The organism is Gordonia sp. ABSL11-1 (genome assembly GCF_030315685.1).
Lineage (GTDB): Bacteria > Actinomycetota > Actinomycetes > Mycobacteriales > Mycobacteriaceae > Gordonia.
This window is the reverse complement of the sequence record NZ_JASXSI010000007.1, coordinates 56727-114397: the sequence shown is the minus strand read 5'-3', so window position 1 is coordinate 114397 and position 57671 is coordinate 56727. Positions and strand designations below refer to the sequence as shown.

General features: G+C 67.5%; 46 protein-coding genes, 3 pseudogenes and 2 riboswitches (2 of these 51 cut by a window edge). Of the genes and pseudogenes, 30 read left to right on the top strand and 19 right to left on the bottom strand.

The features are described 5' to 3' along the window. From QSJ19_RS10320 to QSJ19_RS10275, 10 genes are all read left to right on the top strand, one after another. Positions 1 to 629: the end of a hypothetical protein gene (locus tag QSJ19_RS10320; RefSeq protein WP_286320163.1), read on the top strand. Its footprint begins 733 nt before the window's first position; only the last 629 of its 1362 coding nucleotides appear in the window; its start codon lies beyond the left edge, outside the window; the stop codon is at positions 627 to 629. A 108-nt stretch (positions 630 to 737) separates the two neighbouring features. Beyond that, positions 738 to 1799, top strand: coding sequence for an alpha/beta hydrolase (locus tag QSJ19_RS10315; RefSeq protein WP_286320162.1), 1062 nt, complete (start codon positions 738 to 740; stop codon positions 1797 to 1799). 165 nt (positions 1800 to 1964) lie between these two features. Next, the gene (locus tag QSJ19_RS10310) at positions 1965 to 3431 is read left to right on the top strand and encodes a condensation domain-containing protein (protein WP_286320161.1); all 1467 of its coding nucleotides are present in this window, start codon (positions 1965 to 1967) and stop codon (positions 3429 to 3431) included. 5 nt (positions 3432 to 3436) lie between these two features. Continuing rightward, positions 3437 to 4855, top strand: coding sequence for a condensation domain-containing protein (locus QSJ19_RS10305; RefSeq protein ID WP_286320160.1), 1419 nt, complete (start codon positions 3437 to 3439; stop codon positions 4853 to 4855). Continuing rightward, positions 4852 to 6195 (top strand): condensation domain-containing protein, encoded by a 1344-nt coding sequence (locus QSJ19_RS10300; protein WP_286320159.1) that lies wholly within the window; start codon positions 4852 to 4854, stop codon positions 6193 to 6195. The genes QSJ19_RS10305 and QSJ19_RS10300 overlap by 4 nt, the downstream gene beginning before the upstream one ends. A 109-nt stretch (positions 6196 to 6304) precedes the next feature. Further along, positions 6305 to 7201, top strand: a complete 897-nt coding sequence (locus QSJ19_RS10295; protein ID WP_286320158.1) for a sulfurtransferase — start codon at positions 6305 to 6307, stop codon at positions 7199 to 7201. Further along, positions 7198 to 7641 carry a SufE family protein gene (locus QSJ19_RS10290; RefSeq protein WP_286320155.1) on the top strand — a complete coding sequence of 148 codons (444 nt, stop codon included), beginning with the start codon at positions 7198 to 7200 and terminating at the stop codon, positions 7639 to 7641. The genes QSJ19_RS10295 and QSJ19_RS10290 overlap by 4 nt, the downstream gene beginning before the upstream one ends. After that, positions 7638 to 9164, top strand: coding sequence for a condensation domain-containing protein (locus tag QSJ19_RS10285; protein WP_286320153.1), 1527 nt, complete (start codon positions 7638 to 7640; stop codon positions 9162 to 9164). Before QSJ19_RS10290 ends, QSJ19_RS10285 begins: the two co-directional genes overlap by 4 nt. Positions 9165 to 9359: 195 nt before the next feature. Continuing rightward, the gene (locus tag QSJ19_RS10280; protein ID WP_286320152.1) at positions 9360 to 11168 is read left to right on the top strand and encodes an acetyl/propionyl/methylcrotonyl-CoA carboxylase subunit alpha; all 1809 of its coding nucleotides are present in this window, start codon (positions 9360 to 9362) and stop codon (positions 11166 to 11168) included. A gap of 14 nt (positions 11169 to 11182) precedes the next feature. Then, positions 11183 to 11536: a GNAT family N-acetyltransferase gene (locus tag QSJ19_RS10275; protein ID WP_286320151.1), complete on the top strand. Its 354-nt coding sequence runs from the start codon at positions 11183 to 11185 to the stop codon at positions 11534 to 11536. Here QSJ19_RS10275 and QSJ19_RS10270 read toward each other — a convergent pair. After that, on the bottom strand, positions 11434 to 13077 hold the full coding sequence (locus QSJ19_RS10270) for an MFS transporter (RefSeq protein WP_286320150.1): 1644 nt from the start codon (positions 13075 to 13077) through the stop codon (positions 11434 to 11436). The two genes, QSJ19_RS10275 and QSJ19_RS10270, sit on opposite strands and share 103 nt — an antisense overlap. Before the next feature lie 140 nt (positions 13078 to 13217). Between QSJ19_RS10270 and QSJ19_RS10265 the strand changes: the two genes are divergently transcribed. Beyond that, complete coding sequence (locus tag QSJ19_RS10265; protein ID WP_286320149.1) at positions 13218 to 13871, top strand: TetR/AcrR family transcriptional regulator; 654 nt, start codon at positions 13218 to 13220, stop codon at positions 13869 to 13871. Here the strand turns inward: QSJ19_RS10265 and QSJ19_RS10260 are convergent. Further along, positions 13805 to 14395 (bottom strand): nucleotidyltransferase family protein, encoded by a 591-nt coding sequence (locus tag QSJ19_RS10260; protein WP_286320148.1) that lies wholly within the window; start codon positions 14393 to 14395, stop codon positions 13805 to 13807. The two genes, QSJ19_RS10265 and QSJ19_RS10260, sit on opposite strands and share 67 nt — an antisense overlap. Before the next feature lie 169 nt (positions 14396 to 14564). Here QSJ19_RS10260 and uraD (QSJ19_RS10255) point away from each other — a divergent pair, with 169 nt between their 5' ends. From uraD (QSJ19_RS10255) to metE, 4 genes are all read left to right on the top strand, one after another. Then, positions 14565 to 16559 (top strand): 2-oxo-4-hydroxy-4-carboxy-5-ureidoimidazoline decarboxylase, encoded by a 1995-nt coding sequence (gene uraD, locus QSJ19_RS10255; RefSeq protein WP_286320146.1) that lies wholly within the window; start codon positions 14565 to 14567, stop codon positions 16557 to 16559. 9 nt (positions 16560 to 16568) lie between these two features. Then, positions 16569 to 17102 carry a 2-oxo-4-hydroxy-4-carboxy-5-ureidoimidazoline decarboxylase gene (uraD, locus tag QSJ19_RS10250; RefSeq protein WP_286320144.1) on the top strand — a complete coding sequence of 178 codons (534 nt, stop codon included), beginning with the start codon at positions 16569 to 16571 and terminating at the stop codon, positions 17100 to 17102. Further along, the gene (gene uraH / locus QSJ19_RS10245) at positions 17099 to 17425 is read left to right on the top strand and encodes a hydroxyisourate hydrolase (protein ID WP_286320142.1); all 327 of its coding nucleotides are present in this window, start codon (positions 17099 to 17101) and stop codon (positions 17423 to 17425) included. The genes uraD (QSJ19_RS10250) and uraH overlap by 4 nt, the downstream gene beginning before the upstream one ends. Positions 17426 to 17491: 66 nt before the next feature. Beyond that, a riboswitch (cobalamin riboswitch) is annotated at positions 17492 to 17718 on the top strand. Between the two features lie 139 nt (positions 17719 to 17857). Further along, positions 17858 to 20152, top strand: coding sequence for a 5-methyltetrahydropteroyltriglutamate--homocysteine S-methyltransferase (gene metE, locus QSJ19_RS10240; protein WP_286320141.1), 2295 nt, complete (start codon positions 17858 to 17860; stop codon positions 20150 to 20152). 13 nt (positions 20153 to 20165) lie between these two features. Here metE and QSJ19_RS10235 read toward each other — a convergent pair whose 3' ends face one another. After that, positions 20166 to 20309 carry a helix-turn-helix domain-containing protein gene (locus QSJ19_RS10235; protein WP_286320140.1) on the bottom strand — a complete coding sequence of 48 codons (144 nt, stop codon included), beginning with the start codon at positions 20307 to 20309 and terminating at the stop codon, positions 20166 to 20168. Between the two features lie 82 nt (positions 20310 to 20391). Between QSJ19_RS10235 and QSJ19_RS10230 the strand changes: the two are divergent. From QSJ19_RS10230 to QSJ19_RS10220, 3 genes and pseudogenes are all read left to right on the top strand, one after another. Then, positions 20392 to 20601 (top strand): annotated as a pseudogene (locus tag QSJ19_RS10230) (flavin reductase family protein); the annotation flags it as partial. Between the two features lie 195 nt (positions 20602 to 20796). Next, positions 20797 to 21149 (top strand): annotated as a pseudogene (locus QSJ19_RS26960) (4-hydroxyphenylacetate 3-hydroxylase C-terminal domain-containing protein); the annotation flags it as partial. Positions 21150 to 21239: 90 nt separating this feature from the next. Continuing rightward, entirely contained in the window at positions 21240 to 21884 is a 645-nt protein-coding gene (locus QSJ19_RS10220; RefSeq protein ID WP_353507137.1) for a nucleoside/nucleotide kinase family protein, read from the top strand. On the opposite strand, the gene QSJ19_RS10215 is transcribed toward QSJ19_RS10220, so the two are convergent. The 4 genes from QSJ19_RS10215 to prpD all read right to left on the bottom strand — a co-directional run bounded on the left by QSJ19_RS10215 (position 21868) and on the right by prpD (position 29002). Further along, positions 21868 to 25257 (bottom strand): pyruvate carboxylase, encoded by a 3390-nt coding sequence (locus tag QSJ19_RS10215; protein WP_286320138.1) that lies wholly within the window; start codon positions 25255 to 25257, stop codon positions 21868 to 21870. The two genes, QSJ19_RS10220 and QSJ19_RS10215, sit on opposite strands and share 17 nt — an antisense overlap. A gap of 108 nt (positions 25258 to 25365) precedes the next feature. Next, positions 25366 to 26565, bottom strand: a complete 1200-nt coding sequence (locus tag QSJ19_RS10210) for a bifunctional 2-methylcitrate synthase/citrate synthase (RefSeq protein ID WP_286320137.1) — start codon at positions 26563 to 26565, stop codon at positions 25366 to 25368. Further along, complete coding sequence (prpB, locus tag QSJ19_RS10205) at positions 26562 to 27500, bottom strand: methylisocitrate lyase (protein WP_286320136.1); 939 nt, start codon at positions 27498 to 27500, stop codon at positions 26562 to 26564. Before prpB ends, QSJ19_RS10210 begins: the two co-directional genes overlap by 4 nt. Beyond that, on the bottom strand, positions 27500 to 29002 hold the full coding sequence (gene prpD, locus QSJ19_RS10200) for a 2-methylcitrate dehydratase PrpD (protein WP_286320134.1): 1503 nt from the start codon (positions 29000 to 29002) through the stop codon (positions 27500 to 27502). The genes prpB and prpD overlap by 1 nt, the downstream gene beginning before the upstream one ends. A 119-nt stretch (positions 29003 to 29121) precedes the next feature. On the opposite strand from prpD, the gene QSJ19_RS10195 reads away from it, so the two are divergent. Genes QSJ19_RS10195 through QSJ19_RS10175 form a run of 5 tightly spaced genes read left to right on the top strand, consistent with a single transcriptional unit; the run spans position 29122 to position 37051 of the window. Next, positions 29122 to 30576: a short-chain fatty acyl-CoA regulator family protein gene (locus QSJ19_RS10195; RefSeq protein ID WP_286320133.1), complete on the top strand. Its 1455-nt coding sequence runs from the start codon at positions 29122 to 29124 to the stop codon at positions 30574 to 30576. Between the two features lie 34 nt (positions 30577 to 30610). Continuing rightward, positions 30611 to 32080, top strand: a complete 1470-nt coding sequence (locus QSJ19_RS10190) for an MFS transporter (RefSeq protein WP_286320307.1) — start codon at positions 30611 to 30613, stop codon at positions 32078 to 32080. Between the two features lie 59 nt (positions 32081 to 32139). Further along, positions 32140 to 33507: an 8-oxoguanine deaminase gene (locus tag QSJ19_RS10185; protein WP_286320131.1), complete on the top strand. Its 1368-nt coding sequence runs from the start codon at positions 32140 to 32142 to the stop codon at positions 33505 to 33507. After that, positions 33507 to 34325, top strand: coding sequence for an FAD binding domain-containing protein (locus QSJ19_RS10180; protein ID WP_286320129.1), 819 nt, complete (start codon positions 33507 to 33509; stop codon positions 34323 to 34325). The genes QSJ19_RS10185 and QSJ19_RS10180 overlap by 1 nt, the downstream gene beginning before the upstream one ends. Further along, complete coding sequence (locus QSJ19_RS10175; protein ID WP_286320127.1) at positions 34322 to 37051, top strand: molybdopterin-dependent oxidoreductase; 2730 nt, start codon at positions 34322 to 34324, stop codon at positions 37049 to 37051. The genes QSJ19_RS10180 and QSJ19_RS10175 overlap by 4 nt, the downstream gene beginning before the upstream one ends. Before the next feature lie 19 nt (positions 37052 to 37070). Here the strand turns inward: QSJ19_RS10175 and QSJ19_RS10170 are convergent, their stop codons facing one another. The 5 genes and pseudogenes from QSJ19_RS10170 to QSJ19_RS10155 form a co-directional block, all read right to left on the bottom strand. After that, the gene (locus QSJ19_RS10170; protein ID WP_502876134.1) at positions 37071 to 37901 is read right to left on the bottom strand and encodes an acyl-CoA dehydrogenase family protein; all 831 of its coding nucleotides are present in this window, start codon (positions 37899 to 37901) and stop codon (positions 37071 to 37073) included. Positions 37902 to 37907: 6 nt separating this feature from the next. Then, positions 37908 to 38291: pseudogene (locus QSJ19_RS26955) on the bottom strand (acyl-CoA dehydrogenase family protein); the annotation flags it as partial. A gap of 98 nt (positions 38292 to 38389) precedes the next feature. Beyond that, on the bottom strand, positions 38390 to 38893 hold the full coding sequence (locus tag QSJ19_RS10165) for a histidine phosphatase family protein (RefSeq protein WP_286320124.1): 504 nt from the start codon (positions 38891 to 38893) through the stop codon (positions 38390 to 38392). 19 nt (positions 38894 to 38912) lie between these two features. Continuing rightward, entirely contained in the window at positions 38913 to 39749 is an 837-nt protein-coding gene (locus tag QSJ19_RS10160; RefSeq protein WP_286320123.1) for a CbtA family protein, read from the bottom strand. A 29-nt stretch (positions 39750 to 39778) separates the two neighbouring features. Continuing rightward, complete coding sequence (locus tag QSJ19_RS10155; protein ID WP_286320122.1) at positions 39779 to 40006, bottom strand: CbtB domain-containing protein; 228 nt, start codon at positions 40004 to 40006, stop codon at positions 39779 to 39781. Between the two features lie 54 nt (positions 40007 to 40060). Further along, positions 40061 to 40140, bottom strand: a riboswitch (adenosylcobalamin-variant (AdoCbl-variant) riboswitch). A 44-nt stretch (positions 40141 to 40184) separates the two neighbouring features. On the opposite strand from QSJ19_RS10155, the gene QSJ19_RS10150 reads away from it, so the two are divergent. Continuing rightward, positions 40185 to 44801, top strand: a complete 4617-nt coding sequence (locus QSJ19_RS10150) for an ATP-dependent helicase (protein ID WP_286320121.1) — start codon at positions 40185 to 40187, stop codon at positions 44799 to 44801. Further along, positions 44794 to 45591: a DNA-formamidopyrimidine glycosylase family protein gene (locus tag QSJ19_RS10145; RefSeq protein WP_286320120.1), complete on the top strand. Its 798-nt coding sequence runs from the start codon at positions 44794 to 44796 to the stop codon at positions 45589 to 45591. The genes QSJ19_RS10150 and QSJ19_RS10145 overlap by 8 nt, the downstream gene beginning before the upstream one ends. 2 nt (positions 45592 to 45593) lie before the next feature. Here QSJ19_RS10145 and QSJ19_RS10140 read toward each other — a convergent pair whose 3' ends face one another. Then, positions 45594 to 46016, bottom strand: a complete 423-nt coding sequence (locus QSJ19_RS10140; RefSeq protein ID WP_286320118.1) for a pyridoxamine 5'-phosphate oxidase family protein — start codon at positions 46014 to 46016, stop codon at positions 45594 to 45596. A gap of 92 nt (positions 46017 to 46108) precedes the next feature. Then, complete coding sequence (locus QSJ19_RS10135; RefSeq protein WP_286320117.1) at positions 46109 to 47851, bottom strand: glycerol-3-phosphate dehydrogenase/oxidase; 1743 nt, start codon at positions 47849 to 47851, stop codon at positions 46109 to 46111. A 54-nt stretch (positions 47852 to 47905) separates the two neighbouring features. On the opposite strand from QSJ19_RS10135, the gene glpK reads away from it, so the two are divergent. Together glpK and QSJ19_RS10125 are read left to right on the top strand one after the other, a co-directional pair. Continuing rightward, complete coding sequence (gene glpK / locus QSJ19_RS10130) at positions 47906 to 49414, top strand: glycerol kinase GlpK (RefSeq protein ID WP_286320115.1); 1509 nt, start codon at positions 47906 to 47908, stop codon at positions 49412 to 49414. A gap of 129 nt (positions 49415 to 49543) precedes the next feature. After that, positions 49544 to 50854, top strand: coding sequence for an HNH endonuclease signature motif containing protein (locus tag QSJ19_RS10125; RefSeq protein ID WP_286320306.1), 1311 nt, complete (start codon positions 49544 to 49546; stop codon positions 50852 to 50854). 3 nt (positions 50855 to 50857) lie between these two features. On the opposite strand, the gene QSJ19_RS10120 is transcribed toward QSJ19_RS10125, so the two are convergent. Both QSJ19_RS10120 and QSJ19_RS10115 read right to left on the bottom strand, forming a co-directional pair. Continuing rightward, positions 50858 to 51292: a hypothetical protein gene (locus tag QSJ19_RS10120; RefSeq protein WP_286320112.1), complete on the bottom strand. Its 435-nt coding sequence runs from the start codon at positions 51290 to 51292 to the stop codon at positions 50858 to 50860. Beyond that, positions 51289 to 52488: a hypothetical protein gene (locus QSJ19_RS10115; protein WP_286320111.1), complete on the bottom strand. Its 1200-nt coding sequence runs from the start codon at positions 52486 to 52488 to the stop codon at positions 51289 to 51291. The genes QSJ19_RS10120 and QSJ19_RS10115 overlap by 4 nt, the downstream gene beginning before the upstream one ends. A 240-nt stretch (positions 52489 to 52728) precedes the next feature. On the opposite strand from QSJ19_RS10115, the gene QSJ19_RS10110 reads away from it, so the two are divergent. Together QSJ19_RS10110 and QSJ19_RS10105 are read left to right on the top strand one after the other, a co-directional pair. After that, entirely contained in the window at positions 52729 to 53121 is a 393-nt protein-coding gene (locus QSJ19_RS10110; RefSeq protein ID WP_286320110.1) for a hypothetical protein, read from the top strand. Positions 53122 to 53162: 41 nt separating this feature from the next. Continuing rightward, on the top strand, positions 53163 to 53780 hold the full coding sequence (locus QSJ19_RS10105) for a DUF3558 family protein (protein WP_286320109.1): 618 nt from the start codon (positions 53163 to 53165) through the stop codon (positions 53778 to 53780). 132 nt (positions 53781 to 53912) lie between these two features. Here the strand turns inward: QSJ19_RS10105 and QSJ19_RS10100 are convergent, their stop codons facing one another. Next, on the bottom strand, positions 53913 to 55316 hold the full coding sequence (locus tag QSJ19_RS10100) for an NAD(P)H-quinone dehydrogenase (RefSeq protein WP_286320108.1): 1404 nt from the start codon (positions 55314 to 55316) through the stop codon (positions 53913 to 53915). Between the two features lie 152 nt (positions 55317 to 55468). On the opposite strand from QSJ19_RS10100, the gene QSJ19_RS10095 reads away from it, so the two are divergent. Further along, positions 55469 to 55951, top strand: a complete 483-nt coding sequence (locus QSJ19_RS10095; protein ID WP_286320107.1) for a gamma-glutamylcyclotransferase family protein — start codon at positions 55469 to 55471, stop codon at positions 55949 to 55951. A gap of 7 nt (positions 55952 to 55958) precedes the next feature. Here QSJ19_RS10095 and QSJ19_RS10090 read toward each other — a convergent pair whose 3' ends face one another. Both QSJ19_RS10090 and QSJ19_RS10085 read right to left on the bottom strand, forming a co-directional pair. Beyond that, positions 55959 to 57152 carry an amidohydrolase gene (locus QSJ19_RS10090; RefSeq protein WP_286320106.1) on the bottom strand — a complete coding sequence of 398 codons (1194 nt, stop codon included), beginning with the start codon at positions 57150 to 57152 and terminating at the stop codon, positions 55959 to 55961. Between the two features lie 10 nt (positions 57153 to 57162). Beyond that, positions 57163 to 57671, bottom strand: partial view of an enoyl-CoA hydratase/isomerase family protein gene (locus QSJ19_RS10085; RefSeq protein WP_286320105.1) — the 3' portion only. It continues 190 nt past the right edge of the window; only the last 509 of its 699 coding nucleotides appear in the window; its start codon lies beyond the right edge, outside the window; it ends in the stop codon at positions 57163 to 57165.

Below are 57671 nucleotides of genomic sequence, written 5' to 3'. Positions count from 1 at the left end.
TCACCGCGGCGGAGGGCACGACGACCGCATTGTTCATCGCCATCGTCATCGGGCTCATCGTCGATGCCGGCCGGGCCGACTGGACCGACCGGGTGCGCGCGTCGGTTCCGATGTCACTGCGCGAGGAGCCCGACGACACCCGGGCGAACTCCACCACCGGACTCACCCTCGACGTGCCCGCGCAGTGGAGTCGCGATCGGGATCTGCGGTCGATCAGACGCCTTGCGAAGGAGGCGTATCAGGGTGCGGGGACACGGTCGAGTCGTCTGCTGCGGCTCCAACCTCTGATGCAGGCACTGCCCGACCGCGCCGTGTCCGCCCTCAGCACCAACGCGGCGACGCCACTGGCCCTCGCGTCGAGTGGCGGGACGGTCGACCCGCTCTTCGCCGGCCTCGGAAAGCCCTCCCGCGTCGGAACTTTCGCGTCGCGGGCCACCACCCAGGGCGTCAGCCGCGAACGGCTGGCCCGCCTCCGAGGCGGCCTCGCCGCCTGGTTCCACGACACCGGGGAGATCACGACGCTCGCCGTCTCGGGACTGGACCCGAACGCCTTCCCAACATCTGTTGAACTTGGTACGAGCGTCCAAAAAGAATGTGTCCGTTGGGGATTGACCCCCCAGATCTGGTGACATTTCTCACCCGGCTGGATACCATCTGGCCTTGTTACTAATTTGTTAGCGGAAAGTATCACGCCTATGATTTAGGCTACCCTAACCTGTTTGATGCAAAGGACGTCGATGACGAGTCTGACCACCGGACCTGCCCTTGGCGTCCCCCGCCGATGGCGCATGTCGCCATCGGCCACCATCACGCTGGTGACATCGGTGGCGACCGCACTGGTGTTGGGTGTGCTCGGCGTGATCGTCCCCCCGACCGCGTCCGCGGCACCCTCGGGCACCCGGATCGAGCGAGTCGTCCAAGAGGGGCCGACGCAGTTCGCCGCGTACGTCCATTCCGCATCGATGGACAAGACCATCAAGGTGCAGGTGCTCACGCCGCGCCGCCCGAGCGGCCCGCGCCCGACGATGTACATGCTCAGCGGCCTCGGCGAGGAGAGCCCGGACACCAGTATCTGGCTGCTGAAGTCCGATGCCGCGACGTTCTTCGCGGACAAGAACGTCAACGTGGCCTTGCCGATCGCCGGCAACGGCAGCTTCTACACCGACTGGCAGCGCGACGATCCGACACTGGGCCGCTACAAGTGGGAGACCTTCCTGACCAAGGAACTGCCCTCCGTGCTTGAACCGCGCTTCGACGGCAACGGCGGCCGCGGCATCGGCGGACTGTCGATGGGCGCCGGATCGGCGTTGACGCTCGCGGCCCGCAACCCCGGCTTCTATCGCGCGGTCGCCGCCTACAGCGGCTGCTACACGACCACCGGTCCGGCCGGACAGGCCTACCCGCGGGGCATCGTCTCGGCGTTCGGCGGCAACGCCGACAACATGTGGGGCGGCCCCACCGATCCCGACTGGGCCGCGCACGACGTGCTACGCCGGTCCGCGGGCCTGCGCGGCAGCGGCGTCTACGTCTCCACCGGATCGGGTCAGTCGGGTCGCTACGACGCACCCGGTTTTCCCGGCAACAGCAACCCGACCGATCGCCAGATCGTCGGTGGGGCCATCGAGGTCGGCTCGCTGTGGTGTACGCAGAACCTGCAGGCCCAGCTCGCCGCGCAAGGCATCCGGGCGTCATTCCACTACGTCAACCCGGGCACCCATTCCTGGCCGTACTGGGTCGATCGGTTGCACCAGAGCTGGCCGTTCATCCAGTCGAATCTCAACGGACGCGGTAATCGATAAGCCCCCGACAAACCTCAACAGGCGTGGTAATTGACTGTCCCCCTTTGAATCTCGACCACGACTCGAACACAATGCACACGAGCACCCGGTAGCGTCGCAGGCGCGAGCCGACCTCGGGGCCGAGGCACACCGGGCGGAGAAGGCTTCAACGACGAAGGAGTTTTGATGGAGTACACGGAGCTCGCGGACTATCCCCTCCCCGGCGGCACCATGACCGGGTGGATTCCCCAGGCCACCCAGGAGGCGTGGGCCGAGGATCCTCGTCGGCTCTCCTATATGCACAGCGAGCACGCGCTGCGCGCCCATGCCGAAGGCGACTCCTGGTACAGCCAGTGGATCGGTACCGCGTTCCTCATCGAGCGTCCGCTCGACGAGGACGCGATGACCGCGACGATGACTCGCTGGTACGCCCGTCACGAGGCCTTCCGCACGTCGGTGTCCGTCGACGACGTCCGCGGCCTGACTCGCATCACGCTGCCGGCCGACGCGATCTCGGTCGAGCGTCGGCCGATGGGCGATCACCTCACCAGCACCGAGGTGTTCGAGCGGATGAACGAGTACTTCAACACCACCGTCAGCCCACTGACCTGGCCGCACTGCATCGCGGTCACCGTCGAGCTCGCCGACCGTGACGACGCCTTCCTGCTGGTGTTCGCCGCCGACCACACGGTGATGGACGCCTACACCCAGGTGTTCGCGATCAAGGAACTGACCGCGATCTACGACTCGGTGGTGACCGGCGACCCGGACGGCCTGGTCGACTTCGGCAGCTACGTCGACTTCTCCGACGCCGAGAGGGCCCTGGGAGATCAGATCCGCGAGACCGACGACGCGGTGGCGGGCTGGAGCCGGTTCTTCGCCGCCGCCGACCCCGAGTCGCCGCAGCCGGCACCGATGCCGACCTTCCCGACGGCGATCTCCGCCCGCGAGGCCGAGACACCGTCCATCGTCGCCGAGCGCACCCCGGACGCCGGATTCCAGGCGACGCTGTCGTCGTGGTTGCTCGACGCGCAACAGACCGCGGCGTTCAATGCGCTGTGCAAGGACGCGGGCGCCAACATGCAGGCCGGCATCTACACCGCCCTGTCCATGACAGCGGCCGCCCTCAGCGGCTCGGGTGACCTGCGCTTCCTCAATCCGATCCACACCCGCAGCGAACTGCGCTGGGGCGAGGCGGCCGGATGGTTCGTCGGGATCATCCCGGTGCACCTTCGCCCCCGGGGCGCGGCGACGTTCACCGAGGCTCTGGCGTCGATCGCCGCCAGTTCGGCCGAGTACAAGAAGGTGGGCGCGGCACCCTTCGCACCGATCGCCGATCTGATCGGCGGCGACACCACCCCACCCGGATTCGTGGTCTCCTACATTGATCTCCGCCACGCCGAGGGTGCGGCCGAATGGGACCAGCGACAGGCGCGCGTGCTGCGCAGCTCGACGCGCAACGCCGACGAGGTCTATTTCTGGATCAACCGGGTCCCCGCCGGCACCAACATCTCCTCCCGCTTCCCGACCGGCGCGCGGGCCGACGAGGTGCATCGCTTCATCTCGACGTTCCACCGCATCCTCACGACGGTCATCGCCGAGGGCGATCTCGAATACAGCCACGCCGCAGCCCACACGACGAACGCGTCGTAGGGCCGATGAGCCGAACCCCGCTGCTCCGGACGACGCTCGTCGGCGGCACACCCGTCGCGTGGCGGGTGGCCGACCCCGCCGGTGCGCTCGCGGCGGCCGAGCGCACTCCGGACGGTCTGAGTTTTCTACAGATCGATCACGTCGTCGCGGCGAAGGCCAAACGGGCACAGGGCGAACCGCACACCGGCACCGCGAACAGCGTCACCGTCGTCGACGGCCCACTCGACCGGGAGGCGATGGCCGCGGCATTGACCCGGTTCTCCCGACGGCACGACGAGCTACGGGCGATCTACGACGTAGACGAGTCCGGACCGTTCCGCCGTGTCGCGCCCGCCGAGAGCATCGAGTACGTGACCGAGGCGGACGAGACCCCGGTGGAGGCCGGCGACGCGATCGGGTACATCGTCGATCGCATCTCGTCCGAGGCCGTCTTCGATGCGATGCCCGGACTGGCCTACGGAGCGATCGACGGCGGTGACCGGTTCACCTTCTACACCGGGTCGGATCACTCCCACACCGACGGATTCTCGCAGTTCTCCGGACATCTCGAGATCGCGCAGCTCTACCGCGCCATCCGGGACGGGCAGATCCCACCTACCGAGCCCGCCGGTAGGTACACCGACTACATCGCCGAGGAGAAGGCGATCGCCGCGTCCACCGACCCCGCCGACCCGCGCATCGCCGCGTGGCGAGAGATCCTCGCCGTCCACGGCGGCCGGGTCCCGCGCTTCCCCTTCGACCTCGGGCTCGCCGACGACGAGCTCGCGCCCGCCGTGCCGGTCACGCAGCAACTGCTGTCCGCGAGCGAGCTCGACGCGTGCGACGTGCGGCGCGGTGACACATCGTTCGCCGGCGTGCTCTATGCGGCGCTCGCGGCAGCGCAGTACGAGTTGCTGAGCCGCGAGCATTACTTCACCGCGACCGTGCTCTCCACTCGGACACCGGAACACGCGTTCACCCAGGGATGGTTGTGCAACTTCGTCCCGATCGCTTTCGATGTGAACGAGGGAATCGCGTTCTCCGACCTCACCCACATCGCCGGCCGGGCCGTGGTCCGGGCGCGCGACCTCGCGACCCTGCCGGTGCACGTCGCCCTCGGCCTGCTCGCCGCCGACGGCAGCTACATCCCCGATCCCGGTTCGCCACAGATGGTGTCCTACATCGACTTCCGTCGGGTCCCGGGCGCCGACGACCCCGTTCTGCAGAACGTCACCGCATTCCAGGCCATCGGCCGCACACGCAACGCCAACATGTGGTTCACCCGCTATCACGACGAGCTCACCGTGACGTCACACATCCCCGACAACCCCACAGCGAGTGATGCTTTCGATCGATACGTGGATGCCATCAGGAGACGGCTCGCCACGTTCGCCTCGGACACCGACTCCCCCGTGAGCGCTTCTTCGCAGGTGGTGTCCCCGTGAAGCTCTGCGGCGTCGACACCGTCGCCATCGAACCCGGTGAGATCATCCGTTGGGAACTCACCGCGACGGCCGACGCCGCACCGGTGGCGGTCCCGCCCTCGGAGAACGAGAAGTTCCACCTCGACGCCATGCGCCGCAGCGGAACCGCGGGGTGGCTCGCCCTCACCCTCGAGTTCGACCATACGGTCCATCTCGAGCACCTGACCCGACGCATCCGGTCGCTCCTCGACCGCCACGAGGTGCTGCGCTGTCACTTCGTGTCCACCGACGACGACCACAGCCGCCATCGTCTCGCTCCGGGACACGTTGCGGTGCAGCAGGTTCGTGATGTGGCGTCCGGCTCACACGACTCCGCGACGCTCACCGCCGTCATCCTCGACGGGATCTCCGCGACATGCTCCCCCACGGCGCCGCTCCGTCACTACCTGGCCGCCGTGCGGCGCCCCTCGTCGACGACGGTGATCTGCGCGTTCGATCATTGCTACGTCGACGCGTTCTCCCTCGCGGTCATCGCTTCCGATCTCGCCGGTGGTGACGCCGACCCGTCGGTCGCCACCCCGGTCAGCTTCCTCGACATCCGCGCCGCGGAGGAGTCGACCCCGGCCGTGGATCCCGACGATCCCCGCCTGCGCGCCTGGGGCGAGTTCCTCGCGGCCAACAGGTGGACCGTGCCGGAGTTCCCGCTCGACCTCGGTCTCGGCCCGGGCGAGGCGACCGAGGTGCACACCGAGATCCGCACGCTGATGTCGGCGCCGGATGCCGAACGTTTCGACGCCTTCGTCCGATCGAGGAGTGCGCGCACCTACCCAGCGTTGCTCACCGCCGTCGCCGGCGCGGTGCGCGACTCGGGCGGCCCCGACGAGCTCGCGACGATCCTGCCCGTGCACACCCGGTTCAACCCGCGCGACCGCAGCGCCGTCGGGTGGCTGGTGGGCAACGCCCCGATCATGATCGACGCGGGCGACGACGGCGGTCCCACCCTGCGGACCAACACCGACCGGCTCGGCGACGCACTGCCACTCGCGCGGATCGGCCTCACACCGGTGTACATGGCCTACGCCGACCTCCTGCGTTCCCATCGCAACGACGTGTTCATGGTGTCCTACGTCGACTATCGGAAGTTGCCGGTGCCAAACTCCGTACCGAGCCGCCAGATCTCGAGTTCGCGACACACCGATGCCGCCCAGTTCTGGTTCTGGCGCGATGCCGACGGCATCCATCTGCGGGCTCGTTATCCACGCACCGTGACCGCGGACTCGACGATGGCCGGTGTCTTCGGCGCGCTGGCCGATCGCCTGGCGCTCGACGGCCTCGGGCGACGACACCACCGCGCCGGCTGAGCAAGCCCACCCTCGACGGGTAGGCTCTTGTGCGGAGTACCACCACGTCGGCAGGTCCGCACGACAGCCCGGTCGCGGACCCGACGACCAGCCACGAAGGGGACCGCAGTTGAGCGTTGAGACCGATCCGAATCCGGCGTTCGCCGACTACGCCCACCCGGAGCGACTGGTCACGACCCAGTGGCTGTCGGCCCATCTCGGTGCCCCCGGGCTCAAGATCATCGAGTCCGACGAGGACGTCCTCCTCTTCGACATCGGCCACATTCCCACGGCTCAGAAGGTGGACTGGCATCTGCACCTCAACGATCCGGTCACCCGTGACTACATCGACGGCGAGCAGTTCGCCGAACTGATGCGCAGCAAGGGCATCGAACGCGACGACACCATCGTCATCTACGGCGACAAGAGCAACTGGTGGGCGGCCTATGCCCTCTGGGTCTTCACCCTCTTCGGCCACGAGGACGTCCGGCTGCTGGACGGCGGCCGTGACGCCTGGATGTCCGAGGACCGCGAGACCTCGTTCGACGTCCCCGAGTATCCGCGGTCGGAGTACCCCGTCGTCGAACGCGACGACGCCGCGATCCGCGCATTCGCGCCGGAGGTCCTCGCGTCGCTGGGCACCGAGCCACTCGTCGATGTCCGCTCGCCGCAGGAGTACACGGGCGAACGCACACACATGCCCGACTACCCCGAGGAGGGGGCCCTGCGCGGGGGTCACATCCCCACCGCCGTCTCCATCCCGTGGGCCAAGTCGGCGGCGCCCGACGGGCGGTTCCGCAAGAAGGCCGAGCTCGACGAGATCTACGCCGACCTCGATCCGTCGACGCCGACGATCGCCTACTGCCGCATCGGTGAGCGGTCGAGTCACACATGGTTCGTGCTGACCCACCTGCTCGGGTTCGACCACGTACGCAACTACGACGGCTCGTGGACGGAATGGGGCAACGCGGTCCGCGTGCCCATCGCCATCGGCCCCGAGCCCGGTTCAGCTCCCACCACGCCATGAGCCTGCCCTCCGCACTCTCCGAGATCGTCGACGACTTCGGCGCCCTCGGCGATTCCGACAAGGTGACCCTCCTGCTGGAATTCTCCCGGGAACTGCCAGAGCTGCCGGAACATCTCCGCGAGGACGCGATGGAACCGGTACCGGAGTGCCAGTCACCGGTCTTCCTCTCCGTGGACGCGGACGACGCCGCTTCGGTCCGGCTGTATTTCAGTGCGCCGCAAGAGGCCCCGACGACACGCGGGTTCGCCTCGATCCTGCATCAGGGGCTCGACGGCGCCACGGCCGAGGAGATCCTCGCGATCCCGGGCGACTTCTATCACGACCTCGGGCTCGATTCCGCGGTGAGCCCGCTGCGGTTGCGGGGCATGGCGGGCATGCTCGGCCGGATCAAGGGTCAGGTGCGCGCGCAGACCGGCGGGGCGAGTTCCCCCGGGGCATGAAGTTCATCCAGATCCGTGACGAGCCGATCGAACCCGGCGGACTCGTCGAGTGGACGCCGTATGTGCCGGGCGGGCTCGGGGCGTGGGATCACGACTCCCGGCTGACGTCACACAACCACGAACAACACCTGAGATCGGCCTTCGAATACCGGCTGCGCACCCGGCGCGAAGGCGGACGCGAGTCGTGGCTGGGCGTGTCGATCGAGTTCGACGAACCGCTGTCGATCCCCGCCATCCGCGCAACCCTGATGCACTGGATCGACCGACACGAGGTCCTGCGCAGTCACGTCGTCATCAAGGGCGACGGTCTGCAACGCCTCAGCACAGACCCCGGGACAGTCAAGCTGAAGATGGGTCGGATCGGCTGGTACACCCAGAGCGGTCCCCTGATCGAGCAGATCGCCGGCGCCTTCGATCGCGCCACGGCACCGTTGCACTGGCCGGCCTACATGTTCGCGACCGTCGGCCGGGAGGAATCGTTCACCCTGCTGTTCGCCGCCGACCACTCCCTCGTGGACGGGTACTCGCTGATCATGGCCCAGCACGAACTGGTGACCCTCTACCGCGCGGCGCGGACCCATACCGAAGCGAAGCTGCCCGAGGTCGGTAGCTACGTCGACTTCGGCGCGCAGGAGCGTCGCCTCGCCGACCAGACGGGCGCCGACCATCCGGCGGTCGGCACCTGGGCGTCATTCCTGCGGGCCGGCCGCGGCGGCATGCCCGCGCTCGGTGTCGACCGCCGCGGCGCCGAGGCCGACGGCGTCGACCTCGATGCGCCGGGGCCTGATCCGAGCGACGAGTCGGCGGTCGCGCAACAGTCGCTGTACGGCCTGATCCTCGACGACGATGCCGCCAACCGCTTCACCGCGGTCTGTTCACAGGCGGGCGGCACCCTGACCGCCGGCCTGCTCGCCGCGTTCGCGCTCGTACACCATCAGCGCACCGGCGACGCAGAGTTCCGGTGTGTCCTGCCCCGGCACACCCGCGACGACGCCCGCTGGCTGACCGCGCTCGGCTGGTTCGTCGCCGTCGCACCCTTCTGTATCGACGTCTCCGACTCGCCGACCTTCGATCAGGCGATCGCCCGCGCGACCGCCGAGCTGAAACGATCACGACAGGGTGCGGCCCTCCCCTTCCTGCGGGTCGCCGAACTCATCGGCCACGGCGGCGAACCACTGTTCGTCATCTCCTTCATCGACACCCGCTATGCGCCGGGGGCGGCCGAGGCCGACGCGGGCCGAGCAAGGGTGCTGCGCAGCCACAGTTATGCGCCGCACGAGGTCTACATCTGGATGAACCGGACACCGGGTGGACTGCGTGTGTCCAGCCGTTTCCCACCGGAGGGAACCGCCGCCGGACTCGCCCCCGGAGGCGAACCCGACGGAGTGAACAATCCCACTCTCGATCCGGCGACCGCACCCGCCGACGACACGCGGATCGGCCCGGTGCAGGCCTACCTGCGCGATTTGACGCAGTTCGTACGAGCCGTCGGCGACACCACCACATTCGGTACCCACGAGTAACTCGGAGGCCCTCACCGAACGATTGCTCGGTGGGCTAGGGTATTGCCCTGAACGCGTGATGCTTAGACTCGAGTGTCGTGCGTCACCCGGGTTGCCGAACCCCTCGACAGCCCGGGTGGACAACCCAGACGAGTGATGTCCGCAACACACCAGCCAGTGACGCTCGGCCGAGCGTCACGACGCCCAGGAGAACAAGTGCCAAGTCCCTCTGCGAACAGTATTTCCAAGGTCCTCATCGCCAACCGCGGCGAGATCGCGGTGCGTGTCATCCGGGCCGCTCGTGACGCGGGCCTGGCCAGTGTCGCCGTCTATGCCGAGCCCGATGCCGACGCCTTGTTCGTCAAGCTCGCCGACGAGGCGTTCGCGCTCGGTGGTCAGACCTCCGCAGAGTCCTATCTGGTGTTCGACAAGATCCTCGATGCCGCGAGGAAGTCCGGGGCCGACGCGATCCACCCCGGATACGGATTCCTGTCCGAGAACGGCGACTTCGCCCAGGCCGTGATCGACGCCGGGCTGATCTGGATCGGACCGTCGCCGCAGTCGATCCGCGATCTCGGCGACAAGGTCACCGCTCGTCACATCGCCCTGAAAGCCAACGCCCCGATGGCGCCGGGCACCAAGGATCCGGTGAAGGACGCCGACGAGGTCGTCGCGTTCGCCGAAGAGCACGGTGTGCCGGTCGCGATCAAGGCCGCCTTCGGGGGCGGTGGTCGCGGCATGAAGGTGGCCTACACCATCGAGGAGATCCCCCACCTGTTCGAGTCGGCCACCCGTGAGGCCGTCGCCGCGTTCGGTCGCGGCGAATGTTTCGTCGAGCGCTACCTGGACAAGGCCCGCCACGTCGAGGCCCAGGTCATCGCCGACCAGCACGGCAACGTGATCGTCGCGGGCACCCGCGACTGCTCGCTGCAGCGTCGTTTCCAGAAGCTCGTCGAGGAGGCACCCGCACCGTTCCTCACCGAGGAGCAGCGCACCAAGATCCACGAGTCCGCCAAGGCGATCTGCCGAGAGGCCGGCTACTACGGCGCGGGGACTGTCGAGTTCCTCGTGGGCAGCGACGGCCTGGTGTCCTTCCTCGAGGTCAACACCCGCCTGCAGGTCGAGCACCCGGTCACCGAGGAGACCGCGGGCATCGACCTCGTCCGCCAGCAGTTCCGCATCGCCAACGGCGAGAAGCTGGAGATCTCGGAGGACCCGACCCCGCGCGGCCACTCGTTCGAGTTCCGGATCAACGGTGAGGACGCCGGGCGCAACTTCCTGCCCGCGCCCGGACCCGTCACCGTCTACCGCGAGCCCACCGGACCGGGTGTGCGCGTCGACTCCGGTGTCGTCGAGGGCGACGTCATCGGCGGCCAGTTCGACTCGATGCTCGCCAAGTTGATCGTCACCGGCGAGAACCGTGAGCAGGCACTCGAGCGGTCGGCACGTGCTCTCGCCGAGTTCCATGTCGAGGGCCTGGCCACGGTCATCCCGTTCCATCGCCACATCGTCGCGAACCCCGCGTTCCACGGTCACACCGACGAGAACGGCGACGAGAAGTTCGATATCTACACCAAGTGGATCGAGACCGACTGGGACAACCCGATCGAGCCCTACACCGGTGGCGAGCCGATCGAGGAGGACGAGTCGCTGCCGCGTCAGAACGTCGTCGTCGAGGTCGGCGGCCGTCGCGTCGAGGTCTCGCTGCCCGGTGATCTGTCGCTCGGCGGCGGTGGCGGCAGCGCCAATGGCGTCGTCCGCAAGAAGCCGAAGGCCCGCTCGCGCAAGAAGGGCGGCAACGCCGCCGTGTCCGGGGACGCCGTGCAGGCCCCCATGCAGGGCACCGTGGTGAAGGTCGCCGTCGAGGAGGGCCAGGAAGTTTCCGCCGGCGAACTCGTCGTCGTGCTCGAGGCGATGAAGATGGAGAACCCGGTCACCGCGCACAAGGACGGTGTCGTCACCGGACTCGCCGTCGAGGCGGGTGCCGCCGTCACGCAGGGCACCCTCCTGCTCGAGCTGAAGTAGGACCCGCCGGCGACGTGGATCCCGTCGAGATCAACGCCGGGTCGTGGTACCTGCGCGCACTGCGCGCCGACGACCGGGTGTCCGACGTCCCCGCTCTCGCCGACCTGGGTGTCCCCGATCCGCACGACCACGTCGTCTCGTCGGCCCGCGACTGGGCCGACGAGACGACGTTCGTCTGGGCGGTGTGCGTTCCGACGACCGGCGAACTCATCGCGCTGATCGGGGTCGCCGCCGACGGCCGCATGTTCGGCCGCGCACGCAGCGGCTACGCCGACGCACTCTCCGAATCCGTTCCCGTCGTGGCGCGATTCGCCACGGGCGCACTGGGACTCGAGGTCTCCCCGATCCTCGACGACGCGCTCTCCTGAGTCCCTCCCGCTGCGCTGCTCTCGTCCACACCGCTCCCGCGTTCATCATGGAAGTCCCGGCTGCGGATCAAGAGGAACGTCACCACCGCCGCGACGATCGCGACCAGCGCCGCAATCCCCAGGATCAGGTCGAGCGCGTTCGCGTAACCCCGTCCTGCGTCGGCGAACAGCTCTGGGCGCAGTGGTGCGGGCACGGTCGCAGCGACACGGGCGATCTCGCCGTCGGCGACGGCCCTCCCGATCTCGTCGGCGCGAGAGGCGAGCGGCCCGCCCTGCAGTGCCGAGCCGACCTGATCGGCGAATCGGGACGCGAGCAGACTGCCGAGAAGTGCGACGCCGGTGGCGATGCCGATCTGGCGGAATGTGGAGTTGATCCCGGATGCCATCCCCGCACGCGCCGGTTCGACGACCCCGACGGCTGTGGACGCCAGCGGCGGATTGATGAGCCCGGTGCCGATCCCCGCGACGATGAAGCCCGGCACGAGTTGCGTCCAGCTGCCGGTTGGATCGGTGCCGCGCATCAGCCACAGTCCGAGCGCGACCAGGACGAAACCGGGGCCGATCAGCCATCGGACGGGCACGAGGTCGGACAGCCGCCCTGCCACCCCGGCCGCGACGAAGACGACGCCCGAGAACGGCAGGAACCGTAGACCGGCCTCGAGCGCGCTGTAGCCCATGATCGTCTGCAGATAGATCACCAGGTAGGTGAGCACAGAGAACATCGATGCCGAGATCGCCCACGCCGCGATGAGCCCGCCGTTGAATGTCGGGACGCGGAGCAGCGCGGCATCGATCATCGGATACCCGACGGTCCGTTCCACGACGACGAAGGCGACGAGGAGCACCGCGGCCAGGACCAGGGAACCGGCCACCATGACCGACCCCCACCCGTCGGCATGACTACGGATGAGGCCGAACACCAGGAAAGCCAGTGCGGCACTGAAGGTCAGGCAGCCCAGCCAGTCGATCCGCTGCGCGCCCGGCGCCTTGGACTCGTCGACTCCGATGGCCGTGATGACCAGCGCCCCGATGCCCACGGGGATGTTGACGAAAAAGATCCAGTGCCACGACAGCCCACTGGTGAGGATGCCGCCGAGCACGGGTCCGACGGCAACCGAGACACCCGTGACCGCGCCGAAGACGCCGAAGGCAACTCCGCGTTCCTTCGGCGCGAACGCCTGGGCCAGCAACGCCAGGGACGTCGCGAACATGATGGCGCCACCGACGCCCTGGAGCGCGCGGGCGGCGACCAGGGTCTCGATGGTCGGCGCCAGCCCACAGGCCAGCGAACCGAGCGTGAAGACGACGATGCCGGACGCGAACACCCGGCGCCGGCCGATGATGTCGGCGATCGTGCCCGACGTGAGCAGCAACGCGGCCAGGGTCAGCGCATAGGCGTCGATCACCCATTGCAGACCCGACAACGACGACCCGAGGTCGGCCTGGATGTCGGGTAGCGCCACGTTCACGATCGTCACGTCGAGCAGGAGCATGAAGACGCCGGTGCAGACGGCGGTCAGGGTCAACCACTTCCGAGCCACGTGAGACCTCCTTATTGAGTGTGGACTCAATAAATATGGCACATCTTGAGTGATTGCTCAAGAACTATCGTCGTGCGGGTAGAGTGACCCGTGTGGTACGCCGTGGACGACCCCCCAAGATCGGTCGCGACGAGATCGTCGTGGCAACGCTCGGCGTCATGACCGAGCGCGGTATCGCCGGGCTGACGACCCGCGAGATCGCCTCGCGGGTGGGCATTTCCGAGGGAAGCATCTTCTATCATTTCGGCGACCGCAAGGGCCTGATCAAAGCCGTGTTCGACGAGGCGCTGCGGCCGCTGTGGCAATTCCGCGCCGTCCCGCCGGGTCCCCCCTCCACCGTCGACGAGCTGCGCGACGGCTTACGTCACTTCGTCGACGGGGTCGCCGAGTTCCTCGAGTCGGGACTCGACGTTATGCTCGCCGCCCAGGCCGACGTGACCCTCCGGAACGAGACGTTCGCGGTCATGCTGGAGAACGACTACGGGCCCCAGCGGGGCATCGACGCCCTGACGGGCTACATCTCGTCCGCGCAGGAGAGCGGGGTGGTCGCAGGATCGATCGATCCGCAGGCGGTGGCCCAGATCCTCATCGCCGCCACCTTTCTGCCTGCCGCCCAGCCCCGCATCGTCGGGCACACGCGTGGACTCGTGGACCCCGAGCGCATCCTCGACTCGGTGATGGGCCTCCTCGCCCCACCGCCCTCCCCCGCGGATCCCCCCGTCGACGATCAGGGCCGATCGATGTCGACACCCGTTGCCAGATCACCGCATTCGACGGTGACCACCTCGACGTGACGTGCGGCGAGGTACGGGCCTGCCCCGACGTCCCCGGTCAGGGTGGCGGACAGCGCGCCCAGATGGTCGGCGCCCACACAGACCGGATGTCCGGGACGCCCCTCGTACACGGCGCGAGCTAGCGCAGCCGTCGACGGCCCGGCCGCCGCGATGACCCGCGCCACCACCTCCGGACCGACGTCGGGCGTGTCAACAACATGTAAAACCATCGCCCGCAGCCCGGGTCTGCGGCGGCCCTCGGCGATCGCCACCCGCACCGTCTCACCGAGCCCGTCGGCCCATCTCGGCACCTCCAGCGCAGACGATCCGACCGGCGGTTCGACGATCCGGGCACCCATCGCGACGAGCACCTCGCCGCATCCGCCGATGGCGAGCGCGTGCACCGCCCTGTTCAGCCATTGCCCCTGGTGCGCACCGATTTTGGGCTCGCCGTATCGACTCCCCGCGCCCGCCGCGAGGACGACTCCGAGCACCGGCGGGCCCCGATGCGCCGACACGCTCGCCCTGTCCTGCCCATCCGTCATGAACACCTCCTCGTCACCGCTCGGCCCGTCCGTTCCGTCCCTTTTACCTAGACGCAATATACGATCCGCCGCCGAGCGGGAATGCGTTGCGAGGTCCACTATTTAGCTGCCACCGGGGGCGCAGCGCTGCCATGGGTCCGATGGCCGAGATCGAGAAGGTGAGAGGGACATGGCTGACAAGCACATTGCCGAGGGGGGCGCCCCAGCACCGGCGCGCCGCAAGCGCGTCCACCCGGTCGACGAGGTTCCGCCCGCCGGCAAACTCGTCGCACTCGGCGCCCAGCACGTCGTCGCGTTCTACGCGGGTGCCGTGTTGGTGCCGCTGCTCATCGCACGTGCCATCGACCTCGATTCCGAGGCCCTGACGATGCTCATCACCGCCGACCTCTTCACCTGCGGCATCGCGTCGCTGCTGCAGGCCGTCGGTGTGTGGAAGATCGGTGTGCGGCTACCGCTCCTGCAGGGGATCACATTCGCCACACTCGCCCCCGTCATCCAGATCGCCAACAACCATGGTGGCGGGCGGGTCGGCCTGCAGACCGTGTACGGCGCGGTGATCGCCGCCGGCGTCTTCACCTTCCTGATCGCTCCGTTCTTCGCCAAGCTCATCCGATTCCTCCCGCCCGTGGTGACGGGCACCCTCATCACGATCATCGGTGTCTGTCTCATCCCGGTCGGTGCCGGCGACGCCGTCAGCGACCCCGCCACACACATGCACGACTCGGCGAACTGGCGGTGGGTGCTCTACGTTCTCGGCACCATCCTGCTGATCGTATTGATGCAGCGCTTCTTCCGCGGATTCATGGCCACCATCGCCGTCCTCCTCGGGCTCGTGGTCGGGACCTTCGTCGCCTGGCTGTTCGGCGACGCCTCCTTCTCCTCCGTCGGCGAGGCGAGCTGGCTCGGCTTCACCCCGCCGTTCGCGTTCGGGTGGCCGCGCTTCGACATCGTCGCGATAGTCTCGCTGATCGTCGTGCTGCTCGTGGTGGCCGTCGAGTCGACCGGCTCCGTCTTCGCGACCGGCGAGATCGTCGGCAAGCGAATCAAGAAGGAGGACGTGGCCGCGACGGTCCGCGCCGACGGTCTGGCCACTGTCATCGGCGGTTCGTTCAACTCGTTCCCGTACACCGCGTTCTCGGAGAACGTCGGCCTGGTGCGTCTGACCGGGGTGAAGAGCCGCTGGGTGGTCGCCTGCGCCGGAGTCATCATGATCATCCTCGGCGTCCTGCCCAAGCTCGCCAAGGTCGTCGAGTCGATTCCCGCGCCGGTGCTCGGTGGTGCCGCGCTGATCATGTTCGCGACCGTCGCCATCGTCGGCATCCAGACGCTGACCTCGGTGGACTTCACCGACCATCGCAACCTCATCATCGCCGCGACCTCCCTCGCCGTCGCGCTCTACGTCCAGTTCTCGCAGTCCTCGGCGCCGACGACGGTCATCGAGAAGTCCGGCGAGCAGGTCGACGTCCCGGCCCTGCCCGGCGTGGACCAGGCGATGCCGAACCTGATCCTGCAGATCCCGTTCTCCACCGGCATCACCATGGGCGCGATCACCGCGATCCTGTTGAACCTCTTGTTCTTCCACATCGGCGCCAAGGGCCCCGCGGTCGCCGGCGGTGGCGACATCACGCTCGACGAGGTCAACACCATGACCAAGGAGCAGTTCCGCGAGACCTTCGGCGGCGTCGTCCAGAACGTCGACTGGGTCCTCGACCGCGCCTGGGATCAGAAACCGTTCGAGGACGTCCACGATCTGCGCAGCGCCTTCCAGGAGGCCATGCTGACCGGCAGCGACACCGAGCAACTCGACCTGATCCGCGCCTTCCCCGATCTCGGCGCCGAGGACGAGGACACCGGCGAGCTGGTCGCCGTCGACCACAAGGGGTTGTCGCACCTCGAGGAGACCGAACACGAGAACGTGGTCAACCTGGCGTCGGCCTACCGCGATCATTTCGGGTTCCCGCTGGTGATCTGCGCCCGCGAGACCGAACGCTACGACCGCGTGCTGCGGAGCGGCTGGGCCCGGATGGACAACTCGGAGACGAGTGAGAAGTCGTTCGCGCTCATCGAGATCGCCAAGATCGCCAACTACCGGTTCGACGACCTCGTGGCCGACGCCAACCCGTTCACGTCGGCCCGGTTCAGCCGGCAGCCCGAACTCTCCTAGGCTGGGGGCATGCGTCGTGTCGATTGGCGAGGACTGCCGAGCTTCAACGCGCTGTCCGAGCGCCAGGCGATCCACCAACTCTTCGAGTGCTGCAGCTCCAGCATCTGGGCGTTGCGGGTCGCCAAGGCCCGCCCGTTCTCGGACGACGAGGGACTGCTCGAGTACGCCGACCTGATCCTCGCCGAACTCACCGATGCCGACCTCGACGAGGCACTGTCCGGTCATCCGCGCATCGGTGACCGGCCGGACAACCCGTCGTCGGAGCGCGAGCAGTCGGGGGTGGCGGGTGCCGAGGAAACCGTGCTCGCCGAGCTCAAAGAACTCAACGCCGCGTACGAGGAGAAATTCGGTCACGTGTACCTCGTGTTCGCGAACGGGCGCCCCGCGCACGAGCTGCTCGACATCCTCAGGCAGCGGATGCACAACGACCCGGAGACCGAGCGTCGCGTGATGCGGATGGAGTTGGCGAAGATCAACCGCAGCAGACTGATCCGTATGCTGACACCGGCGAGCATCTACCTCGAGGAGGAGGCGACGATGTGACCGGACTGTCCACCCACGTCCTCGACGCCGTGACCGGTTCGCCGGCAACCGGTGTCGAGGTGTCCCTGCAGGACGCGAGCGGAACCGAACTCGCGTCCGGCGTGACCGACACCGACGGCCGGATCGCCCAGGTGAACGTCGAGGCGCTGGTCCCCGGTATCCACCACCTCGTCTTCGACACCGGCAATTGGTTCAGCGCCAACGACATCGCCGGGTTCTATCCGGAGATCGACATCTGTTTCGAGGTCGACGACCCCGATCGCCACTACCACGTCCCCGTCCTGCTGAGTCCGTACTCGTACTCCACCTACCGCGGGAGCTGATCTCCGGCGGCCTGCGGTAACGTGGCCACCGCAGTTGGTTCGTCGCCCTGCCACATGGAGCCCCTACGGCAGTGCGCGACGTCGAGTCCGGATGTCCTCCCCGAGGGTGGCGTCGGACGAGAGGGAATCCGGTGTGAATCCGGAGCTGTCCCGCAGCGGTATGTCGGAACGACCGCCGTCATCAGCACTGGACCGAACGGTCCGGGAAGCGACGGCCAGTAGGAGTGTCGAGCAGCATCAGCTGCCGATGAGTGCCGACGAGCCCGAAGACCTGCCAGGTGTACCGGACGCGCCGCGTCCGGTGGCTCACCGCCTCGTGGAATGGGCGCAGGTCGATGTGGCCGTTTCGCGGTGCCCGCAGGCACCGAGGGGCTGACTCGACGCACCCTGCAGGGCGGTGATCCCTCCGTCACGTCTGCAGGAGTGCACACCATGTCGTCACCGACATCCCCGGCGGCTGTCCGCCGGTTCACCACCACCGTCTTGGGCACCGCCCGGATCGGCCCCCACCGCGAACTCAAGCGAGCGATCGAGGGGTACTGGGCCGGTCGGGTCAGCGCAGCCGATCTCGACAGCACGGCCGCAGACCTGCGCCGACGGTCGTGGGAGGAGCTCGTCACCGCCGGGATCGACTCGATCCCGGTCAACACGTTCTCCTTCTACGACCAGATGCTCGACACCGCGGTCATGCTCGACGCACTGCCGCCGAGGGTGTCCGGGATCAGCGATCCGTTCGATCGCTACTTCGCCGCCGCGCGGGGCAACGCCGATGTGACCCCGCTCGAGATGACCAAGTGGTTCGACACGAACTATCACTACCTCGTCCCCGAGATCTCGGCGGACACGACATTCACCCTCCGACCCGACAAGGTGCTGTCCGAGATCGCGCAGGCCCACGGCGCCGGCGTCACCGCTCGCCCCGTCGTCATCGGACCGATCACCTTCCTCGCACTGGCCAAGGCGGTCGGCGACGCCCCTGTGCCGATCACGAGGATCGATGACCTCATCCCGCTGTACACCGACCTGCTCGACAGACTCGTCGACGCCGGTGTCGAGTGGGTGCAGTTCGACGAGCCCGCTCTGGTCACCGACGTCGCGGACGGGCTGCCCGAGCTGGCTCACTCCGTGTATTCGCGCCTCAGCGGCGTGTCGCGGCGTCCCGCGATCCTGGTCGCGACGTACTTCGGCGACGCGGGACCCGCACTGGGGGCGCTGGCCCGTACCGGGATCGAAGGTGTCGCCGTCGATCTGATCGAAGGTCGTGTCGAGTCGGTCGCCGCAGCACCGGAACTGTCGTCGAAACTGGTGGTCGCGGGCGTCGTCGACGGTCGCAACGTCTGGCGCACCGACCTCGACCGCGCACTCGGTACCCTCGGCACGCTCCTGGGCTCGGTCGGCGACCTCGCCGTCTCGACATCGTGCTCCACCCTGCACGTCCCCTACAGCCTCGCGCCGGAGACGGCACTCGACGACAACCTGCGCGGCTGGCTCGCCTTCGCGTCCGACAAGTTCGTCGAGGTCGCCGCCCTGTCGCGCGCGGTGCGCCACGGGCGCGAGAGCGAGGCCGACGCCTTCGAAGCGAGCCGCGCCGCGCTGGCCACTCGGGAGACGGATCCGCGCCTGCGGGACAACGCCGTTCGCACGCGCCTCGCGGCGATCACCGATGCCGACGTGACCCGAGGGGACGCCTCGGCACGCAGCTCTGCGCAGGCCGTACGACTGGGGCTGCCACCGTTGCCCACCACGACGATCGGCTCCTACCCGCAGACGACCACCATCAGAAAGGCCCGTGCGGCACTGCGGTCGAAGGCCATCGATCGCGCCGAGTACGAGCGGCGGATGCGCGACGAGATCTCGACGGTCATCGCGCTGCAGGAGAAGATCGGCCTCGACGTGCTGGTGCACGGTGAGCCGGAGCGCAACGACATGGTGCAGTATTTCGCCGAGCAGCTCGACGGGTTCTTCGCGACCGCCCACGGCTGGGTGCAGTCCTATGGCACCCGCTGCGTGCGCCCGCCGATCCTCTTCGGCGACGTGTCCCGGCCGGCCGCGATGACCGTCGACTGGATCACCTACGCCCAGTCGCTGACCGCGAAACCGGTCAAGGGGATGCTCACCGGTCCGGTCACGATCCTCGCGTGGTCGTTCGTCCGCAACGATCAGCCGGTGTCGGAGTCTGCCTTCCAGATAGCACTCGCCATCCGGGACGAGACCGTCGACCTCGAGAAGGCCGGTGTGGGCATCATCCAGGTGGACGAGCCCGCGCTGCGCGAGCTGCTCCCCCTGCGCGACGCCGCCAAACCGGCCTATCTCGAGTGGGCGGTCCGTGCCTTCCGGCTCGCGACATCGGGCGTCTCCGACAGCACCCAGGTGCACACCCACCTGTGCTATTCGGAGTTCGGCGAGGTGATCGGCGCGATCGCCGCCCTCGACGCCGATGTCACCTCGATCGAGGCGGCACGGTCGCACATGGAGGTCCTCGATGACCTGAACGCGGTGGGCTTCGCCAACGGCGTCGGACCGGGCGTCTACGACATCCACTCCCCGCGCGTACCGGATGCCGCGGAGGTCGAGAAGTCGCTGTCGGCGGCCCTGGATGCCGTTGACATGCAACGACTCTGGGTGAATCCCGACTGCGGACTCAAAACACGCGGGACCGACGAGGTGATCGAGTCGCTCACCAACATGGTCGCCGCGGCGAAGGCCGTCCGCGCCTCTATCGCCTGACCAGGTGTCGCCGTCACAGGTCGCGGCGGACCTGTGACGGCGACATCCCGTACTTCTGCCGGAACGCGGCGGCGAATCGGCCCGAATGGGTGAAACCCCGTTTCAGTGCCGCATCGGTCACCGACTGCACCTGCCCGAGCCGGAGGCCGTCGTGCACGACCGCAAGTCGGATGTCGGTCCGGCACTCGCGCAGGGTGCGACCGACGTACTCGCGCCGGGTCGGCACGCAGCGCATCGAGGACTCGGGTGACGATGCGCGGCCGGGGCAGGTGCACGTCGGCGGGATCATCGACGCGACGTCGTCGGGCAAACCGCCGCTGCTGTACTACCGCAGCACTTTTCACGATCTCGGCCAACCCAGCGTCAACGCACTGTGGCCGCTGTCCGCCGACGACCCGCACTCGGGCTGGTTCGACGCGACGACCACCTTCACTCCGTTCCATCTGCGTCGTACCGACCACCCGGCCTTCCGCAACCCGGTGCGGACGACCGCACGCCTGTACGACTCGATGCACGAAGAGCCGCACAAGGATACGGTGACCTCCCCACCGACACCGGCAACGGCGGCGTGACGATGCCGTTCTTCACGGCACCGACGAGCGCCGGCGATCTCGTCAGGGAGCGCGACGCATCAACGCGTTCTTCCCCAGTCAGGGTTCCTGCCGCGCTTCACCTTTCAGGGATGCACGCGTCTGGCGGTGAAACTCGACTTCATCGCCGGGCTGCTGATGAAGGCGCTCGACGCGACCGGGTCGGGCGGCTTCCGCGGGTCCAGACGAGAGTCGGCGAGGTCATTGGCTGGCGCAATCTGTTCTGGACCCGGATATTCATGATGCAGGGCTACCCGCGCATCAAGGAGATCATCGAGCAGGACGTCGCATCCGGGCTCATCTATCTCCCGTCGAGCGCAGCCGATGTCAAGAGTCCCGACGTCCGGCCCTACCTGGACAAGTACGTCCGAGGCTCCAACGGCATCACCGCCGTCGACCCAGTACGACCTCAATGGCTGGACCGTGCCGATCTGATCGGCAACGAGGACGTCAGCTACTTCGGTCCGGCGAACTGAGAACACGTCTATCGTGACGGCGTGGGAGTCCTGGCAACCATCCTGACGGACATCGATGATGCGCTCGCCCGCGCCGACGGCGAGCGCATCATCGTCGGCGTGATCGGACCACCTGGCGCGGGCAAGTCGACGGCGGCGCGCGCGATTGTCGACCGCTATTGCGCCACTCGCGGCCCGGACTTCGTCGGCAGTCTCCCGATGGACGGTTTCCATCTGTCGAACACGGTTCTGACACAACTGGATCGGCTCGACCGCAAGGGCGCGCCGGACACCTTCGACGTAGACGGGTACGTGGCGCTGCTGAGGCGAGCAATCCACGCGGATGCCGACGTCTATGCACCGGATTTCGATCACAGCACCGGAGAGCCGATCAGCGCCTCACTCATCCTGCCGGCGTCGGCCTCGCTGATCGTCACCGAGGGCAACTACCTGGCGCTGGACGGCGTGTGGGCGCCGGTCCGCGAACTGATGACGAAGCTCTACTACGTCGACGCACCGACGGCGGTCCGTCTCGACCGCCTCGTGCGGCGTCACGTCGCGGCCGGGAGATCGCCGTCGGCCGCACGAGCGTGGGTCGACACCGTCGACGAACCCAATGCCGCGCTGGTCGCCACGACGCTCCCCCTCGCAGACCAGGTCATCGAGTCCGTCAGCCGATTTCGATGAGGAGGTCGCCGGGGGCGACCTGGGTGACCGAGCCGATGGCGACGCGGGCGACCTTGCCGCCGACGGGTGCGGTGATGGTAGCTTCCATCTTCATGGCCTCGATGGTGCCGATGGCGGCGCCGGCGGCGATCTCGTCGCCGACGTCGACCGACAGTGACACCACCCCGGCGAACGGGGCCCCGATGTGGTGTGGGTTGGCTCGGTCGGCTTTCTCCGCGGCGGCGACCTCGGCATCGACCGAACGGTCCCGCACCTGCACCGGACGCAGTTGTCCGTTGAGGATGCACATGACGGTGCGCATGCCCTTTTCGTCGGGTTCGCTGATCGCTTCGAGCCCGATCAGCAATTCGACGCCGGGTTCGAGTTCGACGCGGTGTTCCTCGCCGTAACGCAGCCCGTAGAAGAACTGGTTCGCCGACAGCCGCGAGGTGTCGCCGTAGGTCTCCTGGTGGTCGTCGAACTCGGTGGTGGGGCCGGGAAACAGCAACCGGTTGAGCGTGTGCTGCCGTTTCTGCCCGCCGGTGTCCAGCGCCGCCGAGTCCTCGGCAGACAGTTCCTCGGTTGCCGGGGCCTGCGCACGCCCTTCCAGGGCCAGACTGCGCAGCGGTTCGGGCCATCCGCCGGCCGGATCGCCAAGTTCGCCGCGCAGGAACCCGATCACCGAGTCCGGGATGTCATAGCTTTGCGGGTTGGCGGCGAACTCGTCGGCGGTGATCCCGCGTCCGACCAACGCCAACGCCAGGTCGCCGACGACCTTCGACGACGGGGTCACCTTGATCAGTCGGCCCAGCATGCGATCGGCGGAGGCGTAGGCCTCCTCGACCGCCTCGAACCGGTTGCCCAGGCCGAGCGCGATGGCCTGCTGACGCAGATTCGACAGCTGCCCGCCGGGGATCTCATGGGTGTAGACACGCCCGGTCGGGGCCGGCAGCCCCGACTCGAACGGGGCATACACCTTGCGCAACGCCTCCCAGTACGGTTCCAGATCGCACACCGCGGCCAGGTCGAGACCGGTGTCGCGGTCGGAATGGGCCGCGGCGGCCACGATCGCCGACAACGCCGGCTGACTGGTGGTACCGGCCAACGCGGCACTGGCCCCGTCGACCGCCGACGCGCCGGCCTGCCACGCCGCCAGATAGGTGGCCAACTGACCGCCCGGAGTGTCATGGGTGTGCACATGCACCGGCAGATCGAACTCGCGACGCAACGCCGAGACCAGCGTGGTCGCCGCCGGCGCCCGCAACAGCCCGGCCATGTCCTTGATCGCCAACACATGCGCACCCGCGGAGACGATCTGCTCGGCCAGACGCAGGTAATAATCCAGCGTGTAGAGATCCTCGGCCGGATTCGCCAGGTCACCGGTGTAGGACATCGCCACCTCGGCGACCGCGGTGCCGGTCTCGCGGACCGCGTCGATCGCCGGACGCATCGCCTCGATGTTGTTCAGCGCGTCGAAGATCCGGAAGATGTCGATACCCGTGGCGGTGGCCTCGGCGACGAACGCCGTGGTCACCTTCGTCGGGTACGGGGTGTAGCCGACGGTGTTGGCACCACGCAGCAGCATCTGCAGACAGATGTTGGGCACCGCCTCACGCAGCTGCGCCAGCCGATCCCACGGATCCTCCTTCAAAAACCGCAACGCCACGTCGTAGGTCGCCCCACCCCAACACTCCAGCGACAGCAGCTGCGGGGTCATCGCCGCCACATACGGTGCGACCATCAACAGACCGCTGGTCCGCACCCGGGTGGCCAGCAACGACTGATGCGCATCACGGAACGTGGTGTCGGTGACCCCCAACCGCGTCGAGTCACGCAGATCCGCGGCGAAACCGTCGGGACCCAAGGCCAGCAACCGCTGACGCGACCCGTCCGGCGGCGACGCCAGACGCGCACGATCCAGCGTGGGCAGCTTGTCCCGCGGATACACCTTCGTCGGGCGTTCACCGTGCGGCTTGTTCACCGTGACATCGGCCAGATACGACAGGATCTTCGTACCGCGATCGGCCGAGGACCGCGAGGTCAGCAACCACGGCCGATCCTCGATGAACGACGTCGTCACCCGCCCCTCACGGAAATCGGTGTCGTCGAGCACCGCCTGCAGGAACCCGATGTTCGTGGCCACACCACGAATACGGAACTCGGCCACCGCACGCCGAGCACGACGCACCGCCGTCGCGAAATCCCGACCACGGCACGTCAACTTCACCAACATCGAGTCGAAATGCCCGCTGACCTCGGCACCCAACACCGCACCACCATCCAAGCGCACACCGGCACCGCCCGGACTGCGATACGCGGTGATCCGACCGACATCCGGACGGAAATCGTTCGCCGGGTCCTCGGTGGTGATCCGGCACTGCATCGCCGCCCCGCGGATCACCAGTGTGTCCTGCGACAGACCCAGATCCTCCAACGACTCACCCGAGGCGATCCGCAACTGCGACCCCACCAAGTCCACATCGGTGATCTCCTCGGTCACCGTGTGCTCGACCTGAATCCGCGGATTCATCTCGATGAACACATGCCTGCCCTGCTCGTCCAGCAGGAACTCGACCGTCCCGGCGCACGTGTATCCGATATGACGGGCGAACGCGACCGCATCCGCACAGATCTGCTCCCGCAACTCCGCCGACAGGTTCGGCGCCGGCGCCAACTCGATCACCTTCTGATGACGCCGCTGCACCGAACAATCACGCTCGAACAGATGGATCACATTGCCGTGGGTATCGGCCAGGATCTGCACCTCGATATGGCGCGGATTGACCACCGCCTGCTCCAGGAACACCGTCGGATCACCGAACGCCGCCTCCGCCTCGCGCGAGGCCGCCGCGATCGCATCGGCCAGATCGGCGAGCTTCTCCACCCGACGCATACCGCGGCCACCACCACCGGCCACCGCCTTGACGAACACCGGGAACTGCATCGACTCCGCGAACTGCACCAACGCGTCCACATCGGCCGAGGGCTCCGACGACGCCAACACCGGCAACCCCGCCGCCTTCGCCGCGGCCACCGCCGTCGCCTTGTTACCCGTCAGCTCCAACACCTCCGCCGACGGACCCACGAACGTGATCCCCGCATCCGCACACGCCTGGGCCAAACCCTGATTCTCCGACAAGAACCCGTACCCCGGATAGATCGCATCCGCACCACACCGCTCCGCCGCAGCGATCACCTCGTCCACCGACAGATACGCCCGCACCGGATGACCAGGATTCCCGATCTGATACGACTCATCGGCCTTCAACCGATGAACAGAATTCCGATCCTCATACGGAAAGATCGCGACCGTACGCGCACCGAGCTCATAGGCAGCGCGGAAAGCTCGGATCGCGATCTCACCACGGTTGGCCACCAGGACTTTCTCGAACACGTGACTCTCTCTCGTCAGTGCGTCGGAGCACGCCCACCAACTGTGGTGGCGAGCGCACACGTTGCCGCATGAATAACTCGCTGGGGTGGACTCAGATTACTGGTATCCCTATCGAGGCGACACAGTGGTCGACGGATCCGTCCGCATTTCTCCTGACGTCGCAGGCCTCACAACTGTGCCGCTGACCTGTGCGTTTGGCGGAAGCACGCCGACCGAGCGCTCGGGTCTGCCCGAGTACTCACTCAGCGGACGGATCAGCGCGTTCGCTCCTGCCTGCTCCATGATGTGCGCCGTCCACCCGGTGATACGACTCATCACGAAGATAGGAGTGAAGGAACCGATGTCGAATCCCATCATGTAATAGGCAGGGCCAGTGGGGAAATCAAGGTTCGGCAGGATACCGGTCCGCTCCTTCATCACCGACTCGAGCTCGGAATAGATGTCACGCCAGCGGCTTTCGCCGGTCAGCTCAGAGATGTCGATCAACGCCTGCTTCATCGTCGGCACACGTGAGTCACCGTTCTTGTAGACACGGTGACCGAAGCCCATCACCTTCTCCTTCGCGTCGAGTTTCGCGTTGAGCCATTGTCTGGCCCGCTCAGGGCGATCGATCTCGATCATGTCGTACATGACGGCCTCGTTCGCACCGCCGTGCAGCGACCCCTTGAGCGCTCCGATCGCAGCGGTCACCGCGCTGTAGATGTCCGACTGGGTGGACGTCACGACGCGGGCCGCGAACGTCGATGCATTGAAACTGTGCTCTGCATAGAGCACCATCGACTTCTCGAATGCCCGGACAACGGCCGGATTCGGCGCCTCCCCGAAGCACATGTGCAGGAAGTTCTCCGCATATCCCAGTGCGTGATGCGGTGCGATCGGATCTTGTCCGCGCCGCCGGCGCATGTCGGCCGCGACGATGGTCGGCAACACGGCGAACATGCGCAGCGACTTCTCGTAGTTCGCCTCCGGCGAGCTGAGGTCCTCATGGGGGTCCTCGGTACCCAGGAAGCTGATGACCGTACGCACGACGTCCATCGGATGGCATGTCTCCGGAATACGCTGCAGCACTGCCTGAGTCGACCGATCGATACGTCGGGCGGCACGCTCGCGCTGCGTGAAGAGAGCCAGTTCCCCGTCGGTCGGCAATTCGCCGTGCCACAAGAGGTAGGCGACCTGCTCGAAGGAACAGTGCTCCGCGAGGTCCTGGACCGCGTATCCGCGATAGGTGAGCGAGTTGGTCTCGGGCACGACTTTCGAGATGGCCGTGGTGTCGACGACGACTCCCGCGAGGCCCTTGTGAATGGTCATTTCCTGGCTCCCTCGATCGTGAAGTTGAACAGGTCGGAGTCGAAATCGTTGTAGTCGGCGTAGCGGAGCAGTTCGTACAGCCGGCTCCGGTGCTGCATGTCATCGACCAACCCGTATTGCGTTCCCTCCGAATGGATTTCGCGCAATCCACGCTCGACCGCGCCCATGGCGATGCGCAGGGTGGTGACGGGGTAGATCACCGCGTTGTATCCGGCGTCGCCGAGCTGCTGTGCGGTGAGGAGTTCGGACTTGCCGAACTCGGTCATGTTCGCCAGCAGCGGTACGTCGACGGCCTTGCGGAACTGCTCGAACTCGCCGAGATCACGCAGTGCCTCGGTGAAGATGAGATCGGCACCCGCATCGGCATAGGCCTTGGCGCGATCGATGGCGGCGTCGAGACCCTCGATCGCGCGAGCATCGGTCCGGGCACAGATGACGAAGTCATCGTCACGCCGGGCCGAGATCGCAGCACCCAGTCGCTTGACCATGTCACCGACCGGAACGACCTCTTTGCCGTCCAGGTGACCGCACCGCTTCGGGTTGACCTGGTCCTCGAGATGGCAGCCGGCCAGACCGGCGTCCTCCAGAGTGGCCACCGTCCGAGCAGCGCTCATCGGCTCACCGAAGCCCGTGTCGGCATCGATGAGGCTCGGGAGGTCCGTCGCCCGGGCGATGGAACCGCCCCGCGAGGCGACCTCGGTGAGCGTGGTCAGCCCGATGTCGGGCAACCCCAAGTCGGCCGAGAGCACCGCACCAGAGACGTAGACACCCTCGAAACCGACCTCTGCAATCAGTTTCGCCACGAGTGGTGAGAATGCTCCCGGCCAACGCTGGAGGGTCCCGGAGGCGAGACCGGCTTTCAGTGCCTGCCGCTTGTCGGACGCGGACACGGCAGACGAGAACAATCCGGAGACGGAGGACGCGGAGGCCGTCATCAGAAGATCCCCCGCCCGGTCTGCGGAGCCTTGTCGAGGACGGCGGGCAGCACGAGAGTGTTGAGTACCGAGAGACCACCGGCAGTGACGGTCTCGAGCTTCTCGACATCGGCGAGGAACCGGTCCTGCTCATTCGGCTCGACGACGCCGTCGGCCATCGATCGGAACTTCGCGACGTACTGCTCGCGACCGAACGGCCGGGCACCCAGCGGGTGGGCGTCGGCGACGACCAGCTCGTCGGTGATGACCTCCCCGTTGCGCAACGTGATGACGGCCTTGGCGCCGAAGGCCTTCTCATTCGGGTCGGTGGAGTGATAGCGCCGAGTCCATGCCGGGTCCTCGACGGTGGAGATCTTCTTCCACAGCGCGATGGTCTCCGGCCGAGTGGCACGCTCCGGCGCATACGACTTCTCGTGATCCCAGGTTCCGTCCTCGAGCGCGACGGCGAAGATGTACATCACCGAGTGGTCGAGGGTCTCCCGGCTGGCGGAGGGATCGAACTTCTGCGGATCCCCGGATCCGGTACCGATGACGACGTGGGTGTGGTGACTGGTGTGCAACACGATCGACTCGATGTCGTCGAAGTCGGAGATCTTCTCGCGCATCCGCCGCGCCAGGTCGATGGGCGCCTGACTCTGGTATTCGGCGGAGTGTTCCTTGGTGTAGGTGTCGAGGATGCCGCGCTTCTCCTCACCCGGTCCGGGCAGCCGAATGGTGTATTCGGCGTCCGGTCCGGAGAGCAGCCAGGCGATCACTCCGTCCTCGCCCTCCCAGATGGGTGCCGGAGCGCCTTCACCGCGCATCGCACGGTCGACCGCCTCCACGGCGATCTTCCCCGCGTGGGCCGGCGCGTAGGCCTTCCAACTGGAGATCAGCCCCTTGCGCGACTGGCGCGTGGCCGTCGTCAGGTGGAGTGCCTGCCCGACCGCCTGGTAGATCGTCTCGGTGTCCAGGCCCAGCATCGTGCCGAGACCGGCGGCGACCGACGGGCCGAGATGGGCGACGTGGTCGATCTTGTGTTCGTGCAGGCACATTCCGCGGACCAGGTCGACTTGGATCTCGTACGCGGTGGCGAGGCCACGGATGAGGTCGTGTCCACTCGCTCCCACGTGCTGTCCGACGGCGACAAGGGCGGGGATGTTGTCACCGGGATGGGAGTACTCGGCGGCGAGGAAGGTGTCATGGAAGTCCAGTTCGCGGACCGCGACACCATTGGCCCACGCCGCCCACTCCGGCGAGTAGGTGCCGTCGACACCGAACACGGTCGCACCCGGCGTCGCGGGGTGAGCCAAGGCCTGTCGCCGCGCCGAGGTGACGGGCCGTCGGATGACCGACGCTGCGCTCACAGCCGCGTTGTCGATGATGCGGTTGATGATCATCTCGCGGGTGTCCGCAGCCACCTCAACGGGGTCGGTGGCGACCTCGGCGATCTTCTGAGCAAGATGCTCGGGCTGTGGGAAGTCCTCGGAACTACGATGCGTACGGACGCGATGATTGATCATGTTCGCACCGTACGCACACCGCCTTGTCGCTGAAAAGACCTGGCAAATGCATATTCTTGCGGACACCGCGGGTCAGATCTGCAAATGTTGTGAACACCGAGAAGGCTATGCTTCGGGGCATGGCCAGGATGTTCGTCGGTGCCCGTCTCCGTCGGCTGCGCGATGAACGCGGCCTCTCCCAGGCCGCCCTGGCCCGGCGTATCGACCTCTCCACCAGCTATGTCAATCAACTGGAGAACGATCAGCGCCCGATCACCGTCCCGGTCCTGCTCACCCTGTCGCGCGTGTTCGATCTCGACGCCGACTATTTCGCCTCTGACGGCGACGCGCGCCTGGTCGCCGACCTCGCAGACGTCCTGGCCGCCCAGCCCGACACCCCCGACGTCAGTCGCGCTGAGATCGCCGAACTCATCGCCCGTATGCCCGCCGTCGGCACGGCGCTCGTGAACATCCATCGCCGGCTCGCTGCGGCCGAGTCGGAGTTGGAGGCCTATCGGGCGCAGGCAACGGGCGATCCCGCACGCCCGGCGTCGACGCCGATGCCGTTCGAGGAGGTCCGTGACTTCTTCTACGACCGGCGCAATCACATCGACGTCCTCGACCGGGCCGCCGAACAGATCTTCGCCGACAACGACCTGTCCATCGGCGGACTCGACCTGCAACTCGCCGAGTTGCTCGAACGGGACCACGGCATCCGGGTGTCGATCACCCACGACCCAGACGCGCAGGCACGCGCTCGAACGCCGAAGCGTCGATACGACCCGACGGAACGGGTGATCCATCTGGCCGGTCGACTGACCGCCGGCCAACGCGCGTTCCAGCTGGCGACACAGCTGGCGTTCCACACCCAGTCCGCTGTCATCGACGAGATCGTCGCCGGTGCCGACGACCTGAGCGACGAGTCGATGCCCGTCGCGCGGATCGGGCTGGCGAACTACTTCGCCGGCGCGCTCCTGCTCCCCTACGAGATCTTTCGGCGAGCCGCTGAGTCCGCGCACTACGACATCGAGTTGCTCAGCCTCGGCTTCGAGGTCGGGTTCGAGACGATCTGCCACCGTCTCTCCACCCTGCAGCGGCCTGGGAGCCGTGGCATCCCGTTCATCCTGGTTCGCGTCGACCGTGCCGGCAACATCTCGAAACGTCAGTCCGCCACGGCGTTCCATTTCTCCCGGGTGGGTGGCAGTTGCCCGTTGTGGGTCGTCCATGACGCCTTCGCCACACCGGGGCGGATCGTCACCCAGGTGTCCGCCATGCCCGACGGACGCTCGTATTTCTGGCTGGCGCGCACCACATCCGAACACGACGGCTTCCTCGCGCCGAACAAGAGTTTCGCGATCGGACTCGGCTGCGACGTCGCCCACGCCGGTCGCCTCGTCTACTCGACCGGCATCGACCTGGCGGACCCACGGACGGTGGTGCCGATCGGCGCCGGATGCAAGGTGTGCGACCGCCCGGCGTGCCCGCAACGCGCCTTCCCTCAGCTCGGCCGGCAGATCCATGTCGATCCCCGGGTCAGCGATTCTGTGCCGTATCGACCGTTGCCCGATTTCTCCTCTTCACCCCCCAGTGGATAACGTGCCGGGTGGAGGTGCGTGAGTCGTGAGTGCGTTGAGCAGACCGGTCGACGGAGAGATCGGGTCGCCGACTGTCGCACCCGATCGACATCCCCGCCTGGCGGTGGCAGTGCTGTGTGCCGCCGGCATCGTCGTCGCACTGATGCAGACGATCATCGTCCCGCTGATCCCACAGTTGCCGACACTGCTCGACGCGGCACCCCAGAACACGTCGTGGGCGTTGACCATCACCCTGCTGGTCGGTGCCGTCGTGACGCCCATCGGCGGGCGGCTCGGCGACATGTACGGCAAGCGCCTGATGCTGGTCGCCAGCATGATCTGCGTCGCGCTCGGATCGGTCATCGGGGCGCTGGCCACCACTCTCCCGGTCTTCCTGATCGGACGAGGGATGCAAGGCCTGGGTTTCGGCACGATCGCGCTCGGGATCAGCGTGATGCGCGACATCGTGCCACCGCGTCATCTCGGGTCGTCGGTGGGCACCATGAGTGCGTCGCTGGGCGTGGGCGGCGCGCTCGGCCTGCCGTTCGCCGCCGCGATCGCCCAGCACGTCAGTTGGCACGCCCTGTTCTGGGCGTGCGCCGCAGCCGCGATCGCCGGCGCGATCGGGATCGCACTCACCGTGCCCGAGAGCGCGTCACGCACCGGCGGTCGCTTCGATGTCGTCGGCGCGCTGGGACTGATCGCAATGCTCGTCTGCCTGCTGCTCCCACTCTCCAAGGGATCGGTGTGGGGATGGGCCGATCCACTCACCCTCGGGTTGTTCGGCGGCTTCGTCGTGATCGCCGTGCTCTGGGCGCTCGTCGAACGCCGTGTCGCCAATTCCCTCATCGATCTCGCCGTCGCGGCCGAGCGCCCGGTGCTGCTCACCAACATCGCGTCGGTCGCGACCGGGTTCGCCTTCTACTCGATGCAGCTCATCCCGATCCAGCTGCTGATGGCGCCCACCGCCAGCCCGAACGGGCTGGGCATGGACATGCTGACCGCGAGCCTCGTCCTGGCTCCGAGCGGTGTACTGATGTTCGTGTTCTCACATGTGAGTGCCCGGCTGACGGCCGCATTCGGTCCGCGCGTCTCCCTCGCGACCGGCGGCATCGTGATCGGGGTCGGCTACATCGTGTTCATCGTCGCCCTGGTCGTGGCCTGGGATCTGACGTGGTGGCTGATGCTCGTCGTGGCCAGCCTCATCGGGGCCGGACTCGGCATCGCGTACTCGGCCATGCCCGCGCTCATCATGCGCTCGGTGCGAGTGGAACAGACCGGCGAGGCCAACGGCGTGAACGCGCTGATGCGGGTCGTCGGCACGTCGACGTCGGCAGCCGTCGTCGGCATGATCCTCACCTGGTCGACGGTCGCCGCCCCCGAACCCGACGGCACCGTCGTGTCGGTGCCCGCGGAGACCGGCTACCTGTGGGCATCGGGGATCTCCCTCGGCGCGTGCGTTCTCGCCATCGCGCTCGCCCTGGCCATCCCACCGAGGCCACCGCTGTATGTGGAGGATGTCTGATGTCGCGTCGGGTTCGGCTCGAAACCCGGCCGTAACGAGATCGTCGTAGCGTGTCGCGAGTGTCCGCGAATCGTCCCCCGACCCTCATCGAGAACGCCTACGTCGTGACCGTCGACGGTCATCGCCGCGAACTCGAGTCCGCCTCGGTCCTCGTCGACGGATCACGGATCGTCGCCGTCGGCGACATCCCGTCCGACCTCCCGGCGGACCTCACCCGCATCGACGGCGCCGGACACGTCCTGACCCCCGGCCTGATCAACACGCATCACCACCTCTATCAGTGGATCACCCGTGGACTCGCCGCCGACCACACGTTGTTCGAATGGCTGACCACGCTCTACCCCGTCTGGGCGGGTATCGACGAGGACGCCGTCCGGACGGCCGCGCTGGGCGGCCTCGCGCAACTGGCGCTCTCCGGCTGCACCACGACGACCGATCACCATTACGTGTTCCCCGCCGAGGGCGGCGATCTCCTCGGCGCCGAGATCGATGCGGCGACGACCATCGGCCTGCGGTTCCACCCCACTAGAGGATCGATGGACCTGTCGGAGAAGGACGGCGGGTTGCCGCCCGATTCGGTGGTCCAGAGCCTCGACGACATCCTGACAGCGAGTTCGGAATCCGTCGCACGATGGCACGACCCGACCGCGGACTCGATGCTGCGGATCGCGCTGGCACCGTGCTCGCCGTTCTCGGTGACCACCGAGTTGCTCCGTGAATCGGCCGTCCTGGCACGCGATCTCGGTGTCCGGATGCACACGCACCTGGCCGAGTCGCTGGACGAGAACACCTACTGCGACGAACATTTCGGATGCACTCCGCTGCAGTACATGGAGTCCGTTGGCTGGGTGGGCGACGACGTGTGGTTCGCACACGGCATCGAGTTCGACGACGCCGAGATCGCCCGACTGGCGGCCACCTCGACCGGTGTCGCCCACTGCCCGACCTCGAATGCGCGCCTGGGCAACCGGATCTGCCGGACCCGTGATCTGGTGGATGCCGGCGTCCCGGTGGGCCTCGGCGTCGACGGGGCCGCGTCCAACGAATCCTGCCGACTCCTCGAAGAGGCCCATCAGGCCGTCCTCATGGCCCGGGCACGCGGAGGCCCCACCGCCCTGACGACCCGCACCGCCATCGAGCTGGCGACGATCGGCGGGGCACGTGTGCTCGGCCGGGCCGCCGACACGGGGTCGATCGAGGTCGGCAAACTCGCCGATCTCGTGCTGTGGGACCTGAACTCGGTGGCGCACAGCGGGATCACGGACCCCGTCGCCGCCCTCGTCCTCGGCGCCATCCCACCCATCACGGCGAGCTGGGTCAACGGCCGCCCGGTCATCGTCGACGGCGAGCTGCTCACGGTGGACACCGGGCAGGTGGCCGCCGACGTCGCGCGCGAGCACCGACGGCTCATCGCGAAGGCCGCCTGATGGACCTGAACACCGTCGAGCGCTACCGGTACGCCAGGACCCGCGACGATCTGCGGCTCGCACCCGGTGAGCGGGTCGTCGGCGGCGGCACCTGGTTCTTCTCCGAGCCCCAGCTCGACACCTCCGGTGTCGTCGACCTCACCACGATGGGATGGCCTGCGCTCGAGGACCTTCCGGACGGCGGACTCCGGATCGCCGCGACGTGCCCGATCGCCGACATCGTCACGCTGCCTGCGCGACCCGGCCACCGAGCCCGGCCGCTGTTCGCCCAGTGCGCCAACGCCCTGCTGGCGTCGTTCAAGATCTGGAACGTGGCGACGGTGGGCGGCAACATCTGCCGCTCCTTCGCCGCCGCGTCGATGGTGTCGCTCGCGGCCGGGCTCGACGCGGATGCCCTGATCTGGCTCCCCGACGGCTCGGAGCGACGGATCCCGGTGGCGCAGCTGGTGACCGGCAACGGAACGAACTCGCTCGCCGACGGCGAGATCCTCCGCGCCGTCGACATCCCCGGGACCTCCATGCGTGCCCGCACCGCCTTCCGCAAGCTGGCACTCGCCGAACTCGGCCGGTCCGGCACAGTCGTCACGGGAAGGGTCGACGAGGACGGGGCGACGGTCATCGGCATCACCGCCGCGACCGCGCGGCCGGTCCTCCTGCGGCACGACGCGCTCCCCGGCCCGGACGTCCTCCGCGAACAGGTGCTCGCCGCCGACGGCTACTACACCGACCCGTTGGGGTCGGCGGACTGGCGACGCGCGACAGCAGCAGTGCTGGCCGAACACGTCCGCGCTGAACTGGCCGACGAGGTGGGCTCGTGAGGTTCTCGGTCAACGGCGAATGCCACGACGCCACACCACGTCCCGGCCAGTGCCTGCGCACGCTGCTGCGTGACACCGCACATTTCGAGGTGAAGAAGGGCTGCGACGCCGGTGACTGCGGCGCGTGCTCGGTACTCGTCGACGGTACGCCCGTCCACTCGTGCATCTATCCGGCGCAGCGGATCGACGGCCATGACGTCACCACCGTGTCCGGACTGGGCACCCCCGACGACCTGCACCCGATGCAGCGGGCGTTCGTCGACAACTTCGGCTTCCAGTGCGGCTTCTGCACCGCGGGCATGATCGTCACGGCCTCCACTCTCGACGCCGATGACCTCGATGACCTTCCTCGCAGGATGAAGGGGAACATCTGCCGCTGCACGGGTTATCGCTCGATCCGCTCATCCATCGCCGCGGGCCTCACCTCCGCCGCCGCCGAGCTCACCCCCGCCGAGGGCACCGTGGGCAGCTCGCTGCATCCTCCGGCCGCCCGTCGCGTCGTGACCGGCACCGAGCCGTACACCTTCGACGTCACCGTCCCCGACATGACCTTCCTGCGTGTTCTGGGATCGCCTGTCCCCCACGCCCGAATCGTCTCGATCGACACATCGGCGGCGGAGTGTGTGGACGGGGTGGTGCTGATCCTCACGCACGAGGACGTCCCCGCCCGGCGTTTCTCCACCGCGCGGCACGAACACCGTGAGGACGACCCCGACGACACGCTGATCCTCGACCCGGTGGTGCGGTTCATCGGCCAGCGGGTCGCCGTGGTCGTCGCGGAGACGGCGGCCGCGGCCGAGGAGGCATGCCGGCTGATCGAGGTGACCTACGACGAACTGCCTGCGGTCTTCGATCCCGAGGAGGCGCGGACACCGGGTGCTCCGCTCATCCATCCCGACCGCACACCGCTCGACCGTGTCAATCATGGCGACCGGAACATCATCGCCGACTTCCATCACGGATTCGGCGGTGATGTCGACACCGCATTGTCGGAGTCGGCGGTCACGGTGGGCGGCACGTGGAGCACCGCGCGGGTTGCGCACGCGCAGTTGGAGACCCACGGCAGCATCGGGTGGCTCGACGACGACGGCCGACTGGTGATCCGCACCAGCACGCAGGTGCCGTTCCTGGTCCGCGACGAGCTCGCGTACATCCTCGACCTCGACGCCGATCGCATCCGCGTGTTCACCGCCCGTGTCGGTGGCGGATTCGGCGGCAAGCAGGAGTTGCTGACCGAGGACCTGGTGGCGCTGGCCGTCCTGCGCACCGGACGCCCCTGTGGATACGAGATGAGCCGCACCGACGAGATGACCCGCACCACCTACCGACATCCGTTCCGGGTCGGCGTCGATCTCGGCGCCGACCGCGACGGGCGACTCACGGCGATCAAGGTGGATGTCCTGTCCGACACCGGCGCCTACGGCAATCACTCGGTGGGGGTGATGTTCCACGCGTGTGCGGAATCGATCTCGGTCTACAACAGCCCGGTCAAACGCGTCGACGCTGAGGTCGTGTACACCAACAACCCGCCGTCCGGCGCCTTCCGGGGATACGGACTCGGACAGGTGATCTTCGCGATCGAATCGGCGCTCGACGAGCTCGCGATGACACTCGGCATCGATCCCTTCGAGCTCCGACGACGCAATGCGGTCGCCGACGGCGACCCTCTGCTCATCACCCATCCCGAACCCGAGCCCGATCTGGTCTACGGCAGTTACGGTCTCGACCAGTGCCTCGACCTGGTCCAGGCGGCGCTCGTCCGCGGGAACGGTGTGCAGGCACCTGACGGACCGCAATGGCGTGTCGGCGACGGAATGGCGTTGGCGGCCATCGCGACAATGGCTCCGCGCGGACACATCTCGCGGGTGCAGGTCGGCGTCGACGCCGACGGCGTCTACCACGTCGGAATCGGCACCACGGAGTTCGGCAACGGCACCACGACGGTGCACACCCAGATCGCCACCGCCGATCTGCACACCTCATCGGATCGAATCCGGCTGAGCCACAGCGACACCGATGCCGCCGACTACGACACCGGCGCGTTCGCGTCTGCCGGGACGACGGTCGCGGGCAAGGCCCTGCATGCCGCCTGTCTCTCGCTGCGCGAGTCGCTGATGACCATCGCCGCCCGCATCGCCGGCACCGACGAGGTGATCCTCGGCCGGGACGGTATCCGGGCCGGCGATCGAGAGCTCTCATTCGGCGAATTGATCGCGGCCGCCGACGACACCTCACGTGACGGCGACCGTATCGTCGCGACCGGCGTCGAGAACGGCGACCTGCGCTCGATCGCGTTCAACGTGCAGGCCTTCCGGGTCGCGGTGGACATCGAGACCGGCAGCGTCGAGATCCTGCAGTCGGTGCAGGCCGCCGACGCGGGCACCGTGATGAACCCACAGCAGTGCCTGGGTCAGGTGGAAGGCGGTGTGGCGCAGGCGATCGGCTCGTCGCTGTACGAGGAGGTCATGCTCGACGGACAGGGCCTGGTACTCACCCCGGTGTTCCGGACCTACCGCGTGCCCCAGATGGCCGATGTCCCGACGACCGAGGTGTACTTCGCAGAGACCTCGGATGCGTTGGGCCCTTTCGGCGCGAAGTCGATGAGCGAGTCGCCGTACAACCCGGTGGCCCCGGCGTTGGCGAATGCGATCCGCCGCGCCGTCGGCGTGCGACCCCACGAGTTGCCGATGTCGCGTGACCGTGTCTGGCGGCTGCTGCACTCGTGAGGTCGGCGCGACCGTGTCGTCAGGCGCGCAGCAACCCCTTGGCGACATGGGTCACCTGGATCTCATTGCTGCCCGCGTAGATCATCAGTGACTTGGCGTCGCGCGCAAGCTGTTCCACCCGATACTCCGCCATGTAGCCGTTGCCGCCGAACAGCTGGACCGCCTCCATCGCCACCTCGGTCGCCGCGCGCGACGAGTAGAGCTTCATCGCCGACGCCTCCGCCAGCGTCGGCGGCTTGCCGGCCTGGGTGCGTTCGATGGCGTTGAACAGCATGTTCTGCACGTTGATCCGCGCGACCTCCATCTCGGCCAGCTTCAGCTGGATGAGCTGGAACTGCCCGATCTCCTGGCCCCACAGCGTGCGGTTCTTCGCGTAATCGAGGGACAGGCGCTGACATTCGTTGATGATGCCCAGCGACAGCGCGGCGATGCCGACACGCTCGGCGGTGAACCCGGCCTTCGCCCCTTCGCCGCCTCGGGTGTCCGATCCGGTGTCCTCGGTCTCGCCGAGGAGCCGGTCCTTGCCGAGCCGCACGTTGTCGAAGAACAGTTCGCCGGTGGGCGAACTCATCATCCCCATCTTCTTGAACGCCTTGCCCTGGGCGACCCCGGGCATGCCCTTGTCGAGGACGAACGAGAGCACCTTGCGATCACGGATCGGGGTGTCGTCGCCCTCGTCGAGCTTGGCGAACACCACGATCGTGTCGGCGTACGGACCGTTGGTGATGAACGTCTTCTGACCTCTGAGGACGTAGTCGTCGCCGTCGCGTTTGACGCTCGTCTTCATGCCGCCCAACGCATCCGACCCCGAATCGGGCTCGGTGATCGCCCACGCGCCGACCTTCTCCATCGTGACGAGTTCGGGCAGCCAGCGCTTCTTCTGCGCGAGGGTTCCCTTGCTGCGGATGGTGGACGCGGTGAGACCCATGCTCACGCCCATCGACCCGACCAGGCCGAGGCAGACGCCGGCCAGCTCGATGTTGAGGATCATGAAGGTCGAGCTCGCCATGTTCCCGCCGCCGGACGGCTTCTTCTCACCGTTGGCCTCGGCCTCGAGCTCTTTCTCCAGGGCCTCCCTGGCCATGGCGTCGACACCGAAGGTGGACAGCAGCTTGCGGGTGATGTCGTAGGGCGGCAGCTGGCCGGTCTCGAGTTCGTCGATGTTCGGCCTGATCTCCTTGTCGATGAAGGCCCGCAAGGCATCTCGGACCATGACATCTTCTTCGGACCACTCGAACATCGCCGCACACTCCCCAGATCAGAACAGGTTTCAGTTGCTTTCTGATCACTGTGTCAGGAGTCACTGCGGAAGTAAAGGGACACTCTCGCGATCTCGTGTCATTGGCCGCGCGTCTGGAGGTCGTAGACCGTCGCGGGCCGCACCTCGGCGGCGAAATAGCCGTCCGCATCGGTGGCGAGCAGGGCCTGGGCGACGGGCATCGCGACTACACAGATGGTCGGCTCTGCCTCGATGGTGACCCGCCACCGATCGATGCGGTCGACGAACTCGGTGATGGTCTCGCCGCCATGAGGACGGGCGGCCGGATCACCGAACCAGAGGCCGAGCTCGTCCGGCGGGACCTCCTCGGGCACACGTCCGTCCCAGGCCCCGACGTCCAGCGTGCGCAGCCGGTCGTCAACGGCGTCCTGTCCACCGACGAGCAGTTCGCATGTCTCACGCGCCGCCCGCTCGGGTCCGCAGACCACCGTGTCCGATGGGCCGAGGACGAGGTCTGTCCTCAACGTGAGTACGTCGCGGCGGCCCCGGTCGTCCAGAGACAGATCACCGCCGAACCGCACCGAGCGATTGGGGCCGGTGCGGCCGGCGGTGATGACGAGCATGATCGTCGGCGGGCCGGGGTCAGTTCTGCTCGGCGACGATCCGGTCGGCGGTGGCGTCCGCAGCGGTCACCGGCCGCGACAGCCTGCCCAGGATCAGCGCGAACACGAGGGCCACCACGGTCCACAAAATGACCTGGTTGGCGATGACGTACACCCGGAAGTCGCCGATGACGTCACCGGGGAACCCGGGGAACACGATCCGCCCGGCGCCGTCGGTGACCGGCTCGGGGACCTCGTGGAATTCGGGCAGCAGCGCGACGGTGATGGTCACCGCGACCAGGTAGCCGATCGCTCCGACGACCGACGACGAGAGACCGCCGAGCCGGGGCCGCAGCCACAGGGCCGCGACGACCGCCGCGATCGCGAATGCCAGCGACAGCAGGGTGATCGTGAGGAACGCACCGCTGCGAGCGCCGATGGTGTCGTCGTCGCCGACGGCGGGCGGATTCGCCGGGTAGGCGAAGAACGGCACCGCGAACACTGCCACGAATCCGATCACGGCCAGCGCTGCGGACACCATACGCGGGTCGGTGGCCGGATACCGGCGTCCCAGGTAGGCCCACAGGACGGTGAACGCGACCGCGAAGACCGCTCCCATGCAGACCGCGAACACGATCGTCCCGATACCGGCCCCGATGTTCTCCTGTACCGATCGGGTGAACACCTCGCCGCCCTCACCGTGGACATGGCCGCCGTGCGCGGCCGCCTCGATCGCCTCTTCCGCCTCCGACCGTCCACCCTCGTAGTCGATCGCCTTGGCGACCTGCGGCTCGATGAACAGCCGGGCGAACACGAACGCGACGATCCCGGCGATCAGGCCCGACAGCAGGCCTGCGCCGATGAACTTCTTCTCCATGTGTGGTTGTCTCCTGCGTCCTGGTTCGATCAGTGGCAGGGGAAGCCGAGGAAGTGACGGGCGTCGTGCACGAACTCGTGCACGTGCGTGTCGGAGCCGAAGACCGACACCGCTCCCTGGTCATAGCCCAGGAAGTAGTAGGCCAAGGCGGCCAGGAGCACGGTGAGACTCAGCCAGACGGCGGCACTGGCCACCGAGAGGTCCGGGACGGCCAGGGCCCGGGTCTTCGTCGGGGTGGTGTGGGTGGTTGCGGTCATGGGTCGATCCTTCCGGCGGGATGTCGCGTCCCGTTGTCTTCTCGAAGTGAACTCCACCTGCGCGGCACTCTGGCTATACAGCGGCGCGACCGCTCCGGACTCACACCGGATTCCCCGCGCACTGGTGTGAGATGACTGTATACCCGGCGTTGTCGGAGGTGTGCGGGATGATGGCACTGTGGCACGCAAGTCCGACGTCCTGGATCGCTTCACCGCCCCGACCCGGCGGTGGTTCACGGGTGCCTTCGACTCTCCGACGACCGCCCAGACCGGGGCGTGGCACTCCATCGCCGACGGCAACAACACACTGGTCATCGCGCCGACCGGATCGGGAAAGACGCTTTCGGCCTTCCTGTGGGCGCTCGACCGGCTGGCCGCCGAACCCGGTCGAGCGCACCGGACCCGGGTCGTCTACATCTCGCCGCTCAAGGCGCTGGCCGTCGACGTCGAGCGCAACCTGCGCGCCCCGCTCACCGGGATCACCCGCGCCGCGCAGGAGCTGAACCTGCCCGAACCCGACATCACCGTCGGGGTCCGGTCCGGCGACACCTCCCCCGCCCAACGGAGATCGCTGGTCCGGACACCGCCGGACATCCTGATCACCACGCCGGAGTCGCTGTACCTGATGTTGACGTCAGCGGCGCGAGACACCTTGACCGACGTGGACGTGGTCGTCATCGACGAGGTGCACGCGGTTGCCGCCACCAAACGTGGCACGCACCTCGCGCTCACTCTCGAACGACTCGACGAGCTGCTCGAGAAGCCGGCCCAGCGGATCGGACTGTCGGCGACCGTCCGACCGCCCGAGGTCGTCGCCGGGTTCCTCAGCGGGAGCGCGCCGTGCACCGTCGTCCGGCCGCCGACCACCAAGACCTTCGATCTCCGCGTCGATGTCCCCGTCGAGGACATGGCGAACATCCCGCCGCCGGCCGATGCCGATCCCGCCGGTGAGCTCGACGACGCCTTCTCCCCGGCGGCCGGGTCGCTGTGGCCGTTCGTCGAGTCGTCGATCGTCGACCTCATCGAGAAGAACCGCGCCACCATCGTGTTCGCCAACTCGCGCCGGCTGTCGGAGCGTCTCACCGCACGGCTCAACGAGATCCATGCCGCTCGGACCTCCGATCCGGCGCCGCCGGGCGGCAACCCCACCGTGCCCGGGGGCGCGCCGGCCCACATCATGGCCAGCGGCGCCAGTGCGGGAGCCGAACCCACCCTGGCGCGGGCGCATCACGGATCGGTGAGCAAGGAGCAGCGCGCCGAGATCGAGGACGACCTGAAGGCCGGGCGTCTCGCGTGCGTGGTCGCGACCAGTTCACTCGAACTCGGTATCGACATGGGTGCCGTCGATCTCGTGATCCAGGTCGAGGCGCCACCATCGGTCGCCAACGGCCTGCAGCGCATCGGCCGGGCGGGCCATCAGGTCGGCGAGATCTCGCAGGGAGTGCTGTTCCCCAAACACCGGACCGACCTCATCCACTGCACCGTCACCGTCGAACGCATGCTGGACGGCGCGATCGAGGAGCTGCGGGTACCGCAGAATCCGCTCGACATCCTGGCGCAGCAGACGATCGCCGCGGCCGCGGTCGACGAACTCGACGTCGACCACTGGTTCGAGATCGTGCGCCGCGCCGCGCCGTACCGGGAGCTCGGACGGCAGGTGTTCGACGCGACGCTCGACCTCATCTCCGGACGATTCCCGTCCGACGAGTTCGCCGAGCTGCGGCCCCGCGTGACGTGGGACCGTGACGCCGGCACGCTCGTGGGTCGTCGGGGGGCGCAGCGCCTCGCCGTGACGTCAGGGGGTTCCATTCCCGACCGCGGGATGTTCGGCGTGTTCATGGTCGGCGAGAAGTCCACGCGCGTCGGCGAACTCGACGAGGAGATGGTCTACGAGTCGCGCGTCGGCGACGTCTTCGCGCTCGGCGCGACGAGTTGGCGGATCGAGGACATCACCCACGACCGGGTGCTCGTGTCACCGGCGTACGGGCAACCCGGTCGTCTGCCGTTCTGGATCGGCGACACCGTCGGACGGCCCGCCGAACTCGGCGCGGCGATCGGCAAGTTCACCGCGGACGTCGCCGATCCCGAAACCCTCGCTCGTCACGCCGAACGCCTGGGCCTCACCGAGTACGCCCGCGACAATCTCTCCGCACTCATCACCGAGCAACGTGAGGCGACCGGACATCTGCCCAGCGACCGCACCCTCGTCGTCGAGCGCTTCCGCGACGAGCTCGGCGACTGGCGCCTGATCCTGCATTCCCCCTACGGCCTGCGGGTCCATGCGCCGTGGGCGAGCGCCATCTCCGCCCGGCTGCTGGAGACCCTCGGCATCGAAGGGGCGACCACCGCGTCCGACGACGGCATCATCGTCCGACTCCCCGATACCGATGACGAACCACCGGGCACCTCGGTGTTCGTCATCGACCCCGCCGACATCGAGCATCTCGTCACCGACGCCCTCGCCGATTCGTCGATGTTCGCCTCCCGGTTCCGGGAGTGCGCCGCGCGGGCGCTGCTGTTGCCCCGGCGCGACCCCGGCCGGCGCGCACCGCTGTGGCAGCAGCGTCAGCGTAGTGCGCAACTCCTCTCCGTGGCATCGAAGTTCCCCGACTTCCCGATCGTGCTGGAAGCCGTCCGCGAGTGCTTGCAGGATGTCTATGACCTGCCGTCGCTGACCGACCTGCTCACCCGGGTGCGGCAGCGTCGTATCCGCATCGTCGAGACCGAGACGTCGGGACCGTCGCCGTTCGCCGCGTCGATGCTCTTCGGCTACGTCGGGGCGTTCATGTACGCCGACGACGCACCGCTGGCCGAACGCCGCGCCGCCGCATTGTCTCTCGACACCAGCCTGCTCGCCCAGCTCCTCGGGCGGGTGGATCTGCGCGAGCTGCTCGATCCGGCGGTCATCGCCGAGGTGACCGCACGGCTGCAGCGTCTGTCGCCGGACCGTCAGGCGCGCGATGCCGAGGACATCGTCGACCTGCTGCGCTGGCTGGGTCCACTGACCACCGACGACGTCGAAGCCCGCTATCGCGGGAGCGATCCCGCCCGCGATCACCTCGCCGACCTGCACCGCGGCGGGCAGATCATCTCGATCAACCATGGCAGGCGGGCGCTCTGGGCCTCGATCGACGACACGGCCCGGCTCCGTGACGCACTGGGTGTCCCTGCCCCGCAAGGCATCCCGGCCGCCTATCTCGAGCCGGTCGCCGATCCGGTCGGCGACCTCGTCGGCCGCTACGCGCGCACGCACGGACCGTTCACCGTGACCGACGCCGCCGAAGCGGTCGGGATGGCGGTCGGTGTCGTGCGCGACACGCTGATCCGGTTGGCCGCCGACCGTCGGGTCGTCGAGGGCGACTTCCTGCCCGACGACGATCCGACCGGTAGCCCACGGGCCACCCAGTGGTGCCACGCCGACGTGCTCGGCCAGATCCGGCGCGGCTCGCTGGCAGCGAGCCGCGCCGAGATCGCTCCCGTCGGTCCCGAGGTGCTCGCCCGATTCCTGACCTCCTGGCAGCACACCGCCCCCGACGATGTGCTGCGCGGTGTCGACGGTGTCGCGACGGTCATCGACCAGCTCGCCGGATATCCCCTGCCCGCGTCGGCCTGGGAGTCACTGGTGTTGCCCGCCCGGGTCGCCGACTACACGCCGGCGATGCTCGACGAACTGCTCAGCGCCGGCGAGGTCGTGTGGTCCGGGCACGGACGGATCGGTGGGTCGGACGGCTGGATCGCCCTGCATCCCACCGAGATCGCGCCGCTCACCCTCGCGGCTCCGGACGAGATCGACACGACCGTCCTGCACGCCGGGGTGATCGACACGCTCTCCCCGGGCGGCGCCCTGCGTTTTCCCCAGCTGTCCGACGCCGTGGCCGGTGACTCGCAGACCTCGGCGGCCGACATCGAGACCGCCGTGTGGGATCTGGTGTGGGCGGGCCAGGTCAGCAACGATTCGTTCGCCCCGGTCCGCGCACTGCTCCAGCCCCGACGTACCGCCTCCACGTCGCGCTCGGCCCCCGCGCACCGCACCCGGGGCCGGGCGCCGCGCATCCGCGCACAGCGACTGTCGACGCGCTATCTCGCCGAACACGGTGCCGCACGGCCGGTCACCCCCACCGCCGGTGGACGCTGGTTCGCGCTCGATCGGATCGACACCGATCCCACGATCGCCACGCAGGCTCTCTGCGAGCAGCTGCTCACCCGATACGGCGTGATCACCCGCGGTCCGGTCGTCGCGGAGAACCTGCTGGGCGGTTTCGCCCGAATCTACAAGGCGCTCACCGTATTCGAGGACAACGGACAGGTCCGTCGGGGTTACTACGTGGAAGGACTGGGCGGTGCCCAGTTCGCCTCGCCGGCCACCGTCGACGACCTCCGCCGTCATGCGCTCCTCGACCGTCGCGCCAAGGACTCAGCCGTCGTGCTCGCGGCGACCGACCCGGCCAATCCGTATGGAGCCGCACTGGAATGGCCGACGTCGCGTGACCCCGACGGCGGCCATCGCCCGGGGCGCAAGCCGGGCGCGCTCGTCGTCCTGGTCGATGGCGCGCTCGTGGTGTTCGTCGAACGCGGCGGCAAGACAGTACTCACCTTCACCGAGATGGAGTCGCATCTCGAGGCGGCTGCGGGTGCGCTGGCCGCGCTCGTCCGGGCGGGACGGGTGTCGAGATTGATGATCGATCAAGTGGATTCGCAACCGGTACGCAGTTCCGAGCTCGGCGGGCTTCTCGTCGGAGCAGGATTCGCCACGACGCCGCGCGGCATCCGGTTGCGCTACGGACAGCATGCCTGAGGGCGACACCGTCTATGCCGCCGCCGCACGGCTTCGGGCCGCCCTCGACGGTCAACGGCTGGAGTACACGCAGTTCCGGGTTCCGTCTCTGGCCACCGTGGATCTCTCCGGCCGTCGGGTCCGCTCGGTGCGATCGCGGGGTAAACATCTCCTGATCGAGGTCGACGGCCCGGATGCGGATCGACCCGACATCGGAACGGTCAGCATCCATTCGCATCTGAAAATGGAGGGCGCGTGGCACATTCATCCACTCGGTCGACGCTGGCGGCGTCCGGGCTTCCAGGCCCGCATCGTGCTGCGGACGGCGACACACGAGGCTGTGGGCTTCGAGTTGGGGGTGCTCGACCTGCTCACCGACCCCGACGAGGCGCTGTCGTATCTCGGTCCCGACCTGCTGGCCGACGACTGGGACGCAGCGGAGGCGGTCCGCAGGATCGAGGCGGTCCCGGACGAGCAGATCGGGATCGCCCTGCTCGACCAACGCCTCATGGCCGGGGTGGGAAACGTGTTCCGGTGCGAGATCTGTTTCGTGCGTGGGATGCTGCCGACCCGCCGGGTCGCTGATGCCGACGTCCCCGCCACCGTCGATCTGAGTCGACGGATGCTGTGGGCCAATCGGATCCGATCGGCGAGGACGACGACCGGGAACACCTCGCAGAACGCGCGGATGTGGGTGTACGGGCGCCGAGGCGGGTCGTGCCGACGATGTGGGACGCCGGTCGAGCGAGATTTCCTCGGCCCGACCGGCGAAGACCGCGTGATCTATTTCTGCCCGCGGTGTCAAACCTGATTTCAGACCGGGTACCGTTCCGGCTCAGGACCGAACAGGAACCGTCGACCGCTGATCTCGGTGACCGCGATCTCGACGTAGTTGTACTTCAGCGTCGGTATCCACGGACGCAACGGCAACTCGTCGGCCTCGGCGATCTCGTGAGTCGAGATCAGCACGCGTGCAGTACCTTTGACGACGACACTCCAGCCACCGACGTCGGTGTGATCGTCGGCCTCGAAGGCGACGTCGCCGTTGACCGCAACCTCGGAGAGCTTGGTGCCCTCACCCGTGCGGAAGACGACGCGCCCGTCGGCGGCATGGTGATTGACCGGGAAGATGTCGGGCTGTCCGTTGACACTCAACGCAATTCGTCCTAGCGATACACTCGCCAGAAGTTCCCAGGCCTCGTCATCGGTGAGTACGTGCACCACATTGTCTACCATGATCCGTCCTTCTGCCATAAACCATTGTTCCTCCCACAGGGGCGGCTCGGACAGGGGCGAAGGTCCCGACTTCACTCGCCGGGATCACGGATTCACTCCGGTACAGGCACCGGCTCGAGGATCTCGGGTCGCGCCTCGGGTGCCGCCGCGCGCAAGGCGTCGGCCGAGTCGTCGTCGGGTTGGCGCTGCGACGCGATCTCGGCCTCGACGCGCGCGATGTACGTCGCGACCTCGAAAGCCGTCTGCTCGGGCGTCCATCCGAGGATCGGGGCCAGCAGGTCGGCGACCTCCTGGGCGCAATCGACTCCGCGATGCGGGTACTCGATGGCGATGCGTGTGCGCCGGGCGAGCACGTCCTCCAGATGCAGGGCCGCCTCGTCGATCGCGGCGTAGACGATCTCCACCCGCAGGTACTGCGGTGCCGCGGCCACCGGCCGCATCAGGGACGGGTCGGCGACGCCGTAGTAGAGAACGTCGTCGATCAGCGATCCGTAGCGGTTCAGTAAGCGGCGAATCCGGTACGGGTGCAACCCGAATCGTTGTCCGAGGTGCTCGCACTGGTTGATCAGCGCGAAGTAGCCGTCGGCGCCGAGAAGTGGGACGCGTTCGGTGATCGACGGCGCGACACGTGTCGGGATGAAGTCGGTGCAGGCGTCGACGGCGTCGGCCGCCATCACCCGATAGGTCGTGTACTTACCGCCCGCGATGGACACCAGGCCGGGTGCCACCGTCGCCACGGCGTGCTCGCGGGAGAGCTTCGAGGTCTCGTCGTCCTCACCGGCCAGCAGCGGCCGGAGACCCGCGTAGACACCCTCGATGTCGGCGTGCGTGAGCTTGGTGACGAGGACCTCGTTGACGCGCTCGAGGATGTAGTCGATGTCGGCGCGGGTGGCGGCCGGGTGTGCGAGGTCGAGGTTCCAGTCCGTGTCGGTGGTTCCGATGATCCAGTGTGTCTCCCAGGGGATCACGAAGAGCACCGAGTTCGCGGTCCGCAGGATGATCGCCGTCTCGCTCACGATGCGATCGCGCGGGACCACGATGTGGACGCCCTTGGAGGCGCGGACCTTGAAGTGACCCCGCTGTTTCGACAATGCCTGGACCTCGTCGGTCCACACTCCGGCGGCGTTGATCACACAGTGCGCGCGCACCTCGGTGGTCTCGCCGCTCTCCGAATCACGAACGCGGACACCGAGAACACGATCGGCCTCACGGAGGAAGCCGACGACCTGACTCGAGGTGCGGATCACCGCACCGTAATTCGCTGCCGTGCGCGCGACGGTGAGGCTGTGCCGGGCGTCGTCGACGACGGTGTCGTAGTAGCGGATGCCGCCGATCAGCGAGTTCCGCTTGAGCGCGGGCGCCACACGCAGTGCACCCGAGCGGGTGACGTGTCGTTGGCCGGGAACCGATTTCGCGCCGCCCATCTGGTCGTACAGGAAGATCCCGGCAGCCACATAGGGGCGCTCCCAGACGCGGCGGGTGAGTGGGTAGAGGAACGGCAGAGGCTTCACCAGATGCGGTGCGAGCAACCGCAACGACAGCTCACGTTCGCGGAGTGCCTCCCGCACGAGTCCGAACTCGAGTTGTTCCAGATACCGCAGCCCGCCGTGGAACATCTTCGACGACCGGCTCGAGGTGCCCGAAGCGATGTCACGTGCCTCGACCAGCGCGACCCGCAGCCCGCGTGTCGCGGCGTCGAGTGCCGCGCCGACGCCGACGACACCACCACCCACGACGACGATGTCGAACTGGTCGCTGGCGAGCCGCCGCCACGCCTCGGCCCGGTAGAGCGGACCCATATCTGCTGGTCGATCCGGGTTGAACTCGGTGTTCATGATTCCCGAGCGTAGTTGATGTGGGCCGGGCGCACCGCGTGCGACACTGGCGGCGTGGGCAACCCAAGCACATACGTCGCCGCCATCGACCAGGGCACCACTTCGACACGGGCGATGATCTTCGATCGCCGCGGGCGGGTCGTCAGCAGCGAGCAGATCGAGCATCACCAGATATTTCCGCAGGCAGGGTGGGTGGAGCACGATGCCGCGGAGATCTGGCGCAACACCCGCCGGGTCGTCGCCGCAGCGCTGGCCTCCGCCGACCTGAAGCACGGTGACATCGCCGCATGCGGCCTGACCAACCAGCGTGAGACGACTCTCATCTGGGACCGCGAGACCGGTGCACCGATCCACAACGCCATCGTCTGGCAGGACACCCGGACCAACGACCTGTGCACCGCCCTCGCCGGCGATGTCGGGGTGGACCGGTATCGCGATCGCACCGGGCTACCGTTGTCGACCTATTTCGCCGGCCCGAAGATCCGCTGGCTGCTCGACAACGTCGACGGCGCCCGGGAACGCGCCGAGGCAGGTGAACTCTGCTTCGGCACAATGGATTCCTGGACTGCATGGAACATGACCGGCGGACGCGACGGCGGCCTCCACGTCACCGATGTCACCAACGCGTCGCGCACCATGCTGATGGACCTGCGCACGTTGCGCTGGGACGAGCAGATCTGCGACGAGATGGGCATCCCGACGTCGCTGTTCCCCGAGATCCGCAGTTCGTCGGAGGTCTACGGGCCGCTGCGCGAGCACGGGTCGCTGCCGGGCGTCCCGCTGGCGGGCATCCTCGGTGATCAGCAGGCCGCCACCTTCGGGCAGGCCTGCCTCGACCCCGGCGAGGCGAAGAACACTTACGGAACGGGAAATTTCCTGTTGTTGAACACGGGGACCGAACCGGTGTTCAGCGACCACGGCCTGCTCACGACCGTTTGCTACCGGATCGGCGAGCAAGAGGCGCGGTACGCGCTGGAGGGATCGATCGCGGTGACCGGCTCGCTGGTTCAGTGGCTGCGTGACAATCTCGGCCTGTTCGCGCGGGCATCGGAGATCGAGTCGTTGGCGGCGAGCGTCGACGACAACGGCGGTGCCTATTTCGTGCCGGCGTTCTCCGGTCTCTTCGCACCGCGGTGGCGCCCCGATGCGCGCGGAGTGATCGTCGGTCTGACACGGTTCGTCAACAAGGGCCACCTCGCACGTGCCGCGTTGGAGGCCAGCGCCTTCCAGACGCGGGAGGTGATCGAGGCGATGCAGGCCGACTCCGGTGTCGAGTTGTCGACGCTCAAGGTCGACGGCGGAATGGTGGTCAACGATCTGCTCATGCAGTTCCAGGCCGACATCCTCGACGTGCCGGTGGTTCGGCCGGTCGTGAACGAGACGACCGCGCTGGGCGCCGCCTACGCCGCGGGTCTCGCGGTCGGCTACTGGGAGTCCGAGGACGAGATCCGCGAGAACTGGGCGGAGGACAAACGCTGGGAGCCGTCGATGGGCGACGACGACCGCGATCGCCTGTACAGCGGGTGGAACCGTGCGGTCGAGCACAGTCTCGACCTTGCCTGAGGCATTGTCCTGCGGGACACCGCAAAACCATCCGATCTGGATCGTCTGATCGGCGGCCGACGACCCAAGTTGTCACACCCCCGCGATATCGTGGACATCACAGTCGATCACGAGACCTGGGGGGCAACGATGATCGAAAAGGCAAGGGATCTCCACGATCTGGCCACAGAGTTGGCAGGCGCGGCTGCGGCCTGCTCGCAGGAGGAGGCGTTCGCACGCCTGGAGGGACTCGAGGAGATCAAGGCCGCCTGCGCCGCGGCACAGGCGCGTGAGACCGCACAGATCGATCAGCTCCGACTTGACGACGAGGTGGCACGCGGTGTTCCCGAGCGACGCCGAGGCCGGGGTCTATCCTCGGAGATCGGGTTGGCGCGCAAAGCTTCTCCCACGCGCGGCGCGCAGTACCTCGGCTTCGCTCGGGCTCTCGTCCACGAGATGCCGCACACCCGTGCGGCGTTGGAGACCGGTGTGCTGACGGAGTGGCGCGCCACCATTCTGGTCCGCGAGACGGCCTACCTCACACGGGAGACGCGCACCGAGATCGACAGACTGGTGTGCGCTGATCCGACGTCGCTCGTCGGCGTGAGCGACAAGCAGCTCGAGGCGACGGTGAAGAAGCGCGCCTATGAACTCGATCCGGAGGCCGTCGTCGGTCGTATCGGAAAGGCACAGAAGGATCGTCGGGTATCGGTACGCCCGGCGCCCGACGTGATGGCCAAACTGTCGGCATTGTTGCCGTTGGCGCAGGGCATCTCGGTGTACGCCGCCCTCAAGACCTATGCGGATTCCGTTGTCGGCGGAGACGATCGAACGCGTTCGCAGATCATGGCCGATACTCTCGTGGAGCGGGTGACCGGGCAGTCGAAGGCCGCGGCGGTGCCGATTGCGGTCAACGTGGTGATGTCGGAGCGGACGCTCCTCGGCGACAGCAACGAGGCGGCCGAGGTCGAGGGCTACGGACCGGTGCCGGCGCATGTGGCACGACGCCTGATCACTGACGGGTTCGCAGCCGACAGTGAAGTCGCGACCAGCATTCGTCGTCTCTATATGCGTCCAACTGACGGATCATTGGTATCGATGGACGCGAAGTCTAGGTGCTTCCCGAAAGCGTTGGCGCACTTCATCAAGATGCGTGACCGGATCTGTCGGGTGGACTACTGCGGAGCAGCGATCGAGGAGATCGACCACGCCCTGCCCCACCGACTGGGCGGAGCCACGGACGCCGAGAACGGGAATGGGCTCTGCCGCGCTCACAACCACGCGAAGGAGGCCGACGGGTGGACGTTCACGGTGCACCAGAGCGACGGCGGACATGTGATCGACATCGTCACTCCATTCGGGCGGGGGCATGCCAGTACGGCAGCGACTGCGGTGGGCTTCCGCTTCGTCCACGACAGCCTGGTGGATGCGCGACTACGCGCAGCTCTCAACGCGGCGTGATGCTCACTCGACGAAATCGCTGAGGATCGCGACCACACCTGCGCTGCCCTTCATCGCGGCCGCAGCCTCGTAGGCGGCGTCGCGGAGTGCATCGCGGGGGTCGACTCGGTTGTTGACTCCATGCGCAAGGCAGTTCAGCGCCCGGGCCTGGAAGAAGCACTGGTGGTGTGCTGTCGTGTCGCCGCGGCGTTGGTGGGCGAACCCGTCTCGGTCGCGGGAGTACATGAGCGACTCGACGTCGAGCCTCGTCTTGCCCGAGACCTGTCCGTGTTGGCGCCACTGTGCGAGCGCCCCTCGCACGACCTCGGAGCCGCCGAGGTCGTTGACGTCGATGGCGGTCAGGGCGAGGAGCTGCAGGCATCGCGAGATCTCGGACTCCGGGACCTTGTCGACGAGCGCAGCGACGCCGCCGGGCAGGCGCTCGATCCTGTGCGTCACCGGTCTTCCGATTCGGGCTTCGCGGGTGGCGCCCAGTCGCCGATGACCGGCGGGCTGACCAAGGGCAGGGTGCCGACGATCTCGGCGCCGTTCTCCTTGGTGTGCAGATAGTGCGGTGTCTTGTGCTCGTCGTCGCCGCCCTTGTTGGATCGCGCACCGTGCGGGGCACCACCGAGGGGTGCGGCCCCCGCCCGACCGGCGCCGCCCGGCACACCCGACACCGGCGCCGACGGATTCGCCACCCCCGACGTGGGCATCGCACCCATCAGTCGGCGGGCCATCGGCGTCATTCCCGAACCCGAACCGGTGCCCGCGCTGGAGCCGGTGCCGCTGCCGCCTGGAAGGGCGCCGCTCACCCGAGGCGCACCGCCCGGCGCACCTGCCATGCCTGCTGCCGGGATTGCTCCGCCTGCCATGCCCGCAGGTGCGGTTCCGTTCATGCCGTCGGCTGTTCCTCGCCCGCCGCGGGTCAGGCTGTCTGGGTCGTCGGGTCCACCGCCGTTGTTGTTCGCCGTCTCGTTGCCGAGCGACAGCGGCTTGTCGCCTGTGGACGCCGACGCGGGCGTGGCCGTCGTCGGACCTGAGCCGCCGCCGTCGGGAGCACCAGCCGTCGGCGTCGAGGACTTCCCGTACTCGCCGAGGTCCGAGACTCCCCCGGACGTCGAATGGGTGGCACTCGACGTGAGGTTTCCACCGCCACCACCGCCGCCGCCATCGGACGGTCCGCTCGTCCCCGAACCGATCAGTCGGGTCTCGCCGGCGATCGACCCGGCCGGCAGACCGCCCTGGGCGTCGTTCATCGGCATCGTGTAGGTCCCGGACATCAAGGTGTCGACGGCGTTGCGTACGGTCGGCGCCGACTCGGGAGACTCCTTCAGCGCCGCACGCAGGGATTCCAGCAAGGATTCATTGGACTTCGCGGAACTGACCGCGTCCGCGGCCGCAGTCATCGCCTTGTGCGCTTGCGAGGCGGTCTCGGCGCCGTTGCGGATGTCGCCGGCAGTGCCCTGTGCAGATCCGACACTCACGTCGACGGCGTAACCGAGGAGTGTGCCGCTGCCCGATCCGAAGGCCGCGTCGATGTCGTCGGCGACGCCGTTGGCCTCGTTGATCGCCTGCAACACGGCCTCGGCATCACCTCGTGCGTCGCCGTCGCGCATGCTCTGCAGGATGGAGATGATCTCGTCGAGCGCCATCGATCCCCAGGGAGACTGGCCTCCAGCCGATGCCTGGGTGCCGGGAGTCGACCGCTCCTGGCCGCCCAACCACAGGTGATTGCTCGCATCTTGGCCATCGTCCGGCGGCACAATCCCCCCTATGAGCTCGTCCGACCCGTGGACACCCGCGAGAATACAGCCTTCAGTATTATCTTCGGGGCACGGGAACCATGGGTGTGTACTGTGCGTCCAAGTCGTGACGCCACATGAGGGGGATGGATGACCGACTACTACCCGCTGCCGGGTGACTCCGTCAGCATCCCGAACTCGTCGACCCCGTCGACCGTCCCGCTCGACGGCGGCACCGCCTCCGGCGGAATCGTGAAGCTCACCGCTGGCGAGTGGGAGAAGCGGGCGCAGGTAGCGGCGGATGGGGCGGCGCGGTTGGCCGCGCTGACTCAAGCGTTAGCAGGGACCGTGGGCAGCAATCACTTTGGAGATTGCGATGAGGGCACTAGCATGTACGAAGCGCTCAGACCGATAATCGAAACTTGGGTGAATCAGCTTCACACGCAAGCAGTGCAACTGTCCACCTTGTCAGACGCATGTTTGCGAGCTGACGAAACAATTACCTCAGTAGACGCCAGTCTCACGCCAGACATTCCCACCTGATGCAGGCTATAAATCACTCCTCATTGCGTAGGTGTAAAGCCATGTATGGCATAGTTCTCGCATTGACTCTTGGAATACTTGGATGCAGCACCAACGGGCAGGCCATCGGGCAAAAGAGCGGGACAAGCACAAACCCTTCGACGACTTCAACTTCGATCCGCCAGACGGATGATGCTGGAAAATCGCTGCCATTCACAACAGCTTTTCCCAATCGTTGGAGCACGAACAACGACGGCACTGCCTTCGAGCCTTGCACTGCTGACGCAAAGGCTAAGCGGAGCGAGCTGGGTTTGAACGAGAACACGGTTAAAGACGCAGCGATTGCAGACTTCCAAACTGTCCGCGGATGCGTGTGGCAGTTCAACAATCCGCGACTAGCATCCTTATCGCAGCATGTCGGCGATTTTGACGGATCATTATCTCGATACAAACAGACTCAGTCAGGCGGAACTATGCGATTCCGACCTGATACGAAGATCGATAACCGTATCGTCGCGGTCTACACGGTGCGGGACTATCAGTGCACTACAGTGGTTCAGTCCGGAGAATCGATGATCCTCACGACTGTCATGTACGTGGTTGATAAACCCACAATCGACGAAGCTTGCGACACGGCCATTGACTACACACGCGCAACCATCAGCCAAATCCCCGAGTAATCAGCCGCGCCCCCTTCGTGACACTCGGCTATCGCCTCGTTCCTCAGGGAGCAGGGCACGCGGCATCGCCTCATTCCTCACGGAACAGAGCACGCGCCATCGCATCCTCACTCAGAAACCCCGCGCCCAACCTCAGTCCAGATCGTCGTGCCGAACCAACTGGCGCGCGGCCTCGGTGACCGATCCCGACAGCGACGGATAGACCGAGAAGGTCTGTGCCAGATCGGAAACCGTCAACTTGTTCTGCACGGCGAGGGCGATCGGGAGGATGAGTTCGGAGGCGGTCGGCGCGACGACGACACCGCCGATGACCACACCGGTGGCCGGGCGGCAGAAGATCTTCACGAAGCCGCGACGCAGTCCACTCATCTTCGCGCGCGGGTTCGTCGCCAGCGGCAGCATGACAGTCCGTGCGGGATACTCGCCGCTGTCGATCGCCTTCTGCGACACGCCGACAGTGGCGATCTCGGGACGCGTGAAGATCGCGGACGCAACGGTTTTCAGTTTGATCGGGCTGACGCCCTCGCCCAGCGAATGGTACATGGCGATGCGGCCCTGCATGGCGGCGACCGATGCGAGCGGCAGCAGACCGGTGCAGTCGCCTGCCGCGTAGATGCCGGTAACAGAGGTACGGGAGACACGATCGACGGTGATGTAACCGCCGCGATCGATCTCGACGCCGGCGCGGTCGAGTCCGAGATCGCCGGTGTTCGGGACGGAACCGACGGTCATCAGGACGTGTGAGCCGGTGACGGTGCGCCCGTCGGCGAGGTGCGCTGTCACCGAATCCCCTTGCCGTTCCACCTTGTCGGCGCGAGCGTGCTTGATGAGTTCGACACCGCGTTCGGCGAGTGCGTCCTCGAGGACGAGCGCGGCGTCCTCGTCCTCCCCGGGCAACACGCGGTCGCGACTCGAGACCAACGTCACCTTCACACCCAATTCCGTGTAGGCGTGCACGAACTCGGCGCCCGTCACACCGGAGCCGATGACGACGAGATGCTCGGGCAGTTCCTCCAGGTCGTACAGCTGGCGCCAGTTGAGGATCCGCTCGCCGTCCGGTCGGGCATCCGGGAGCACGCGTGGGGAGGCACCGGTCGCGATGAGCACGACGTCTCCTTCGAACCGCTCGGTGGTGCCGTCATCGAGCGTGGCGACGACACCGTGTGTGGACACGCCGATCTGCCGTTCATCGAGCTGCGCCCGACCGGAGACGAGCTTGACGCCCTCGCTGATCAGTCGCGAACGGATGTCGGCCGACTGTGCGAACGCCAGATCGCGCACCCGCTGATGGATCTGCGGAAGGGTGACCAGAGCATCGTCGGTGCGGATGTTGATGCCGAGATCGACCGCCTTGCGCACCTCGGTGCGGATTCCGCTCGACGCGATGAACGTCTTGGACGGCACGCAGTCCCACAGGACGCACGCACCGCCGACGCCGTCGGAGTCGATCACCGTGATGTCGGCGCCATACGCGGCCGCGGCCAACGCCGCCTCGTAGCCGGCCGGGCCGCCGCCAATGATCACGATCTTGGTCACGTCCACCACTCCTGTCGTCGTCGCCGGCGCGGTATGTGGGCTGCTCGCGCGCCGGATGTCGCCTACCAACCTAGTCCCCCGGCGGTCGGCCGTCGCACGCTCGGGGGAGGCCCAGCTTTCGCGCCGCGCGCGGAGCATCTAGGCTTTCGCCCGTGCCGATATACGCCGCCTACGGGTCGAACATGCATCCCGAGCAGATGGCTGAGCGTGCACCGCACTCCCCGATGTCGGGAACCGGGTGGCTGCACGGCTGGCGTCTCACGTTCGGAGGCGGCGACATCGGCTGGGAGGGCTCTCTCGCCACCGTCACCGAGGACCGCGACGACCCCGACTCCAAGGTGTTCGTCGTCCTGTACGACGTCACCGGCGAGGACGAGGAGAATCTCGATCGCTGGGAGGGTTCGGAGCTCGGCATCCACGTGAAGCTGCGGGTCCGCGTCGACACGGCGGACGGTCCGGTGCTGGCATGGCTCTACGTGCTCGACGCATACGAGGGTGGACTCCCGTCGGCCCGCTACCTGGGCGTGATGGCCGAGGCGGCCGAGATCGCCGGTGCACCCGCCGAGTACGTGCAGGAACTTCGACTCCGCGAATCCCGCAACGTGGGCCCCGGCCCGGGCCCCGTCGAACCCTGACCCGACCTCACACTTCGCCGAGTGCGACTCCCGCCAACGTGCGGACGCCCACCTCGAGCGCTCGCTCGTCGATGTCGAAGTTGGGCTGGTGCAGGTCCACGTGCGGCCCGATGCCGTCCCAGACCCCGAGACGCCCCATCGCTCCGGGCACATGTTCGAGGTACCACGAGAAGTCTTCACCCCCGGGTGACTGCGGGGTGTCGGCAACTGCGTTCGGCCCGATCTCGGCAACGGCCGCTCGCAGCAGGCCGACGGCCAGCTCATCGTTGACGACCGGCGGGACGCCACGGAAGTACGACAGGTCGTACCGCACCCCGAGCGGCGCCAGGAGTTCACCGATCACGCTGCGGACCAGCGGTTCGAGCTCGGACCACATGGTGTGGTCGCCGGTGCGGACCGTCCCGAGCAACCGACCTTCCTGCGGGATCGCGTTCGGCGCACTTCCGGCATGTGCGGCACCCCACACCATGACCGTGCCGGACCGCGGGTCGATGCGCCGCGACAGAATGCCCGGCAGGCCGGTGATGACGGTTCCCATCGCGTAGACGAGGTCGCCGGTGAGATGCGGACGCGACGTGTGGCCCCCGGCCGAGTGCAGTTGCAGGTCGATGTGATCGGCAGCCGACGTCAGTGCACCGGATCGCAGCCCGACCGATCCGACCGGCAACTTGGGGTCGCAGTGCAGAGCGAAGATCCGGCTGACCCCGTTCATGACTCCGGCGGCCACGGCGTCGAGCGCGCCGCCCGGCATGACCTCCTCGGCCGGTTGGAAGATCAGCCGGACACCGACGGGCAACTCATCGAGCGACGCCAGCAGCTTGGCGACACCCATGAGGATGGCGGTGTGCGCGTCATGACCGCACGAATGGGAGACACCTTCGACGGTGGAGCTGAACGCCAGCCCGGTGTGCTCGGCGATCGGCAGCGCGTCCATGTCGGCGCGCAATGCGATCCGCGGCTTGTCGCCCGGGCCGATGTCGCAGACGACACCCGTGCCGAGCGGCAGTCGTCGTGGTTCCAACCCCGCGGCGGTCAGTTCGACCATCACCAACTCGGTGGTGTTGACCTCCTGGCGCGACAGCTCCGGCTGGGCGTGGATCTGCCGCCGCCAGCGCACCACGTCCTGCGCATTCGCCGCCCACCACGCGCCGATGACGTCGCGGGGAGCGACCGGGTGGATGCCGGATTCGGTCACAGCCATGGCGTCACCATCACAGCACCGACGAAGGTGTGGTGATCTGCAGATCCTCGAGCAGCGGACGCCGTAGTCCCCGCTTGATCTGACCGAGGTTCGGGCCGGCCAGCGGGGCGCGCTCGGTGGCGAGCTCCCGAGCGCGGCTCAGCAGCGTGTCGACGTCGACGGCCTCGTCGACGATGCCCGCGGCCAACGCATCGGCACCGCCGTAGCGCTTCGACGTCAGCATCGCCTCGGTGGCAGTCGCATCGCGCAGGCGCGTCCGCAGCAACGTGCTCATGCCGCGGGTGAACGGCATGCCGAGCGCGGCCTCGGGCAACGACCAGAAGCCGCGCTCGGTGCGCATCACCCGGACGTCGGCGCACAGGGCCAGCATCGCGCCCGCGCCGAAGGCATGGCCGTTGATCGCGGCGACAGTAGGGACCGGGAGGGTCAGGAGTTTCACGTAGAGCTCGTGCACGCGGTCGAGATAGCGCGGCAGTCCGCTCGCATTCGCCGCGATGTAGTCGGTGTCGAGTCCGTTGG

What these genes read in the sequence shown, in the direction of transcription:
- QSJ19_RS10315 (WP_286320162.1), top strand. Translation starts at nt 738, where the DNA reads ATGACGAGTCTGACCACCGGACCTGCCCTTGGCGTCCCCCGCCGATGG.
- QSJ19_RS10310 (WP_286320161.1), top strand. Translation starts at nt 1,965, where the DNA reads ATGGAGTACACGGAGCTCGCGGACTATCCCCTCCCCGGCGGCACCATG.
- QSJ19_RS10305 (WP_286320160.1), top strand. Translation starts at nt 3,437, where the DNA reads ATGAGCCGAACCCCGCTGCTCCGGACGACGCTCGTCGGCGGCACACCC.
- QSJ19_RS10290 (WP_286320155.1), top strand. Translation starts at nt 7,198, where the DNA reads ATGAGCCTGCCCTCCGCACTCTCCGAGATCGTCGACGACTTCGGCGCC.
- QSJ19_RS10285 (WP_286320153.1), top strand. Translation starts at nt 7,638, where the DNA reads ATGAAGTTCATCCAGATCCGTGACGAGCCGATCGAACCCGGCGGACTC.
- QSJ19_RS10260 (WP_286320148.1), bottom strand. Translation starts at nt 14,395, where the DNA reads ATGACGGATGGGCAGGACAGGGCGAGCGTGTCGGCGCATCGGGGCCCG.
- uraD (WP_286320146.1), top strand. Translation starts at nt 14,565, where the DNA reads ATGGCTGACAAGCACATTGCCGAGGGGGGCGCCCCAGCACCGGCGCGC.
- uraD (WP_286320144.1), top strand. Translation starts at nt 16,569, where the DNA reads ATGCGTCGTGTCGATTGGCGAGGACTGCCGAGCTTCAACGCGCTGTCC.
- metE (WP_286320141.1), top strand. Translation starts at nt 17,858, where the DNA reads ATGTCGTCACCGACATCCCCGGCGGCTGTCCGCCGGTTCACCACCACC.
- QSJ19_RS10210 (WP_286320137.1), bottom strand. Translation starts at nt 26,565, where the DNA reads ATGACCATTCACAAGGGCCTCGCGGGAGTCGTCGTCGACACCACGGCC.
- prpB (WP_286320136.1), bottom strand. Translation starts at nt 27,500, where the DNA reads ATGACGGCCTCCGCGTCCTCCGTCTCCGGATTGTTCTCGTCTGCCGTG.
- prpD (WP_286320134.1), bottom strand. Translation starts at nt 29,002, where the DNA reads ATGATCAATCATCGCGTCCGTACGCATCGTAGTTCCGAGGACTTCCCA.
- QSJ19_RS10195 (WP_286320133.1), top strand. Translation starts at nt 29,122, where the DNA reads ATGGCCAGGATGTTCGTCGGTGCCCGTCTCCGTCGGCTGCGCGATGAA.
- QSJ19_RS10180 (WP_286320129.1), top strand. Translation starts at nt 33,507, where the DNA reads ATGGACCTGAACACCGTCGAGCGCTACCGGTACGCCAGGACCCGCGAC.
- QSJ19_RS10170 (WP_502876134.1), bottom strand. Translation starts at nt 37,901, where the DNA reads ATGGAGAAGGTCGGCGCGTGGGCGATCACCGAGCCCGATTCGGGGTCG.
- QSJ19_RS10165 (WP_286320124.1), bottom strand. Translation starts at nt 38,893, where the DNA reads ATGCTCGTCATCACCGCCGGCCGCACCGGCCCCAATCGCTCGGTGCGG.
- QSJ19_RS10160 (WP_286320123.1), bottom strand. Translation starts at nt 39,749, where the DNA reads ATGGAGAAGAAGTTCATCGGCGCAGGCCTGCTGTCGGGCCTGATCGCC.
- QSJ19_RS10155 (WP_286320122.1), bottom strand. Translation starts at nt 40,006, where the DNA reads ATGACCGCAACCACCCACACCACCCCGACGAAGACCCGGGCCCTGGCC.
- QSJ19_RS10145 (WP_286320120.1), top strand. Translation starts at nt 44,794, where the DNA reads ATGCCTGAGGGCGACACCGTCTATGCCGCCGCCGCACGGCTTCGGGCC.
- QSJ19_RS10140 (WP_286320118.1), bottom strand. Translation starts at nt 46,016, where the DNA reads ATGGTAGACAATGTGGTGCACGTACTCACCGATGACGAGGCCTGGGAA.
- QSJ19_RS10135 (WP_286320117.1), bottom strand. Translation starts at nt 47,851, where the DNA reads ATGAACACCGAGTTCAACCCGGATCGACCAGCAGATATGGGTCCGCTC.
- QSJ19_RS10125 (WP_286320306.1), top strand. Translation starts at nt 49,544, where the DNA reads ATGATCGAAAAGGCAAGGGATCTCCACGATCTGGCCACAGAGTTGGCA.
- QSJ19_RS10115 (WP_286320111.1), bottom strand. Translation starts at nt 52,488, where the DNA reads ATGGCGCTCGACGAGATCATCTCCATCCTGCAGAGCATGCGCGACGGC.
- QSJ19_RS10110 (WP_286320110.1), top strand. Translation starts at nt 52,729, where the DNA reads ATGACCGACTACTACCCGCTGCCGGGTGACTCCGTCAGCATCCCGAAC.
- QSJ19_RS10105 (WP_286320109.1), top strand. Translation starts at nt 53,163, where the DNA reads ATGTATGGCATAGTTCTCGCATTGACTCTTGGAATACTTGGATGCAGC.
- QSJ19_RS10090 (WP_286320106.1), bottom strand. Translation starts at nt 57,152, where the DNA reads ATGGCTGTGACCGAATCCGGCATCCACCCGGTCGCTCCCCGCGACGTC.